This window comes from Thalassococcus sp. BH17M4-6, assembly GCF_049323015.1.
GTDB lineage: Bacteria > Pseudomonadota > Alphaproteobacteria > Rhodobacterales > Rhodobacteraceae > Puniceibacterium.
On record NZ_JBMPGU010000002.1, the window covers coordinates 111,858 to 167,480 of the forward strand.

Consider the following 55,623-nt stretch of genomic DNA (forward strand, 5'->3'; position numbering starts at 1 on the left):
TCGCCGACCTGTCGATCGTCAAGGCATGGAAGGCCGACGACACCGGCAACCTGGTGTTCCGCAAGACCGCCCGCAATTTCAACCCGCCCGCCGCAATGTGCGGCAAGACCTGTGTGGTCGAGGTCGAAGAGATCGTCGAACGCGGCAGCCTTGATCCCGATCACATCCACCTGCCGGGCATCTTCGTGCACCGGATCATCCAGGGCACGCATGAAAAGCGGATCGAAAAAGTCACCACACGCAGCCGGGAGGACGCATAATGCCCTGGGACCGCAACCAGATGGCCGAAAGGGCCGCGCAAGAGCTTGAAGACGGCATGTACGTGAACCTCGGCATCGGGATTCCGACGCTGGTGGCAAACTACGTGGGCGACAAGGACATCACCCTGCAGTCCGAAAACGGCATGCTGGGCATGGGGCCCTTCCCGTTCGAGGGCGAGGAAGACCCCGATCTGATCAACGCGGGCAAGCAGACAATCACCGAACTGGCGCGGACCTCGTATTTCGACAGCGCCATGTCCTTTGGCATGATCCGCGGCGGCAAGATCGCGGCGGCGATCCTGGGCGCGATGGAGGTGGCCGAAAACGGTGATCTCGCGAACTGGATGATCCCGGGCAAGCTGGTGAAGGGCATGGGCGGCGCCATGGACCTCGTGGCCGGCGTCAAGAAGGTCATCGTGGTCATGGATCACACCAACAAGGCTGGTGAATCGAAGCTGCTCAAGGAATGCACGCTGCCGCTGACCGGTACGGGCGTGGTCGACCGGATCATCACCAACCTCGGCGTGCTCGATGTGGTCGAGGGCGGGCTGAAGATCGTCGAATGCGCCGAGGGCGTGACCGAGGACGAGATTCGCGCCGCGACCGAGGCGACGCTTGTCTGAGTTCGACATCGCCCGCGAGGTCGAGGGATCGCGCGGGCGCTACGTGATCCGGCAGGGCGGGCACGAGGCGGAGCTGACCTATTCCATCTCGTCCCCGACCATGGTCATTGCCGATCATACCGGTGTGCCTGACGCTCTGCGCGGCACCGGGGCGGGGCTGGCGCTGGTCGAGCGGCTGGTCGCGGATGCCCGCGCCGAAGGGTTCCGGATCGTGCCGCTTTGTCCCTTCGTAAACGCGCAGCGCCGCCGTCATCCCGACTGGGCCGACGCCTTCAACGTCTGACGCGGGGCGTCAGGCCCCGTCAAAGGTGCAGAGCGCATGCACCTCCATCCCCAGCGCCTCTATCCGCTTGCGACCGCCCAGTTCGGGCAGGTCGACGATGAAGGCGCAGCCGATGATCTCGCCGCCCAACCGCTCGACCAGCTTGATCCCGGCCTCGGCGGTGCCCCCGGTGGCCAGCAGGTCGTCGACCACCAGAATACGTTCGCCCGGCTGGATCGCGTCGTCATGCACCTCGACCACGGCAGAGCCGTATTCCAGTGTGTATTCCTCGGAAATGACCTTGCCGGGCAGCTTGCCCTTCTTGCGGATCGGGACGAAACCGGCCGACAGCTGATGCGCCACCGCGCCGCCCAGGATGAATCCGCGCGCCTCAAGCCCTACGACCTTGTCGAACCGTACACCCGCGTAGGGGTGCAAGAGCTGGTCAATGGCCATGCGAAACCCGCGCGGATCGGCGAAAAGCGTGGTCACATCGCGGAACATGATCCCCTCGTGTGGGAAATCCGGGATGGTGCGGATGTAATCCTGAACGGTCTTCATGCGCTTGCCCCCAGCACCCGGCCCGCCACCGCGTCGAGCTTGGCCATCAGCTCCGGGTCGCGGTTGGGTTCCTGCGTCAGGATGGCGAATTCGAGCGCCCGGTCGCAGCCGTGCGGGCAGGGCGCCCGGTCGGGGCCGAGAAGCGCGGGCAAGCGCGCGACGAGGTCCCGCCCCTTGTCGGCATTGCCCATGAGCGTGGCGATGATTTGCGTCACGTCGACCTCGCCGTGGTCGGGATGCCAGCTGTCATAGTCGGTGATCATCGCGACAGAGGCATAGCAAAGCTCGGCCTCGCGCGCGAGCTTGGCCTCGGGCATGTTGGTCATGCCGATGACATCCGCGCCCCAGCTTTCCCGGTACATCTTCGATTCCGCCAGGGTCGAGAATTGCGGGCCCTCCATGGCCAGATAGGTGCCGCCCTCGTGCACGGTGATGCCAGCGTCGCGCGCGGCCGTCAGGCACGCCGCCCCCAGACGCGGGCAGGTCGGATGCGCCACCGACACATGCGCCACGCAGCCCGTACCGAAAAAGCTCTTTTCCCGCGCAAAGGTCCGGTCGATGAACTGGTCGACGATCACGAAATCTCCTGGCGCCATTTCTTCGCGGAACGACCCGCAAGCGCTGACGCTGATCACATCCGTGACCCCCAGCCGTTTCAGCGCATCGATATTGGCGCGGTAGGGCACGGTGGTCGGGCTGTGCACATGACCGCGCCCGTGTCGCGGCAGAAAGGCCATCCTCACCCCGCCCAGACTGCCGGTCAGGATCTGGTCGGACGGCGCGCCCCAGGGGCCCGTCACGGTCATCCATTCCGCGCCGTCCAGCCCGTCGATGTCATAGATCCCCGACCCGCCGATCACGCCAATCATCGTTTCCGTCATGTCACACCCCTTTGGATTGCAGCGGCAGACTGCACCGGGCGGCGCGCGATGAAAAGTCAAACCGACGCGAAGCTGCACCGGTTGCGCAAAGCCTGAGCATCGGGCGCGCCCGATGGGCCGACCGTTCCGCCGCGCACCCGGGGCCGGGTGGCCATTCGCGTCGTGGTGCAGTAATAGCGCAAACAACACCCCGAGAAGGACGCCCCATGGCCAATAAATCGATTCTGGCGAACTTCGCCGACCGCATCACCTTGCCCGACCTCAGCCTGGCCCCCAACGATGCGCTGACCCCGTCGCGCCTCCGGATCGAACTGCTGTCGGGCCTCACGGTGGCGCTGGCGCTGGTCCCCGAAGCGGTGGCCTTTGCCTTTGTCGCCGGGGTGCACCCGCTGGTCGGGCTTTATGCGGCCTTCATGGTGGGGCTGATCACCGCGCTCATTGGCGGCCGGCCGGGCATGATCTCGGGGGCGACGGGGGCGCTTGCCGTGGTCATGGTGGCGCTGGTGGCACAGCACGGGGTGGAATACCTCTTTGCCACGGTGGTGCTGATGGGCATCTTGCAGATCATCGCGGGGGCGCTGAAATGGGGGCGGTTCATCCGTCTGGTGCCGCATCCGGTGATGCTGGGCTTTGTCAACGGGCTGGCCATCGTGATCTTCCTGGCGCAGCTGTCACAGTTCAAGGTGCCCGGCACGATGGAGGCGACGGGCCACGGCATGGGCGGCGGCGAATGGCTGTCGGGTCTGCCGCTGGCCACGATGCTGGCGCTTGTGGCGCTGACCATGGCCATCATCTGGGCGCTGCCAAAGCTGACACGCGTGATCCCCGCACCGCTGGCGGGCATCGGGATCGTCGCCGCCATCGTCATCGCCTTTGGCATCGACGTGCCGCGGGTGGGTGATCTTGCCTCGATCCAGGGCGGGCTGCCGTCCTTCCATATCCCGATGGTGCCGCTGAACCTGGAAACGCTCGAAATCATTCTGCCCTACGCGGTCATCCTCGCCGCGATCGGGCTTATCGAATCGCTGCTGACGTTGAACCTTGTCGGAGAAATGACCGGCCAGCGCGGCGGCGCGAGCCAGGAGTGCATCGCGCAAGGCATCGCCAACACCGCCACCGGGTTCTTTGGCGGCATGGGCGGCTGCGCGATGATCGGCCAGTCGATGATCAACGTGAAATCCGGCGGGCGCACGCGCATCGCGGGCATCGCGGCGGCAGTCTTTCTGCTGATCTTCATCCTCTTCGCCGCGCCGCTGATCGAGCTTATCCCGCTGGCGGCCCTTGTGGGTGTGATGTTCATGGTGGTGATCGGCACGTTCGCCTGGAACTCGCTCACCATCCTGGCCCGCGTGCCCAAAATCGACGCCTTTGTCATCATCCTCGTCACCATCGTGACCGTCTACGAGGACCTTGCCGTCGCGGTCGTCGTGGGCGTGATCGTGTCGGCGCTGGCCTATGCCTGGAACAACGCCCGCCGCATCCATGCCAAGACCTATGCCACGCCGGAAGGCGCCAAGGTCTATCAGGTGCAGGGGCCGCTTTTCTTCGGTTCGGCCGAGGGCTTTGCCGAGCTGTTCGATCCCGTCGCGGACCCGCAGACGGTGATCGTCGATTTCGCCGACAGCCGGGTGGTTGACCAGTCCGCCCTGCAGGCGATCGAGGCCGTGGCCGGCAAGTACGAGGCGGTGGGCAAGCGGGTGCAGCTGCGCCACCTCAGCCGCGACTGTCACCGCCTGCTCAAGAAAGCGGGCCACCTCATGGTCGACAGCGACGATGACCCCGATTACGCTCTGGCCGTGAACTACGGCGTGCGCACCGGGGTGCTGGGCGGCGGCCACTGAGGGCACACAGGCTTGCCTGTGCGCCCAGCGGGACAGAGCGGAAATTCAACGAATTTCTGCGGAGTCCCGCACGGTTCGGGCGCTGCGAGGAAGTGCCGACCAGCCCCCCCCGGCAGGTAACAGGCAACAGGACGCACGCCCGCGCCACTACGGCGCGAGCCGCGCCAAGGCCGCCACGTCGCCCGCTTGCAGCGCGTCCTGCGCGGCGGCGATCCGGTCGGTGGGCCAGTCCCACCAGGCCAGCGCCAGTAGCTGCGCGATGTCGCGATCCGGGAACCGCATCCGCACCACCTGCGCCGGATTTCCGGTGACAACCGCGTAATCCGGGATGCGGCCACGCACCACCGCGCCCGCGCCGACGATCACGCCGTTGCCGATCACCGTGCCGGGCGTGACCATCGCGCCGTACCCCAGCCAGACGTCATGGCCAATCAAGGTGTCGCGGGTGTCGGGCTGGTAGCCCAGCATCGTATCGGGATCGAAGACCTGGAACGGAAAGGTGCTGATCCCCCGGCTTTCGTGGTTGGCCGAGGATCCGATGAACCGCACGCCGTGCGCGATCTGGCAGAACTTGCCGATCACCAGCTTTTCCTGGGCAAAGTCGAAGAGGTAGGGCGCCAGCCGCGCCGCCCAGCCATCGGGCTCGGGCGGGTCGAAGTCTGAGGCATAGGTGTACTTCCCCACCTCGAATCGCGGATGGTCGATGGCGTGTTTGAGGAAAACCGTGCCCTTGTGCAGGGAACCGTCGGGCAGGGTGATGGGATGGACGCGGGATGCGTCGGGCAGACGTGCAGGCATGACAGCCTCCTTTGACGTGACAATTGGGGTCAGGGGGTCAAAGGGTCTGGTCCATCACACTCTCCATCGGGTTGGTGCGCCCCTATACCACGGGCGGTCGCATTTGTCAGGCGTTAGTCGCCTGGACGTTTGAGCGAGAATTTCTCGCGCACCACGGTGTAGTCGCGGTAACCCATGCGGCTGAGCGGGTTGAAGCGCAGCACATCGAAAATGCCGTCCACCAGGCAATCGTCCTGGATATGCACGCCCACGACCTCTCCGAACACGGCGAAATTGGCCTCACCGGGCAGGTCAACGATTTGCGTCAGCTTGCACTCCAGGTTGGCGGGCGCGGCGGCCACACGCGAACAGGCGATTTGCTTGCACGGCGCCTTTTCCAGCCCTGCCAGTTCGAATTCGTCGGTGCCCTTGTCCCATGGTCCCGAGGTCTTGTTCATCGCGTCGCGCAGCGCGTAGGACACGATGTTGACGCAGAACACCCCGGTGTCGCGGATATTGGCGACGCTGTCCTTGGTGTCGCCCCGGTCGGGCTTTGCGCTGGTCGAGGAAAACATCACCTGCGGCGGCACGTAAGCCACGGCGTTGAAGAAGGAATAGGGGGCGAGGTTTTCCGACCCGTCCGACCCGCGGGTCGAGATCCAGCCGATGGGGCGCGGCGTGACGATGGCGTTGAACGGGTTGTGCGGCAGGTCGTGGCCATCTTCGGGGCGGTAGAACATGCGGGTCTCTCTTGTTTGCCGAAGGATTGGCCCCGTGATAGGCCGGATTTCACCCGAATGCACGAGGCCAGCCCCTTGTTCACGCTGAAAAAGGAAGAGCCCGAAGATTACTGGGCGGTAGAGGCGCTTTATGACCTGTGCTTTGTGCCCGGGCGCACGGCGCTGTCGTCCTACCGGTTGCGCGACGGCGTCGATCCGGTGGTGTCGCTTAGCCGTGTGGCGTTGGACGAAGGCGGTTTCATCGGCGGTGCGATCCGCTACTGGCCGGTGCGCGTGGCGGGGCATCGCACGCTGCTTCTGGGGCCCGTCGCGGTGCACCCCACGGCCCAGGGCGAAGGGCTGGCCGCGGCGATGATTCGCGATTCCCTGGCCGCCGCCGAGGCTGACTGGGAACGGGTCCTGCTGGTGGGCGATCTGCCCTATTACCAGCGCTTCGGCTTTGTCCGTCTGGACGGGGTCGAGATGCCGCCGCCGACCAACCCGGAACGGGTGCTGGGCGTCGCCTTGCGCCCCGGTGCCTGGGACGGGATCGCGGGCGAGGTCACGCCGGACGCTTGAAACCGCGCCCCGCGCTGCCAATCTTACAAGGACAGCGAAGGAGAGCGCGATGACCGGCACCGACCTTGTGGCGATTGATATCGATGGCGAACTGACCGAACTGGCGCGCCGTCACAGGGCGGCGGGCGGGGTCGGCCTGCAGGTGCTGAACTTTGTCGGCGGGCAGGCGGAAAACCTGCTGGAGCGCCTTCCCGACGGCGCCAAGAACCGGCTGGAAGAGGCGACGGAACGCGCGCTTCAGGTGGCGCTGCGCGCCGCCGCGCAGTCGCGCGGGGTGGTGCCCGACCAGAAAAGCTGGCTCAACACCGCGATGACCACGGCCATGGGCGCGGTGGGCGGTGCGGGCGGCCTGCCCACGGCCCTGGCCGAGCTGCCGGTGACCACGACGGTGCTTTTGCGCACGATACAGGGCATCGCGGCGGAACACGGCTACGACCCGTCCGATCCCGAGATCCAGAAGGAATGCCTGCTGGTCTTCGGCTCTGCCGGCCCGCTGGAGGCGGACGACGGGGTCGACATGGCCTTTCTGTCGGCGCGCATCACTCTGACCGGCACCACCGTGCGCGCGATCATGGCGCGCATCGCGCCGCGCCTGGCGACGGTGCTGGGTCAAAAGCTCGCCGCGCAGACGGTGCCGGTGCTGGGCGCGGCTGCAGGCGCGGCGACCAACTATGCCTACACCAGCTATTACCAGGAAATGGCGCGGGTTCATTTTGGCCTGCGCCGATTGTCGGAACGTACCGGCACGCCGCGCGCCGAGCTGGTGAACGACCTGCGGCAGCGCCTGAAAAAGCGGCCCAGCCGACCCGCACGGCGGTGACGGGCCGTTCGCGCGCCTGACGCGCCCTGTTAGATCTTGTCCCGCAGGAAGTTCATGACCGGCCCGCGGACCGATTGGTGGCCCTGATCGCGGGCCTCATCAATCACGGCCCGCACCTCGCCGAGCTTTACCCGCATCAACAGATGCTTGACCGGCCCGATGGACGCGGGACGCATCGACAGGCTGTGCAGGCCGATGGCTGCCAGGCAGATCGCCTCGATCGGGCGGCCCGCGTCTTCGCCGCAGAACGACAGCCGGGTGCCGGTATCGCGGCAGCGGTCGACGATGCCCTCGAGAAAGGTCAGGAAACTGACGTTCAGCGTGTCATAGCGTCGCCGCACCCGTTCGTTTTCGCGGTCCGCGGCAAAGAAGAACTGTTTGAGGTCGTTGCCGCCGATGGACAGAAACTGCACCTCTTCAAAGAATTGCTGCGGCGCGAAGGCCAGGCTGGGGGTTTCCAGCATCGCCCCTACCTCGAGCGTTTCGGGAATGGCGTGGCCCAGAATTTTCTCGCGTTCCAGCGCCTTCTCCATCTCGGCCCGGGCTTTGCGGAACTCCTCGAACTGCGCGACGAACGGGAACATCACCGACAGCGGCCGCCCGTCGGCGGCCCGCAGAAGCGCCTGCAGCTGCATCCGCAGCACGCCGGGCTTGTCCAGCCCGACGCGGATCGCGCGCCACCCCAGCGCGGGGTTCGGCTCGTCATTGGGCTTCATGTAGGGCAGGACCTTGTCCGACCCGATGTCGAGCGTGCGAAAGACCACGCGCCGTCCCAGCGCCGCGTCCAGCACCCGGGCGTAAAGCGCGGCGAGTTCCGTCCGGCGCGGCATCTGGTTGCGCACCAGGAACTGAAGTTCGGTGCGGAAAAGCCCCACCCCTTCGGCGCCAGAGCTGGTGAGGCTGGGCAAATCGGCCATCAGACCTGCGTTCATGTGCAGCTCGACCCGGGTGCCGCAGGCGGCGACGCAAGGCGTGTCGCGGATCGAGGCATAGCGTTCCAGCGCCTTGGCTTGCATCGCGATCTTTTCGCGGAACGCGCTTACCACGGTGTCGTCGGGGCGCAGGTGCACAACGCCCTGATCGCCGTCCACCATGATGTGGTCGCCATTCAGCGCCTCGTTGGTGATGCGGCCCGCGTGGATCACCAGCGGGATCGCCAGCGCCCGCGCGACGATGGCGGCATGCGACCCGACCGACCCTTCCTCGAGCACGATGCCGCGCAGCTTGCGGCCGTAATCCAAAAGTTCGCCCGGCCCGATGTTGCGCGCGATCAGGATCGGATCGTCGGGCATGTCGGCGCCGGTTTCGCGCCCCTGGCCGGTCAGGTTGCGCAGCAGCCGGTTGCTGAGATCATCGAGATCCTGCAGCCTTTCGCGCAGGTAGGCATCGGTTACCTGGTTCATCCGCGCCCGCGCCTGGCTTTGTTCCTTCTCGACCGCCGCCTCGGCCGACAGGCCGCGGCTGATGTCCTCTTCCATGCGGCGCATCCAGCCCTTGGAATTGGCGAACATCCGGTAAGCCTGCAGCACCTGTGCCTGTTCGCTGTCGCCCGAGGCATCGGCCAGCAATTCGTCGACGCTGATCCGCAGCGCCTCGACCGCCTCGGTCAGGCGCTCGCGTTCCCGTTCGGGATCATCCGCGACAAGGTTGGTCACCACGACGCGCGGTTCATGCAGCCACACATGGCCTTCGGCGGTGCCTTCCTGCCCGGTGGTGCCCCGCAAAAGCGCAGGCTGGGTGTGCCGCGCCGTCAGCGCCGCCCCTTCGCCGACGAAAACGCCAAGCTCCGTCATCTCGGCCAGCACCATCGCCACGACCTCGAGCGCATAGATCTCGTCAGGGGTGAATTCGCGCGCCTCCTTCGACTGCACGACCAGCACGCCCAGCTTTTCGCCCAGCCGCTGGATCGGCACGCCGAGGAAGCTGGAATAGATTTCCTCCCCGGTTTCCGGCATGTAGCGGAAGCCCTTGGCCTGGGGTGCGTCGGCGGTATTGACGATCTTGCCGAAGCGCGCGACGCGGCCGACAAGGCCCTCGCCCAGCCGCATCCGGGTCTGGTGCACCGCGTCGGGGTTCAGACCTTCGGTGGCACACAATTCCAGCGTTTCGTCATCGCGGAAAAGGTAGATCGAACACACCTCGGTGCCCATGGAATCGGCGGTCAGATGAGTGATCTTGTCCAGCCGCGCCTGACCCGCGGCCTCTTCGGCCATGGTGTCGCGCAGCCTGCCCAGCAGTTTGCGGCTTTCACTTTCAAATCCGTCGGCCATGGTACATCCGCTTTGATCCCGGAGGTCAGGTATAGGCCGAACCGGCCCGGAAGGGGAGAGGCGTTTTCACAACTTTGGCGTGCATGGCGCAAACGGCAGTCATTTGTGCGCAGCCAGCCGCGCCGCCCCCTGAATGGGCACGGCGCTTTGCCCGTCGGCCCGGATCAGGCGGCTTTCTCAAGCTCGAACGCGTCGTGCAGCGCCTGCACCGCCAATTCCATGTACTTGCGGTCGATCAGGACCGAGATCTTGATTTCGGACGTGGTGATGACCTTGATGTTGATGCCTTCCTGGCTCAGCACCGAAAACATTTTGGCCGCGACGCCGGTGTGGCTGCGCATGCCGATGCCCACCACCGACACCTTGGCGACGCCGGTGTCGGCCACCAGGTCGTGAAAGTTGATCTGGCCCTGCGCCTTGGCGTCGGCCAGCGCCTTGTCGGCGCGTTTGACCTGATCGACGGGGCAGGAAAACGTCATGTCCGTCCGCCCCTCTTCGGAAATGTTCTGCACGATCATGTCGACGTTCACGCCGGCCTCGGACAGCGGCATGAAGATCGCCGCCGCGATGCCCGGACGGTCGGCGACCGACACCAGGGTCATCTTTGCTTCGTCGCGGGAATAGGCCACACCGGCCACAACATTGCTTTCCACGATATCCTCCTCTGCGCAGACCAGCGTGCCCGCGTCGTCCGACTGTTCCTCGAAACTGCTCAGCACGCGCAGCTTCACCTTGTAGCGCATTGCCAGTTCGACCGACCGGGTCTGCAGCACCTTGGCGCCCAGCGATGCCAGTTCCAGCATCTCCTCGAACGCGATGCGGTCCATCTTGCGGGCCTTTTCACAGATCCGCGGGTCGGTGGTATAGACGCCGTCCACATCCGTATAGATGTCGCAGCGCTCGGCATCAAAGGCGGCGGCAAAGGCCACGGCGGTGGTGTCGCTGCCGCCGCGCCCCAGCGTGGTGATCCGCCCCTCGGGGCTGACACCCTGAAAGCCCGCGACCACGGCGACCTGCATGCCTTCGCCGAATTTGCGGGTGATGTTGGCGGGCGGGATGTCCTCGATCCGGGCAGAGCCATGCGCACTGGTGGTCTTGACCGGGACCTGCCAGCCCTGCCAGCTGCGGGCGGGAATGTCCATTTCCTGCAGGGTCAGCGCCATCAGGCCTGCGGTCACGTTCTCGCCGCTCGACACCACGGCGTCGTATTCGCGCGCGTCGTAGAGCGGAGAGGTTTCGCCCACCCAGCCGACAAGTTCGTTGGTCTTGCCCGACATGGCCGACACGATGACGATCACGTCATATCCCTTGGCCACCTCGACGCCCACGCGCTTCGCCGCCCGCCGGATCCGGTCGAGCGTCGCGACAGAGGTGCCGCCGAATTTCATCACGAGAACGGGCATCTGGCTCTCCCGGTGGAACAATTGCGCCCCGTGCTTTACGCGGCGGCCCTTAGCTGCGCAAGAGGCCGTGCAGCTTACCTGCTTCTCTGGTTCTCAAATACCTCGGGGAGCGCGAGGGGCAGCGCCCCTCGCATGTCGCGCGCCTCAGGCGCCGCGGTAATCCGCCGGGCCGAACCGTTCCGCGTTCACATGGGTTTCGGCCCCGGGCACCACGTCGGTGTTCTGCGCCGCCATCGCGATCCAGCCCGGGCCGTCGCGCCGCAGGACGAAGCTCAGAATCGTCTGGCGTGTCCCGGCGGGCGATCCATCGGGGGCTGTCTGCCCGGTCAGGGTGAAGCGGGCCTGCACCAAGGCATGATCCGACCCAAGCGCGCGGTGACGGACCGCGCCGACGCGCAGCGTGGTTTCGGCGAAAAAGCTTTTCAGGGCGTAGTCATGAGCCTTGGCGATGCTGTCGCGGTCATGCCACCACAACCCCACGACATTGACGAATTCCGCATCCTCGGCAAAGAGCGCGCCGATGGCCGCGCCCTCGCGGCTGTGCCAGGCATCAGCAAAGGCCTGCGGAAAGGCGGCTGGGTCGGTCACCGCGCTCAATAGGGATGCGCCCGCCCGTCCCAAGTCTCGAAACAGCCTGTCGTGTCGAGCGACAGCGCGTCGATCCGCGCCACCAATCCCTTTGCCGCATCTTCGACCGCTAGATCGGCAGACTCGCCCCCCATATCGGTGCGCACCCAGCCGGGGTGATAGATTCCCACGGCGATGCCCAGCCCCTTGAGATCCTGCGCCAGGTTGCGCCCCAGGTTCAGCGCCGCCGCCTTGGACGCGCGGTAGATGTAGCTGCCGCCGGGGGCGCGCTCGCTCGACGCCATCTGCGACGAGATGATCGCGATCTTCGGCGCCTCGGCCCGCTGCAATCCCGCCAGCATATATTGCACGGTCAGGAACACGCCGGTCACGTTGACGGCAAAGCTGTCTGCCCACATCTGCGGCGCATAGCCATCGGCGAGCGACTGGCCCTTGTCCAGATAGACCCCGGCATTGCAGATCAGCGTGTCCAACACCTCGCCTTCCAGCTGCCCGGCCAGGGCGCTGTGCGACTGGGGGTCCGTCACGTCGAGCGGCAGGTAGTCCTGCCCGTGACGCGCCGTGGCCAGCACCTCGTCGCCGCGCTTGGCATAGGCGGCGTTCAGTGCGGCGCCAATGCCGCGATTGGCGCCCGTGATCATCACCCGCATGTGCCGTCCCCTAGTTGGTTTTGCGTTTCGGCAGGCCCGGCAGCGGCAGCACCGGCACCCCGTCCTGCAAGAGTTTGCGCGCCTCGTCGGGCCGCGCCTCGCCCCAGATGGGCCGTTCCGGGCTGATGCCGTCATGCATGTCCCGGGCCTGTTTAGCGAAATCCTTGCCAACGTAATCGGCGGTCGATTCGACCTTTTTGCGCAGCTCTGCCACCGCCTGTTCGGCGGGCGACCGCGGGCCGCTCAGCGGGCGTGCCTCGCGCTCCGAGGTGCTGACGCGGGGGGCCATGATCGCCTTTTCCACCTCGGTCGATCCGCAGACCGCGCAGGTGACCATGCCGCTCTTGCGCAGCTTGTCGAAGGCGTCCGCCGACTGAAACCAACTGTCAAAGCGGTGATCGTCGCGGCACCGCAGGCTGTAACTGATCATCGGACTAATCCTGATAACGGTTCTTTTAACGTAGCTTTTTGCGCAACGGCTTCAAGCCGATCTATCGCCGCAGCAGCCGTGGGTCGAACTGGCGCAAAAGCTGCGCCAGCTCCGGTTCGCGGACCGCGGCGGCGGCTTTATTGCGGCTGAACCAGGCGCGCTGGCGCAGGTTGCGTTCGGGGAACTTGTCCGACAGCTTGCGCACCTGCAACGGAAACACCAGCGCCACGCAGGGCAGGCGCTGCGCATCGCCGACCTTGACGTAAGAGAAAAGCCCAATGGCCTGCTGCGCCACGTCGCCTCGCACGCCCGCCTCTTCCCAGGCCTCGCGCGCCGCGCTTTGCGCAGGCGTCAGGCCATGCTCGGGCCAGCCCTTGGGCACGATCCAACGCTTTGCCGACAGGCTGGTGATCAGCAGAATCTGTGGCTTGTCGTTGGTGATCCGGTAGCAAAGCGCCGCGAACTGCGTGCGCACGTCGGTCTTCTGCGCGCGCCGCAGGGACAGGGGCAACTGGCTGAAACCTTCTGGACGCATGCGGCGGCTCTCGGTGCGGGCAGTCTGTCTGACCTCTGCGTACCGTAGCACGAAAGGTCTGGCCAGTCCCTCAATGCCGGGGCAGGTGGTCCAGGACATGCGCGATCAACTCGTCGCTGCCGGTGGCCTGTGCCAGCGCGCGGTGCGCGGCGGCCCCCTGGTTCTCCTGATCCGCCGGGGCCTTCAGCGCGATCAGCGCCTCGGCCAGCGTGGCGGCGTCATCGATGCGGATCGCCGCCCCCGCGGCATGCAGCCGGGTAAAGGCCGCCCGAAAGTTGCGCACATCCGGCCCGTGTATCAGCGCCGCGCCAAAAGCCGCCGGTTCATAGGGCGTGTGCCCGCCGCGATCGGTCAGGGTGCCCGCGATAAAGACCGTGCCGGCCAGCGCGTACCAGCGCGCCATTTCGCCCAGGCTGTCGGCCAGCAGCACCTCGGCCCCCATCTCTCCGGCGGAGCGGCGCGAAGTCGCAAGTCCTGCCTCGGACAGCAGGGCAGCCACCTCATCGCCGCGGCGCGGGTGGCGCGGGGCCAGGATCAGCCGCAGGCCTGGGCGGTGCGCGCGGGCGGCAATGTGCGCGGCGATCACCACCTCGTCCTCGCCTTCGTGGGTCGAGGCCGCCAGCCAGGTGTCTGTGCGCGAATAGGCGGCGCGCAGGGCGGCATCGGGCACCTGGTCTGCGGGAGGCGTGTAGAACGCCTTGAGATCGACCACCGGGCCCGCGGCGCTGTCGGGCAGGCCAAGCGCGCGAAACCGCTCCAGCGATGCGGTGTCCTGCGCCGAAAGATAGGTAATTTCGTTCAGCGTCCGCGCGGCAAGGCCGGGCAGGCGGCCCCAACCGCGCGCGGTGCGTTCGGTCATGCGCGCGCCCAGAACCAGCACCGGGCCGGGGCAAAGCCGCACCCGGTTCGGCCAGATCTCGGTCTCCATCGTGATATGCGCCGCGATGCGCCAGCGGCGCAGCATCCGACGGACCGCCCAGGCCAGATCGAAGGGGGCAAGCTGCGCGGCGTGGCCCCAGCCCCGCGCCAGGTCAACGCCGGAGCGGCTGTTGCAGGTGATGAGCAGCGGCAGATCGGGGCGCGCGTCGCGCAGCGCGTCGATGACCGCCCGGGCCGAACTCAACTCGCCGTTCGAGGCGGCGTGCAGCCAGAGGTGCGGCGCCTCACGGTCGGGGCGCGTGCCGCCCAGCCGCGCCGTCAGCGCTCCGGTGTCGCCCCGCAGGAGTAGGCGCAGGCCCTGCCAGACAGCGAAGACCGAAATCAGCAGGCGATACAGCAACATGGGGCAGGCTCCGGTCGGCGCGATGCGGCCTGCTTAGGGCGCGCAGGGCCCGCTTGGCAAGCGGTCGCTGTGGCGGTGCTGAGGGCGTTGTAACGTGATCAGAGAGGCTGAAGGCGACGAAATGCGCCGCCTTGGTGGATATATCAAAATATCATTTAAATTAAAGTATTTGAATATCGAAGCTGAGTTCCGGTTTGAGGGGCGCAGACAGTGCCAATTCAGCCATTCCAGGCGAAGTTTGATGCATCGAATTTTACCTTTATCTGCTTATAGTTCGGATATTCTCACCAGATTTGGCTATAAATTTCACTTTTCGAACATTCTTGTGACTTCATCGTCTTCTCTGGCGTTTCCAGGGCGGATTGCTGCCCATCAAGCGCACAGATCATGCGACGTCAGACGGCCTGCCTCCGGTTTTCGCTTTTGAGCGAACGACTTGCCGCGCACTGCTCAGATCGTCCGGTTTCAGCGTCCGAGCGTTTCGCGAATCCGCGTTTCCAACCGAGCCAAAAGCACGTCGTTGTCGAACCGCGCCTCTGCGACTGTGCGGGCGCGGGCGGCCATGGCGGGTTTGTCCCCAACGTCCATCGCCTGGCCGATTGCCGCGGTGAAACCGGCGGCATCGTGCTCGTCGACCAGGAACCCGGTCTCGCCCTCGTCGATGGCCTCGGGGATGCCGGCGTGGCGGGTGGAAACGGTGATGCAGCCGCAAGCCATCGCCTCTTGAATGGCGGTGGGCAGGCCTTCGGTATTGCCATCACGCGCGGTGATCGAATGCTGCAGGAAGAACTGCGTCTGCTGCAGCGCCTGACGGACCATGTCATGCGGCTGCGCGCCGTGAAACATGACCTTTCCCGACACGCCGAGCCGCTCCGCCAGCGCCTGCGCAGGCGCAAGCAGAGGGCCGTCACCGACAAAATCGAGCCGCGCGTCGGGGCGGTCCGCCGTCGCCTCGGCAAAGCTTTGCAGGGTCACCAGCGGGGCCTTCTTTTCGACGAAGCGGCCGACGGCAAGACAGCTGAGCGGCTGCTTGTCGCCCGGCGCAAAGCGGCGCACGTCGACGCCCGAGGGGATGACATGCGCATTGTCGTGCCGCACACCGTGCCGCGCGAGGTTGTCGAGCAGGAATTGCGAGACCGAGAACACCCCGGCGAGCCGCGGCATCAGCTTGCGATAGGCGGACTGAATCCGTCGCGATTGCAGCGCCTTGGAGGCATCTGTGCCGCGATAGTACGTGAAGATCGGCAGGCCCAGCTCATTGGCCAGCGGCGCCAGCGCCAGCGCCTGCGTGCCGAATTCCGCCAGGATCACCTCGACCCGCTGATCGCGCAGAAATCGCGCCAGATCGCGTTTGCCCCGACCGAAGGGCAGGCGCGAGGTGCTGTGCCGCGCGCGGTTCCAGAGGGTCCAAAACGGCGCGGTGATCAGATCGCCGCCGGTGAGCTTTTCGCGCCGCACGAAGAGCGGCTTGCCGTAGGGATCGTCGCCGTTGAACCGGCCGCAGATCACCACGGTATCGCCGCCGAACAGCAGGTTGATATGGCGGTTGATGAAGGTTTCCCCGCCGACGTGGTAATCGCTGGTGCCGATGGCTGCGCGCATGTCTGGCCTGTTCCCCCCGGGGTTTCGGCGGATTTAGCAGGCGACACCGGGCCGGGCAAGCTTAGCGGCGAAAGCCGCGCGCGGCACGCGCCAGAAGCGACCTGTCGCGGCGCGCGATGGCCTGCACCCGCTGCCACAGCGCGGCCTTGCGGGCACTGTCCACGGGGCAGATGTCGGCCACGTCGCGCAGCGTCTGAAACCGCTCTTCGGCGGTGGCACGGGGCATCTGCGGCGGGCTGACATCGCCGAACGTCAGGCCGAATTCACCCTCGAGCCAGTCCAGATCGGTCGTGCGCGCCTCGATCACGGCGCGCAGGCTGTCGTGCAGGCGCGGGCGGGTCTTGCCCTCGACCTCGGCATCCGCCTGGGCGACGAGGTTCTTGAACCGCTGCGGGCGGCGCGCGTACCAGGCATAGGGCGCCTGTACCTCGCCGCGGTGAAAATCCTGCAGAAGATCCATCGCCTCGGCGCTCAGCGTCGGGTTGGAATAGCCAGGATCGGCGAGCCGCGCGCGGTCGAGCTCGGGCAGGAAGCGCTGGCAGAAATCCGCGATCACATCGCCCTGGAACAGCGCCTCGCGCCGGTATTCGACCACCTCGACCGGGCCAGGGCCAAGGTCGCGCCAGGGCGCCAGCACCCGGCGGTAGTGATCCGGCGGAATGCGGCTGGGTTCGGGCCGTTTCTTGAGGTCCTGCTGCACCCGGCTGACGAAAAAGCTTGCCGGGCTACGCAGATAGGCGACGACCCTCACCTTGTCCACGACGGCGTTCAGTGTCTGGACAAGACGCTCGAACCCGGCCTTGGGGTAGCTGCGAAACTCTGTCTCGCTCGACAGGATCAGGCGCCGAGGCGGCGCGGCCTGCATCTGCCTGAGCGTGTCGGCCCACATCGCCTGCGCCGTGGCGAAGGCCGCCGCTTCGGACTTGGCGAGCGTCTTCATCTGCACCGGATCCTCGGGCAGGCAGCCGGTCAGATGCGGAAAGATCTGGCGATGGCTGGCATGCCCGCCGGGGTCGGGAAAATACAGCCCCGCATCGCGCAGTGCGGCGGGGGAGCCGTAAAGACTGCGCTGGATTGCGGTCGATCCGGTCTTGTCCTGACCGAGATGCAGCAGAAGGTCGGGCCTGGGTGTCATGACGCCCGTTATAGGCCGCGCGGCGTGGCCGCGAAAGCCGCGATTGCCGGGCGGGTGGGCTTGCGGACCGGCCAAAAGTGGAGGTCCGGCGCGCCCGTTCAAAAAGCTTCTTTTGTTGGGGGAAATGTCCTAATATTCGCGGACCTACTTGTAATAAACATATTTTTCAGCGGCTTGCTTGCTTCTGGATCTTAATTTGGAGCATCGCCATGGCGACCCGGAACGACACGACCAATTTCATCCGTCACATCACGACGATCATTCCCAACCCCTTTTCCACAACCGTCGACGGATCGAGCGGGGCTGACAACCTTGATGGCGGCGCGGGCAACGACACGATCAACGGGCTGGGTGGGAACGACACGCTCGAGGGCGGGACCGGCAATGACAATATCTATGGGGGCTCCGGAAATGATTATATCTTGGGCGAGAGGGATGACGACCGACTGTTCGGCGGATCCGGAAACGACAGTCTTTATGGCGGGGATGACAACGACTCCGTCTATGGCGACACCGGCAACGATTCGGTCGTCGGAAACGCGGGCAACGATTACCTGAGCGGCGGTGACGGTGAGGACTACCTGAGCGGCAACACCGGGAACGATTCGCTTTATGGCGGGACTGGCAACGACAGTCTTTTCGGGCGCGAAGACAGCGACCGGCTTTTTGGCCAGGACGGAAACGACAGCCTGTATGGCGGATCCGGGAACGACGAGGTCCGTGGCGGCAACGGCGCGGATTCGGTCGTGGGCAACGACGGCAACGACAGTCTTTATGGGGAAGGTGATGACGATTACCTGAGCGGCAACGCCGGCAACGACACGCTCTACGGCGGCGATGGCAACGACAGCCTGTGGGGACGCGACGACGACGATCTGCTGTACGGCGAGGCTGGTGCCGACATCCTCGAGGGGGCCGAGGGCAACGACATCATGTATGGCGGGGCAGGGAATGACTCTCTTTATGGCTGGTTGGGTAATGACTACGGTTTTGGCGGCGACGGTGACGATTTCATCAACGGCTATGATGGCGCCGACACGCTGTATGGAAATGGCGGCAATGACCGGATCTACGGCGATGATGCGCGCCTCGACTCGTCAGCGCTTGGCGGAGACGACCTGCTTTTTGGTGAAGCGGGCAGCGACGCCATTTACGGCGAACTGGGCAACGACTACGTCGACGGCGGCGATGGCGACGACACCCTTGGCGGAAACGCGGGCAACGATACACTGCGCCCGGGCGCGGGCGAGGATACCGTGGACGGCGGTGCGGGCACCGACACGCTGCTGGCTGACGAATTCAGCTACAACGTGAATGTCGAGGTCGTGGGCGACGCCATCCACATCATCGTCGGCGATCAGCGCGACGAGGTCGAAGGCGTGGAGTTCTTCGAGTTCGATGACCAGACGCTCACCCTCGCTGAGATGCAAATTTACCGCCCGCCCAGCATCACCTTCAACGGCACCCCGATCGGAGAGGAGATCGACGGCTTCGCGGGCAGAGATGACCTGCGCGGCGCGGGCGGCGACGATACGATCCGCGGGAATGACGGCGACGACCGGCTGGATGGCGGCCCGGGCAACGACACGCTCGAAGGCGGGTTTGGCGACGACGGGCTCAAGGGCGGGGAGGGGGATGACCTTCTCGAGGGCGGGCCGGGCAATGACCGCCTGCCCGGCGCGGGCGGCAACGACACGATCCGCGGCGGCGACGGTGACGACCGCATCGGCGGCGGCGACGGCGACGATGACATGGACGGTGGTGACGGCAACGACCGCGGCGGCGCCGGTCCCGGCGAGGATACGATGCGCGGCGGGGCAGGTGACGACACGATCAACGCCGGTCCGGGCGACGACCGGGTCGAGGCGGGCAACGGCGACGACCGCTCCGGCGGCAGCGACGACAACGACACGGTGCTGGGCCAGGACGGCGACGACACGCTGGGGGGCGGTGCGGGCAACGACGAGGTCTATGGCGGCACGGGCAATGACGCCATCGGCGGCGGCGACGGTGCCGACAGGGTGTATGGCGAAGCTGGAAACGATTTCCTGGGCGGTGGTGCCGGGCCTGACCAGATCTTTGGCGGCGACGGCAACGACACGATCAATTCGGGGTACGGCAGCGATACCGTCGAAGGCGGCGCGGGCGCCGACACCTTCGTGTTCAACGCCCAGTCCGGCGGTGGCCGCACCGTGATCGACGATTTCGAGGACGGCACCGACATTCTGCGCGTCACCGGCCTGCGGTCCGTGGGGGATGAGCTTGGCCGCCTCGACATCACCGATATCACTTACGACGGCCAGGCCTCGGCCCAGTTCACCTACGGTGATCACACGGTGATCGTGGTGGGCGTCAGTTCAGGCGATTTGACCGAGGCGGATTTCCTGTTCTCGTAGACAGCAACGCGCACCGGTCTGCATCGGTGCGCGGGTTCGTTTAAGGGGGGTGGATGGTGCAGTTACAAAGAGATAGTTTGAACTCTCTGTTTGACGTCCTTCTTGAATGGGAAACCCATCTCGCACAGCATGATCTAAGCGATCTGAGGTGCGACGATGAGCACACCAGACAATAGTTTCAATGCGATAGCGGGAAAGCAGGCGAAGAAGAAGCCTGCGCCGTTCTCCTTGCGCCTGACTTTTGAGGAAAGAAGCCGCCTGGAAGAGCTAGCGGGCGATGAGCCGCTCGGCAGCTACATCAAGCGCAAGCTCTTCGATGGGCATGGTGCGTCGCACAAACGCGCCCGCTCGAAGCTGAGACGCCCGATCAAGGATGATGCTAGCCTGGCAAAGCTCCTGGCGCTGCTGGGCAGTTCTCGCATCGCCAACAACCTCAATCAGCTCGCCAAGGCCGTTAATCTGGGATCGCTCCCCGTCGTCGCAGAAACTGAACGCGACATCCGGCAGGCCTGCGCTGACATTGCTGCGATGCGCCAAGACCTGCTGCGCGCTCTCGGGCAGCGGAGCGATGCGGGGTCGCCATGATCCTCAAAGGCTCTCAGCGTGGCGGTGCCAAGCAGCTTGGACTTCATCTCCTAAAGACCGTCGAAAACGAGCATGTCGAAATCCACGATGTCAGAGACTTTATGACCGATGATGTCGTGGGCGCGCTCCGCGAGGCCGAAGCGGTCTCGAAGGGTACGAAGTGCAGGCAGTTCCTGTTTTCGGTCTCGCTCAATCCACCGGAACGCGAATCGGTGCGCATCGAGACGTTCGAAGATGCCATCGCCAAGATAGAAGAAAGGCATGGTCTGACCGACCAACCCCGCGTCATCGTCTTTCATGAAAAGGAAGGGCGGCGGCACTGTCATGCTGTCTGGAGCCGGATCGATGCCGAGACGATGACAGCCAAACCGCTGCCGTTTTTCAAGAACAAGCTGATGGAAGTTTCAAAGCAGCTCTATCTGGAACATGGCTGGCAGATGCCGAAGGGCTTGGCCAACGCGAAGGACCGCGACCCGAAAAACTTCAGCCTGGCGGAGTGGCAACAGGCCAAGCGGATCGGGCGGCACGCGGGAGACTTCAAAGGCGATATTCAAGAGGCCTGGGCGATCTCAGACAGCCGCCAAAGCTTCTCGCACGCGTTGGAAGAGCGCGGGTTGTATCTGGCGCGTGGGGATCGGCGCGGTCATGTTGCCGTGGCGTTTGAAGGCGAAGTGATCTCCATCCCGCGCGCCGTAGGGAAGCCGTCGAAAGATATCACATCCCGTCTGGGAAAACCGCAGGCACTGCGCAGCGTTGAAGAAGCGCGCCAGCGCATTGCCAAAGACATTCTGCCGAAGCTCGCCTCTCATGTGGCAAAAGCTCGGACGGACGCCGACGCGGAGAAATCCGCGCTTGAGGCACGACGTCAGGAAATGCAGACCAAACACCAGGCTGAGCGTGCCAAGCTCGATGCAGGGCAGAAGGCCCGCGCCGACGCTGAAGCGCTGGCACGCTCTGCACGGTTTCGGAAAGGTTTGCGCGGCCTGTTGGACCGAATGACCGGAAGGCGCGCTGCTCTGGACAAACAAAACCAAGTGGAGGCCATCTGGGCGCTCCAACGAGACCGCGAACAACGCCACGGCCTTGTCGAAGAACAGCTCAAGGAACGGCAGATGTTGCAGATGCATATTCGGGCCGCGCGCAGTCGCCATGCCGAAGACTTGCGTGAGTTGCATCACGACCGGACGAATTACCGGATGATGAAGCAAGGGCTGGAGCCGTTAGCGAGGCGCGCTTTCTCCCCTCTGAAACGTGCCATTGATGCCGCCGCGAAGGTTGAGTTGTCCGCGAAGCCCGTGACCGATCTCGGCAGGCAACATATTCGAGCGCTTTCCAAAGCGTTTCAGTCCGGGCAGGCAAAGCGCGAACGCGCAACGCCGACGCCGGTCCATCCCGCACGCAAAACAACGCCAGGCAAGCCCGCTGACAAGGCCGTCCAAGCGACATCGCCGCAGCAATTACCCGAAAGAAATAATCCGAAGAACGAACTATCCCGGCAGATCGAACAAATCGCCGTCCGCAAGCCCTCTCGGTTACAGCCGTCAAGATCGACGGGACGTGAAAGCGAGCCTGCGACGATCAAATCCGCACGGCGGGCCTACAAAGATGCACATGACAAAGTATCGGTTGAACGGGTGAAGACCGCACAAGAACGGCTCGAAAAGCTGCGAAAAGAACAGCAGCAGAAACCATCTTTGCAAGTACGCCGGAGCGGGCGGGACATTGTGTCTCCGCAAGACCGCCTGCAACGATTGCGTGAAGGTCAAACGCGGAAACCGCGCGGACCAGAAATCGACAGATAGGGCAGAAGCTTTCTTCCAAGGATGTGAATTGTGCAGTTCAGCAGAAATTTGCTGCGCTAATCGAGCGGCTTCCTCTCTGTGATTCCTAACTGCCACGACAAGCAGACCAACCAAACCATCAAGGGCCTTGATGGGTGTGTGGGCCGAAAGGCCCTGAGTGGTTTGGGGGCCTCCCTGACGATGGAGGATCACATGAAACTCGTCACTCGATTTGAAGCAGCATCCCGCAGCACCGAACAACTGCAAGGCCTCTACAGAGAAGCTTTCAACGCTTTTTCTGTCGCACCGCGCGGCTCGCAAGAGTACCGCAGCGCCCTGCAGTCGATGCGGATTATAGAAGATGAACTGGCTACGCGCATGCCGGGCTTCTAACTCTGGCGCGGCTGGCCTTTGGGCTGGCCGTGTTCCTTTTGCGACGCGCTCTACGGGACTGCCCTAAGTGTTGATTGCCGCATAAATGGCCACCAACATCGAAATCACGGCAACAAGCAGCGCCAATACCGCAACCAATTCCATCCTCCGCTGCGCGGCAATGCTCTCTTTCGTGCCCATAGCCGAGGATAGCTGGTTAAGGAATTCACGGGTGTCCTGATCTTCTTCCAATAGCTGCCGCGAAAGTCGCCCAAGAAATGATCTCAAACCCTCTTTGATCTCGTAGGTTTTGTCTTCGTCAGGCCGTATCTGCTGCGTGAAGCCAGTCGCGTTCCAACGAAACGACGCATCGTTCTCAGACAGTGCCAATACTTCGCGTGCAATAGACGGGATGCCGACAGAGCGCCGGAAAAACGCGCTTATCTGTTCGACTGTGTTTATGGAACGGCGCGCTTTCGAACGCACCGACAGTGATTGACGGGTCTCTTTTAAGCTTCGCAGCAACTCACGCAGATAGCTTGCAAGCGCGTATCTAGCGATTATACCGTCCAGTCTGTTATTCGCGAAATAGGTTCTGGAACCCAAGGATTCGCCGCCATAGGTCTTCAAATCCTCCTCGCTCAATGTATCCCAGCGAAGCGCTACGGTCATATGATTTGGGGTTTTGTCTCGCCGCCCAGCATCGAATGAAAACTTCAAAGAAGGCACAGATGAACATGTCCAACTACGAAAGTCATGCTCGACATTGACGTAGCGTGACCAATGTTCCCAGCCCCGGTCTCTGGGTGCGTCTTTGTCAAACGGCGTGAAGCCCTCCAATGAAAGAAATTCCGCCGTTGGAAAATGGCTTTTCTCGCAATGCGCGCTGAAGAATCCGGAGAAGTTCTTCGACAACCATTCGATACCGATGTTCCGGTACTTTTGCCTTACGCGCCGGACACGCTCTTCTTTCACGTGCTCTACGCCCATGATCGAATACGCCCTGGAGCGCCGTTTTGGAATACGTGTCGTTTTTGCAGGCTCGTTAATTGCATTTGCATATTCGAGCGCAGCATCGTCAGTCAGAATAAATCCGACGCTCAAGCAGGTCGTTGAAGGTGTAAGCTGCGAGATTGTGACGAGAAGAGAAGAAAACTGCTGCGGAAATTCCGCTGTGTACCGAACGCCGACATATCTCTTGGTGTCTTCTGGCCGATGTATCCAGCCGAGCGGCAAGTGACCTTCGCTGCCGTAGAGGCGCTGCTTTTTCAGCCAGTTGATATTTGAATCATCGCGTACCGGTGTTCTTTCCCTGTCCCAGCCGAACTTCTCAAGGCCGTCATATAAGGTCTCGATCTCGTTCGGGCCGAAAATCTCACTGACCATGATGCAGCCGAGACGGAGCGAAACATCTTCATCAAGCGCTGACTTCGCGTTGGTCTCTGCATCGCGCTCCCTATAGTAGGCTTTGTCTTCGCCATACGGGTTGGGAATGACGTTCGGGTAGCGGGCATGAAGCGGCCAAACCATCTTGCGTGCACGCTGTTTCCACTTCGGAACGGGTGCGTGTTCGGCGTTTGGCGTGACCTCCGTCTCTTCTTCTTCCATATCTTGCGGCTGCGCGTCTTTCATTGGATATATATAGCATTCCGTGAACGTATTTGAATACCATGTCCGCTCAAAGAGCGGACGAAAATTTTTCATTCGTGGAGCCGCCTTACGCGGCGGCTCCTTGTTTCTCCAGTTGCGCCTCAGGCTGCAGGCCATTCAGGAAGTCTGCCGCGCGTTGCGCGTGGGCGGCGGCGCTAAAGATCGCCCGCTTGTCTTCCTTCAAAACCTGCAACCAGCTCTGGATATAGGCGGCATGATCGGTGCCGGGCTCCGGCGTCAGTGCTAGATCAGCGCATAAAAATGCTGCGCCAAGTTCGGCAACCAGTTCCTCTCGGGCATAACCTTCATCGCCCCATTTCTTGCGCCCGAAATCACGATCAAGGCGGCTCTTGTGTTTTGTCCAGTGGGTCAGCTCGTGCGCCAGCGTGGCATAGTAGGCCTCGGGGCTGCGGAAGCTCTCAAAGTGCGGCATCTGCACGTGGTCCGTCCCGCCACTATAGTGGGCAGAATTCCCGCCGTGGCGAATGTCTGCGCCGCTTGCTGCGAAGAATTGGTCCGCATGCTTGATCCGCTGCGCAGGGTCGATGATCGGTTCTGGCTTGACATAGAAATGCTCAGGCAAACCTTCGATCTGCTCGACGTTGAACACGCTGTAGCCTTTCATGAACGGGATTTTACGCTCTTCCTCGCTGCCATCGTCCTGCTCTTCCGTCTTCGTGATGGTGTTCGCATAGACAACAAGATTGCCGCGCTCGCCCTTGCGAACGTGTGCGCCGTATTCCATGGCTTGGCGATAGGTCATCCAGAACGGCGATAGATAGCCACCTTCAATCGCTGCGCCCCACAGCATCAGCACGTTGATTCCGCTGTAGGCCATGCCGTTATGACGCAGCGGCTTGATGATCCGTCCGTCCATGTTTCCGGCGGACCACGGCTTGAGCCAAGTCAGCTCGCCTTGCTCCAGATCGGCAATAATCTTGTCTGTCACTTTCTGATAAATGTCCTGTTTCATTGGCCTTTCTCCTTTCAAAGCCGGTTGCGCATGCAACCGGACTAGGCCCGCGCCAATGAGCGGGGTGAGACCGTCAAGACCGTAGACAGCGGAGGGGGATCACCCGTCCTGCACAAGCAAAGCGCGGAAGGATGGGGAGACCGCTGGCTGCGCCCGAAGCTTTTGCAGAGGGCTTGGTCTTGACGGCGGCGGGGTCGCAGACCTCAAACAGAAGAAAGGAACGTCAGTCCATCAGGGCTGGCCGACGTAGCGCAAGGGATGGAAGCCGCATGGCCGAGACCGCTAAAGGCGGGCTCGGTTCACGACAGCCTGATCTGGTGAAGCTTAGCGAAAGCCGGTGCGCCCAACTACAGATTTAGTAATCTCGTTCCCTCGATGGTCTTACCGGCCAAAGCTTGCGAGGTGGCGGTGGTTCTGAGAAATTAAGCCACACAAATTTATGTTCTAATGATGAAGGCGGGATATCCAACGTTCAATTTCTGAGTAGCCTTCTTGTTCTCCCCACTGCTTTTTAGCAGCCTCCAGCTCAGCTTGCGCACTCGCGATAGAACGCCATGGAACCTCGGTTTCTGGGGGCGTGCGAAAGCGCTCTTGGATGGCGACATCCATCCGGGACTTCTCTTGCTCGGTGAGAAGACTAGGAGCTGACGCATAGACTATCCGGACAGCTAGGCGGCGAAAGCGATTGTCAGAGAATTCATTTGCGATTTCGCTACGCTCCGGCCAATCCGACCGCTGAAATCTGTCCATCAAACAAGCGTCTAACTTATCTGCAAACCCATCATAAATAGTTTCCTCCAACTCCGGCGTTCGCTCTGTCGAGCGAGCTGCACGTTTGTCCACCGCCTCAGAGAGTCCTTCAATCCAATCGGCCTTCTTCCACAATGCCGACTGAAAAATGATCTCCTGTGTTGGGCTCTCTGAAAACAACTCTTCAGCCTCATCTAAAGTGAAGAATACAGGAGACTTATTGAAAGAGACTGTGCGTAGGTGCTGCGAGTAGGTACTCTCCGGCGTAGCATTTTCGTCTTCGTGGTCGGACTCTAAGCGCTTCCAATCAAAAGCTAAGTCTGCAACTATCGCATCCGATGTATTGCTATGCCGATCAACTCGTTGTGCCCAAAGCATTTGGGGAGTGCTCGGGGAATTGCCGAGAATATAGATAAGCTTCTCGGGGGTAAGGACTGACGAAACAGCAGACTTCAATGTTCTTCTAGATAATGTCTTCCAGAAATCCGGCGCTCGTTCAGCAACTCTTCGCGCTAAAAATATCGTAGCCTCAACGTCCCCCAAAGCGTCATGGGCATTATGCGAAACGAAGCCGTTTGCGGGAGCCAATCTGTCAAGCTTAAAGGTCTTGGTTCCTCGATCATTAAGCGGGATATCGAGGGCCTCGGGTCTCAAAACTGACAGCGCACGAATAACAGGGAGTAAATCAAGCCTGGAATTGCCATTTGTAACGGTCACATATGGTGGGTTAAGGGTCTGCCAAAACGCGCGATGTAGCAAAATTTCATCGAATTTCATCGAATTGTAGCCGACAAAAACAGACGGTTGCCACCTGCTCAGCCAGGCTTTAATCTTTGCCATCATTTCAAAATGCGATGGAAGATCAGGATCGGTTAAGTTCCTGGGTGAGGTATTTGTCACTAAAAGCGCAACGGGAGAAGGTACAATCCATGGCAATAGCCTGCATCTGATATTTAGTCGGCCTAGTTCGACAAAATTCTCATCAGTTACAATAGCTGCAAATTGGACTATCTGATCGAACGCAACATTTACGCCAGTTGTCTCGGTGTCATAAAATAAAAAATTCATTATGTCTTCGCTCGTTTTTGGCTACTCAATATGAATATCCGTTTTAGTGTAAATTGCACTCATAACACCTCATCCTTTTCAACTAATTTCCAAAAATCTTTATATCCAGGCGGAAGGTTCTTAAATCTACCACTTTTAGTGCTACCGGATTGTTGAAGTCTAAGGCTTTCAAGCGGCAACTCGACAATCTGAGCATTTGGAAGTTTTAGTCCTGAGTGTCGATAAACCGTACGTTCGTAAGACTCCCTGAAGGGACTCACAGCGAGAGAGTCTCCATAGTATCCGCAATTGCAAACTACTACATTGCAAAATACCGTTCGAGAGATGGATTCAGCCATATGATGGAACGAAGTTGTATCGCGGTTATAGGCAAGAATAAAAAGTGTCTGTATTTTTGTTCGATACATAGATATTCTGTCTAAATCCATAAAATCGTAACACACCGCTACGCCAAAATCTCCAAGTTCACCACTCTTAAAAAGCCAAACAGTCGGATTGGGAACGAACTCTATTGACCCCTTTTCAAGAGCCGCAGCTTCTTGCGGTGCGGCATACGTTTTACCGACCCGCCGTACAGATGTACTCGCGGCAATTCGTTTGCCGTTTATTTTGGAGGGAACTATCACAATCGCTTCATTTGATACCTTGCGAGGGTTGAACGACTCAACTTTGTAGTCCAAACCCGCAATGACAATAGACTCAAGTTTTTCCGCTGCCTTTATAAGTTTGTTTTCATAACCAATAGGCACTGACAATTCGGGTAACATCACAATGTCTGCCGGGTGTTCAAAACCACGCAGAGAGGCAAGATGATGCCGAATTTCTTTCTTGGCTCGAGCCTCTTCTAGAAGCGATATTTGAACCGAGCCGGGCCAAGCAGCCGATTGATCCCAAGCGTTACTATAATCGAGCGATGTCTGAATAATTCCGACTCTGAGAATGTCGTTAGCCATTTTCTTGGTCCTCTTCGTTATTATGCTCAGCGCCCGCGGAAAAATCACTGAGCCTAAACGGAATCAACTGCCGGGGTTGGTTCAAGGAAACAGCAAGTTGATTCTGTTCCAGAACGGATTGCGCTTTCTCTAACGCTCGCAACAAAGGCCCCGGCCCTAGAAGCGGTGGAGGATCGTATTCTGTGTCATTCGTTTCTTCGCCTTCGTCCCAGTTGAATAATGAGGAGTTTGCCACAATCTCTCTGTTCTCCGCACTTCTGCCAGACAAGCATTCGTTCAGAACAAGCAAAGTAGGCGAGGATATTGCGAGCGACTGCAAAAGATTTCTTTTCACAATTGGGTTGACCCTTTCCAACCCTCGTATATTCCAGGTTCTGGGAGATTCGAATTTATGCTGCAATAATCCTAGTAAGAATCTACCGATAGCCGTTAGTCGTCTTCCCCAGATATCCGGTTGTAGTGTGCCACCGTCATAATAATAATACCGATAGTCCACCACCGAGGTTTCCGAATTTCGATACTTGACTGCATGCTCGCCTCTTATTGTATCTCGCCAAGTCTGCCAACCCAAGGTGCCCTGAACCTTTGGCGTTTTGAGGCTGGCGTTGATCAAGACGTTGCATTCATGGATACGATCCAAAGAGGCTGTATCGGTGCCCATTTCTTTCGTTAGTGAAACAAGCTGCTGCGTGATTTCTAACGCAGTCCATTCGCTTACACGAGGATCAAAAGGACTCAAATCTGCAGTGAAACTAGCCCATTCTCCAGCGGTTACCCAGCCATCCTCAGTAGCTTGAAGCGAAGAGGCGGCGCGAGCCATTGCCGCTTTGCCTGAGGATATAGCGGCACTGACGCGTTCGGGTGCGGACTGGAGCATTTCGCGATACCAACCGGAATCTGAAATATCAGGTTCCTCTTGTTTTGCAAGTTCGTGTTGCCATGCCGGGTCGCTATAATGCTCGGGGTAGCGCCGTTGACTCTTTAGGTCGGCAGCAACACCAGGAACGAAAGCATGTGAGAATAGATGTAGCCAGGCTTCCGAAGGAGCCCCGCCGAGGCTCAAGGTATTTTCAACTCTATGCGCCCACACGCCTAACGATGGCGAGAGATTGGCCCAGTCAGTCGAAATAGAATCCATCAGCTTCACAGCCTTTCGTTTAAGCCGTCCGACCAGCCCTTTCTGAGCGTCGTTTACCTCCAGCTCTGTTGCGGCCGCGAGAAGAGAAACAGCCAACTCGCGCTGAGCCGTCTCGTGATACCAAGAGCGACGATTTGGTGGAACGATGTGAGATCGCAGATCAATATTCGAGATATCTGTGAGGTGGTTCAACGCAGCCAGTTTATCAGATCGTAAGCTTGCGGGGCGCGTTAGTGTGCGGGCAGCCTTTAAAGAGGTATTGGACAATATCTGGTGTGATAGGCCCGCGTAGTAATCGGCCCATGTCGGATTACCATTATCTCGAAGCGAGCTTATCCAGTTCCTGATCTCCCCAACACCAGCATATCCTGTAATTTGGCAGTACTGGTGCAGGCGGTAATACAACCTTGCTTTGGTTGGAAACTCTTTAAACGATTGGAGTAGCAAAAGGAAGTATTTTCGCAAGTAAGCTTTTTCAAACTGTCTGTGCTTTTGCATTTTTCGACGAAGTGCTGTTTCCTTCTCCCGAACATCTGCTGCTTCTGTTGCCTTCTGAGACCTCTGCAAGACTGACAGCGCGCGAGCGTCAGCGAGCAACCCGTCGCCTTCTTGGACCAGCGCTGGCACTGTTGCGGCGATTTGGCCAGCCGCAAAGGCAGCTCTGGTATCAGGGCGTATTTCTCTTTCCGGAATATCCGCGAGAAGTAGCCATTCTAATAACTTCAAGCGTTCTTTTAGATCGTCATCATCCATCAAATCGCTATTCGTGTGCGCGATTTCTGATACCTGTGCCAATGTCTTTGTGAGTAGCTTGGTCGGATTTTCACCATCGATTTCGGTATCGGCAATTGCTGCTGCGCGAAGCTTTTGTAGTTCCGTTTTGTCTGTTTCGATTCTTTGACTTTCGAGGATGAATCTAGAGAGGCTTTCAGGGTCATACTTTTCATTGTTTATGACCGCTCCAATGCTTTTCTCAGCTAATATCATTTGGTAGTCTGATATCCACTTGCATAGACCATCAAAGCTATATGCCAGGATCACGTGGTCATCGACAAATCGGAAATGTGCGACGGTTCGGTCGTTTTTCAGCTTCTCCTTGATTTCCAAATCAACGCCAAGCATAGCCGCATTGGCGAGGAAGCCAGATACGAAAAGGCCAGTCGGTATACCTGCGGTATCTTCTGGCGAAAAGCTAGGCTCTACATTATTAAGTAATTGGGTCGGTATCCCTTCAAAATTAACATCAAAATCGAGCAACGATTTTAAGAGGCGTACAAGCCTTTCATCCTTTGCATCTTCGCCTATAGCGGTGAGCAATCCACTTACAACTGCCGACCTCTTTAATCGTGGGTAGAACTTTTCGAGGTCAATTCCGGCATAATAGATCTTCGTGCCTTTGGCGTTTGGAGTTTCAGGCCAATAACCAGACGATAGATACGCTAGTTTTTCAGTTCTGGCTGATGCAAGAGCGTTCTGATCCCCTTCGTCCAAATCTTGGCTCAATGGAGCATTTGATCGGCGAGCCATTGCCCTTGCAGTCAAAGAAACGTGGCGCCTGAATAGTGGCCAACTATGCTGAAATTTTCTGTAGAGATGGCCGCTTTGATGCCTGTATGGTCCGCGCTCCAGTTTAGAGCCCTCATCGGTTTTTTCATACCAAGCAGCCCTGTACATTCGATTTCCATAGCTCCAAGGTGGCATCATCTCGTCAATGATCGGCCCCAAAGCATTCACAACCGCTATCCACGCAACCTGATCCCGAACCGAAACATGAAAGTATTGGCGGCTCAAAGCCTTACTCTCAACAATTTTCTTGGGACGCGGTATCGGACGCAAAGAAGTTAAATCATAATTACCAGAAACGAATGTCTGCTGGATGGACGATAGTTGGTTTTCGAGATCGAGTTCGAACGCCGCTAGCTCTGCTTGATCGACATAACCATCGGCGGTTTGAAACATGCGCCGCGCTTTCTTCCACGCGTAATAGAAGTTTTCCGGCAAAAGTATGTTGTCGTAAATGCTCAAACTAGCCCCCGTTCCGACATCAGAAATTGGTTCATGTCCTTCACTCCCGGACCGGGTTGAGATTTTCGCGTCACCATTACTCCATGCCTACAAAGTTCTGCCTCTAGCGTTTTAGCTCTCATCTCCCCCGGGGTATCCCAATCGAGAAGCAAGATGATATCTCTACCTCTCATTTTTTGAATTTCATTTTTGGAGAATCCGTCTGAAACGCCGAGTATCCCAATTGATGGAAGCCCTAGTTCCTCCGCAGACAATGTATCTGATACACCCTCACAGATAGCCAAAGAAGACCCTTCCTCGTGAAGTCGGTCGGCGTTGAATGTTCTGCGCTTACGTCCAGGTAAGTTAAACCATTTTTGTCCAGATTTAGCGTCGCCGAGCACTCTCCCTTGAAAATAGGTTGTTTTCCCTTGCTCGTTAAAGGGGAAAACTATCGTATGATCAGGCATCGTCAGGCGAATATTGGTCGCTGTCGACCTTTTTGTAATTAGACCCGCATCAATCATGCGCCTGATTCCAAATTTAAGAACAAGTTCTTGTGCAATAAATCTGGCACTTCCTATTTGACCGATACGAAAATTCCTTAGAAGTTCTTTGGAGAATCCGCGTCTGTTGAGATAAGCGCTTCCACTCTCTTGTAAGGGACACATTTCGAGAAACGTTGCGTAAGCATCATAATCAATAAGTTCGGTGACTTGGACTTTCCGTTTTGAAGCAGACGCTTTTTCCAAAACTGATTTCACGGTGGCGTGGTTTGCTTCCAAGCCAACTTTCGACGCGAGCCACTTTTTCGCCGTTATAAAGTTAGTGCCGAGATACACTGAGACAAAGTCAATCGATCCGCCTGAACGATTGCAGCCGTAGCACTGCCATCTAACTCCGCTTTTCTTTATCTCAAAGGATTTGTTTTTTTCTGGATGGTCAGGAAAGGGACATAACGCGGCCCCTCGCTCCGGAAGACTTTGTCCCAAAAATGATGCGATGTCCCGTATCGAAATTAAGTTCAGCGCAGCAGTTTGTTCCTTGTAATCCATCGTTTTAATATATGCGATCATTCTTCATTTGTCAGCACATTCCACCATGATTTTAGCTTACTTTGCGACCTGTTGGCGCAAGAGAGAGAACACTCTTGACGCATTGAGGAGTAAAGGCCTTTCTGCCAACTATCAGGGCGATCTCAAGGGGCGTGATTGCCCTTTGTTCGGGTTCAGCGTCGATAAGCTGGCGCTCATCCAATCCGTGCAGTGTGGTCAGGATTGTACAAGGTTGGGAACGCCCTTCGCTCTCTATGAAGTCGTCTCCATGACATGGCGTCAATAGAGTTGTCAGGGGTCTTGGGGCAGGAATGCCTGCCAAGTCGATGGGGTGCAGGGGAGCGCCGAAGGCTCCCTGACGAGCTGGGTTCAGGGGCGGCGAGAGGCCCCTGGGAGTGTTCCATCTTCGGCAAGATGGCGGCTTCCAAACCGCGCAGGGTTGGTCTCCATGGAATGGCCTCAATGGAATTGTCAGGGGTCTTGGGGGCAGGAACGCCCGCCAAGTCGATGGGTGCAGGGAGAGCGAAGTCTTCCGCGAGTGGGTTTCAAGGGGGCGCGATAGCTCCCTAATCCATGGTTCGGTGCAGGTGGAGAGGGACGTCTCCAAGCTCTGCGAGTGATTGATCGGCGATACGATCTACTGGCTCTGGAGTGGGTTCAATACCCTAGAAGAGCCATTGCCGGAGGGATGCAACGGGAGCGCGCAGCGGGCTCCCTTGCCAAGATGTGGGGTACTACCCCACACATCTTGCGGGTGAGAGATATCGGAAATCGTTGAAAAGTATGCCTGTTCGCGAGCCGTGCCGTCAAAACATCCAAGGCATCATGTTCCCGACGGGTAGCTTGCCATTGAAGTTGACAGAGCGTTCCTGCTTGAAGCCGTCTCGTGAACTCAGCTATTCACTCCAGTCAACAGATCGCATGAGGCTTTCGTCATAGACAATCGTTTCGCGACCGCTAGGCTTGGTTTCGACATCTGCAACGGGTTGTGTTTTGGCCGACAAACAAGTTTTCGCACCAACGGACACGTCAAAGCGGTACGAATATGCGCTAAAGACATTCACGGGCACTGATAGCCCTGCCATGGTCGAGCAGGTCGTCGACTTCTCACTTGCGGCTCTGGAAGACATAAAGGCTCTCGTAGATTACCTTCTTCCCTATTGTTTCTTAGATCACCAGGTACCCTTCAACTACCGAATTACGATTGATCCGTCTGATCTGGGAGTTGATGCGCGTGTTATCAAAGAAGAGGATCAATTCAATATCAACGTGTCGGCGGGCATGGTGTTATCCGTCGACACAGCGAGCTCTTACCTCTGTCGGATGCTCTTTCCAAATGCGGAAACACTTTACGACAATACTGAGCGCTTCCGCACAGTCGAGCCTTTGATGCTCGACTACTCATTCATTTTGAACGATGAACTCACAGACCCACCTCGTCACAATTTGATATACGCCTATCCAGTGACTTTCATGGACAAGTCGTATCGCCGGTTTCAGATGTGTCAGGCCAATTTCGCCTTGGTTTGGATAGTGCTGCACGAGGTCGCGCACATCCAACTTGACCATTTTTCAGAGAAGTGGATCAAAAAGTTAGAACGCATATCCGCTTCAGATGCAGCGTTTAATGATGGCAGCGGTAAATTCAAAGCGATGGAGCTGTGCGCCGACATTTATGCCAACGTAAAGTTCTTCTCTACGTTCTATCGTAAAGACGCACTTGAAATGCTGCCTGACTTGGCCAGAAGCAAACTTGGTTCGTTGCAGTTCTTGATGCTTTCCGGAGTTATACCATGCATGCTTATGCACCGCATGCAGTTGTCATTTGCTGGCAAAGGAACCGCTCACGATGACACTCATCCTGATCCGCGAGTGCGACTATACAATCTCTTAGGATGCGTAACGCCCGCGTTAGATAACAATGTCAAATTCCTGAGGCCTGTTCTGGAACAATTTGGCCAAGAAGACTTTGTGGTCGATGTATCACTTCAAGAACTGACCTTTTTGACTTCTAATGCGACCTTACTAATCGATGATTTTCTAAAGCTTCTACACGCCATACCACTTTGGCCATGGCCTATGGCCCCAAATAGAACACTAACAGAAAGCGGCTCAAAAATGAGGGGTGCGATCTACGGAGAGCTAGAGAAAGGACCTCTCTTAGATGCAAGGTCAGAGATATCGTCTGCTATTGTCACCTATTGTTTGGGAGCGGCCTCATTTTCTGAGACTACGAAATTTGGAGGCACCCATCAGATTTGGAAGTCGACCATAGAACAGGCTCATCGTTTGATTTTTGGAGAGCAGGTTTCAGAAGCTGAGGTCGGTGGACTAATTCGAAATATGGATATGTCGATTTTTCAAACTCATTCCATATTGCACGAGATAGTTTCGTCGCAATCGAATTTCGAATCTAATAAAGAAAATAACATTGCGACTACGCGCATGATAAGGGAATTTATCTTGCGCACCGATTCCGTCTTTGCCGAGCTTCGTGAAGATGGCTAGTCAAAACCTATCGAGGCGACAGGTACGTTCTCCAGTAGATTTGCCAAGCGGTTGCGGGAACAAAAGTGACAGGGTCGGCTATCTTTTGGCATCTCGACAGGTTGGTAGAGAAAGTTGGCGCAATCCTGTCCAAAGAGAACAGCATCCGTTACGACGGGGCATAACGGCGTGGCTCTACAGGCTACATCAGGCTGAATGGACATGGACTTGATATGAGCGCACTAGAAACAGTAATTGACTTCTTCGTCGCAGAGCCGGACGCAAGAGAGCGGTATCTGGATGTTATCATTGATATTTTGAAGTTTTCTGGAAGCCATGGTATAATTAAAACTGGTGCATCTGAACGAGAGCAGCACCGGTTTGCTGGTAGCGAGGCTCAAAGTACTTCGGTATCGGATGACCAGCTTGCCAAGTATTTAGAGGTGCTTTTCCACTCCGGTGTCTTTCGAGAGAAGCCGGAGCCGATGGAGCTTAGCAAAACTGTTGTGGAGCTAACTGGCAAAACGGCACAGTTCGCGGATTGTGCTTTCGCCATCCAGGAATTTTATAGTGATTTGAACGAAGTAGCGCGGCTTACAGCGCCAAACAGAGTGAGTGACAAAGAAAGACAGGCTGACAGACTTACGCCGCTGACTTCCATTTGGGATCGTGCCGATGAGGTAATGCAGGCATCCAAAGGCGGGCGTCCTACTGAAGATCATGTCAAGCGTGTGGAGACCCGCATCCGACTTGAACCCGAGAACGTCGAATGGCTGAAGTCCAAAGGTCCAAACCATCTTTCGAGGATAAATGGCTTGCTTACAGCTCTGCGCGAAGAGGAAGAGCGTCAAGGCAACACACCTTCACCCAAGTAACCTGTGACACAGGTATTGACATAACCTATGACACAGGTTTATGTGACACTGTCAGCTCCGGTTGGCTGGTCGCAAATGTCTATGAAGGATTATCGCCGTGCCAAATCCAAGAATATCCAGTTGGAATGTCTTCTGTGCAAATAGCTACTGCCCGTTGCTGTCAGTCTCTGAGGTCTCTTGTCCCAGAAGGGTTACGGCTCTGAAGCGACGCATCCTAAGTCTGGGCGTCCATCATGGGAGGTTGCTTGATCACATCGTTGATCTGAACCGCGATTATTCAGGACGCTTCTTCGATCCTGAGACAGGATTTTTGGACCCACGAACAGGCAAGTTTCGAGAAGTCTTCGTGAACATAGACCCGTTGGAAGAAGCGCCTGTTGAGTGGTGGCGTGACAATTTCGGTCCTGCCGTCGCTTCAAGTCCCATCATCCGTGTGCGTTGCGAAGCGCAGCCGAGATGGCAAGCTTTGGGGAGCGTCTACTTTGCTTGGCACCCGTGGGAGCGGATGACATGGAGCCTTGAAGCCGCAAACGATAATCGTGCTCCTGTTTCGGTGTAAGTCTTATCCGCCGATAACAGCGCCTCTGGTCATCTAAGTTCTGAAGCACCGCCCGACTCGGAGCGGTGCTTTTCTTTCCTGACATCAAGAGGTGTGACCATGACCGTCGTGTCCTGGCTGAGCTTGCTTGCCTCCAGTGGGGGCTTTGCAGGCGGAAGCTACTTTCTCAAACGATATGCTGACCTCGGGTCGCTCGCTGATTTGGGATGCGCCTTCGCAATCTTCGCGTTAAGCAATCTCATCTACGTAAATGTCCTCGCCAAAGGGCTTGGGCAAGGTGCCGCCATGTCGAGCATGACGCATCTGATACTGATGACCATCATCGGTATCACCGCTTTTGGCGAGCGTCTGAACTATCATCAAGTCGGCGGCCTGATGTTTGCCCTTTGCAGCATCTGGCTGTTTGCCAGCTCTACGCAGTCAGTCACCAGTTAACGGTATCTATTCCCCGAAACGAGCTCGGCGGTTGATGTAGACAGTGAATCGAAACGACACGAACTCGTTTCAGAAATCTTCAAATCTCGGAACAAAGGAACATGAACACGAACCACGCAAAGGCGGGGCAGAATCTCTTTATGTCTTCTGTCACTGGCCTCGCCAATGTGCTGGCTTTCATTGCTGCGTTTCTCGGGGGGCCGACGCTCTACTACGCGACGGCACCCTACGTTTTGGAACTGACCTACCAGACCTATGGCGGTGAGATCATCGGTCTCGCAAAGCTGGTTTGGTACGGCCTGAGCTACTTGCTCATCTTCTTCGTGGCACGCGCAACAATCGGAACGGCACTGATTTTCGGCGGATTGGCAATCGTCACCCGCTTCATGTGAGCACTCAACAAAGGAGGAAGTGCAATGCCCACGTATCGTCACGTCGGCAACGTCTACAAGAAAGAGGAAAGCGTTTGGCCTGCTGTGATCGCGGTGGTGATATTCCTGATCATCATCGGCGCGGCCATCGGCTGAGAAAGGAGGCACGAATGGCGAAATACAGTGAAGTGGGCAAGGTCTACAAAAAGGAGAAAGAACCTTTCTTCTGGACCCGCGTCTGCATCTCACTCTTCTTTTTGTCCTTTGCCGTCGGCTGGGCTCTGAACCACTGACTGTAAGACATCCAAGCAAACCAAGGGTCGCCAATCGGCGGCCCTTTTTCTTTGGGAGAAACAAATGAACTTCGACAATGAATCTAACCGCTTTGGTAGCGCCGTATGGGCAACCGAACGTCAACTATCCCGCGCTGATCTCCTGGGAGGCGCTGGCATGCAGTTCGGATACTTTGGCAACACCCCGATGCGGCTTGAGACGGATGCCCCGAGGCTTAGCGTGGCTGGTGCGGGGGCTGGAAAAATGAGAGATTTGCTTTCCATGGCGGTTGCTCAAGCCGCCGGAGAGCGAAATTTTATCCTTGATCCACGCGCTGAAATTGCCTCGGTCACAATGGTCAATTTCGCAATAGCGGGAGCGCATGCGTATTGCTGGAACCCAACGGGTCTACATGACCTGTCGCAACACGCCATGCAGCCGCTCGACATCCTGAAGCTGGAGAGCCCTTCATTCCATGCGGACTGCAAGTTTATTCTGCAAAGTCTAATTCCAGTCAGTGGCTCTGCGAGCGGGAAATACTTTGAGCTAAGAGCGCAAGAATGGGGGGAGGCCTTCGTCAAAATGCTCGTCGAGCGTGACGGTGAGGTGTCCTTCCCGTCGCTCTATCGTACCTTGAACGCCATTGAATCCAACACTGGTGAATGGCCTGACATTCTTGAATTCATGCTTGGCTCCAGCATGGAAAGCGTGCGTCGTTGTGCTGGCGAGATGCTGGCCAAACAGCAAGACAGCCCCCGCGAGTTCGGAAGTATCGTCGGCGAGCTTTATGCCTATCTAAACTTCCTTGATGATCCGATGCTTCAGCGCGCACTTGAAAACCCGCGCGCATCGTTGTCAGCGACATGTGATCCCGCTCAACCCGCAACCTGGTTCATCAATGTGCCTATCGAATACGTCTCGATCTGGGCTCCCGTGCTGCGGACGATGTTCACGGTGCAGATGCTCTACAAGTCTCGAAATCCATCCTCGCCTCCGGTGAATATGATCATCGATGAGGCGGGACAGCTCGGCAATTTCGATGCGCTCTTGCGGTCCTTCACCTTCGGTCGCGGTGCTGGAGTTCGTGCTTGGGCTTTATTTCAGGATGCAGGTCAAATCACCCGAAACTTCGGCCCGACAGGATTGCAGGGCTTCATGGGGTCAGCGGCCTTGCGGCAGTTCTTTGGCGTGCGCGACTATCAGACGGCCCAATTGGTCTCATCGATGCTCGGACAAGAAACTCTCGAATACGACGATACACTGCGCCAATCTCAGGCGCGTCAGGCTAAACGCCGTGCGGCCATGAGCATACTTGGCGGCAGTGATCCGTTCGCGGCGGCTCAGAACTTCCGTCACCATGCGTTCGAAGAGACGCACCGAACAAAGCAAGCCCGTGCTTTGATGACGCCTGATGAAATCTTGGCGATGCCAGAGGACAGGCAAATTTGCTTTGTCTCAGGCAAGAGCCTGGGGCCGATCCTTGGTCACAAATATCCGTACTACACGCGTCCTGAATTTGCGGGTCATTTCCTGCCCAATCCATTTCACCCGCCGCTTGATCGCGTTTCTATCCCCCGCAGGTGGGGGCGCGGAACGGCTAAGGTGATCACGGAAGCGGTGCCAAACAAGTTTGCGCACTTCCCTCAGTATGACGCTGGCTCTTGGTCTTACGTCCAAGGTTATCGCCCGCGCTAAACCCAATTAGGAGAAATGTATGTCCCAAGAAAGAGAGGAAGACAGGCGTCCCAAAGTGCGTCACCGCGACGGGCTTGTGGAAGTTGCAGTCTGGGAACGCGAGACTGAAAAAGGGCCAGTCTATAACACAGAGAGGACGCGTTTCTATCGCGACGAAGACGGGAATTGGAAAAAGACCCACTCCATTCCTGAACGTGATCTTTTGAAGGCCGCGCGCCTCGACCAGAAGGCTTACGAGAGCATCGCAAGGTTACGGCAACAAGCGCAAGACGGGCCTGAGAAGCGCGAACCGCGCCGCCGTCAACGCGATAACAGGGAGCGGTAAGCCAGTGTCAGTGGGATGTTCGGAGTTGCCTGAGCGTCCCGTCGCTTTGCCGCTGTTTTTGGCAAGGGCCTGCAATCCATGGTATAATTGGAAGTAGGTGCCGGGGCGAGAGCCCCACTCATCAAGCGTTAGACGCTTCATCGCACTAATAGCATCCGGATTTAGTTCCGGTTGCGGAAACTCCTAGACACGCAAGTGCCTGAACGCGCCGTTCTAAGATGGCCGCGAGAGGCGTCTTCGTGCCAGCATGATAAGGATCAATCGTCGTGAATGATGCTGAACCAAAAGACTATCCCGATCTGGCCGAGACCATGAACAAAGTGGCCAGCGCAAACCGCCATAGTCGGCTAGAGATCGATCTCGATCACTACCAAAGCTATCTCGATGATCCGGCTCTAACGCCCGACCAGAAAGAAGAAATCCTTGGCGCGCTTTGGACGATCATCACCTCTTTCGTCGAGCTGGGTTTTGGCGTGCATCCGGTCCAACAAGCCTGTGGAAAACACGAAACGACCCTTGATCTAACCACGAAATCGGAGTCCACTAAACCTAAGCAAAACAAGGAAAACCCAGATACAGACGCGCCCGCCATCTAGCGAGTGGCGCGAGAAAGAGAGGATTCATGGGTGTCCCAAAAATGGAAACAGAACAGGTCAACGCGCTGATTTATTGCCGTGTTTCGACAACCAAGCAAAAGCTGACCGGATCGGGCCTCGATAGCCAGGAACACCGCTGCCGCCAGTACGCGGAAAGCAAAGGCTACAACGTCGAGATGGTCTTTCCTGACGATGCATCCGGCGGGGGCGATTTTCTTAAGCGTCCCGGTATGTGTGGGATGCTGGCTTATCTCGATGCTCAGAAAGGCAAAGATTACATTGTCATCTTCGATGATCTAAAGCGCTTTGCACGCGATGTTGAGTTCCAAATCAAATTGCGCCGCGAGTTCGCCAATCGCGGAGCGAAGATTGAATGCCTAAACTTCTCCTTCGAAGACACGCCCGAAGGCAAATTCATTGAAACAATCATCGCCGCACAAAGCGAGCTTGAGCGCGATCAAAATCGTCGTCAGGTAAAACAGAAAATGACCGCGCGCGTTGAGAAAGGCTATTGGGTTTTTCAGGCGCCAACGGGATATAAATTCACAACGGATCGTATCCATGGAAAGCTGCTCGCGCCGGATGAACCGATTGCGGACTACCTGCGCGAAGCGCTGAACGGATACGCAAACGGGCGTTTTCGGTCTCAGGCTGAGGTTCAGCGCTTCCTTGAGAGCAAGCCCGATTTCCCAAAAGATTTACCGAACGGCAAGATCAGGGCGTGGAAGATCACCAAGATACTCAAGAACCCGATCTATGCAGGGTATGTGCAGGCCAAAAAGTGGGGCGTGTCGTTAAGGCGCGGCCATCATGAGCCGCTGATCAGCTTCGCCACCCACGAGAAAATTCAGAAGAACCTGGAGGAAGGTGCGCGCGGTCCTGCGCGCGCTGACTTCTGCGAAGACTTTCCCTTGCGCGGCTTCGTCACTTGCAGCGAGTGCGGAAACCACATGACCGGCGGTTGGTCGAAAGGCAAATACAAGCACTACGCTTACTACCGCTGCATGACACGTGGCTGCTCTCAAAAGAGTAAGTCGGTTGCACGCGCTAAGCTGGAAGGCGGCTTTGAGGACATCCTCAAGCGCCTTCAGCCGAGCAATCGATTGCTCGATCTGGCTATTGCGATGTTCAAAGATGCCTGGAACAGCCGCTTGGAGTTGGCCAAAGCCGAACGGGACGAGTGGCGGCGTCAGGCCGAAGCTGCTGATAAGAGTTTGTTGGAACTCATCGACCGCATGGTCGAGACCAAGAACGCCACAGTCATCAAGGCCATAGAATCCAAGATCGAGAAGCTCGAACGGGAGAAGATTGCGCTTGTCGAGAAGGCCTCTGAACCGCTGCCAAATGCGGGCAAATTTGAAGATTGTATTGAACTCTCCTTGCGATTCCTCTCAAGGCCTTGGGATATATACAAAAATGGAAGCTACGCGGTTTGCCAAACGGTCCTGAGACTGGCTTTTTCTGAGCCGCTCAAGTTCACGCCAGAAGGTGTGTATGGAACACCAAAAACCACCTTACCCTTCAGGGTGTTAGGAGGTTTTTCCGGAAAAAAGTGCGAGATGGTGCTGTGAGAGAGGATTGAACTCTCGACCTCACCCTTACCAAGGGTGTGCTCTACCACTGAGCTACCACAGCACCGGGCACCTTGTGGTGTGGGCGGCTGATTAGACGCAATTGCCCCACGGTGCAAGCGCAATCTGGACGCTTTTTGACCGCTGGGGTAAGGAGGGGCCATGGAGCAGAAACCGGTCCCCCATAAATCGCCGCAGGACACCCGCGAGGAACGGCTGAAGGCGGCGCTCAAGGCCAATCTGGCGCGGCGCAAGGCGCAGGCGCGGGCCAAATCCAACGGCACGGGGCCGGACCGAACCAAGGGCAGCGCCCAGGACAAAGGATAGACAGGCATGGATTCGATCATCGTCACCGGGAATGGCCCCCTTTCGGGCCAGATTCCCATTGCGGGGGCCAAGAACGCCTGCCTCACGCTCATGCCCGCGACGCTGCTGAGCGAAGAGCCGCTGACCCTGACCAACGCGCCGCGGCTGTCGGACATCCGCACCATGACGACGCTGTTGCAGTCGCTGGGCGCCGAGGTGCAAAGCCTGCAGGACGGGCAGGTGCTGGCGATGTCGAGCCATGACATCAACAACCACACCGCCGATTATGACATCGTGCGCAAGATGCGCGCGTCGATCCTGGTGCTGGGGCCGATGCTGGCGCGCGACGGCCACGCTGTGGTGTCGTTGCCGGGCGGCTGCGCCATCGGCGCGCGGCCCGTGGACCTGCACCTGCGCGCTCTCGAGGCGATGGGGGCCGAGCTTGACCTGCGCGACGGCTACGTGCATGCCAAGGCGCCTTCGGGCGGGCTGCGTGGCGGCACTGTGGATTTCCCGCTGGTGTCGGTCGGGGCCACGGAAAACGCGCTGATGGCCGCGACGCTGGCCAAGGGCACGACGGTGATCAAGAACGCCGCGCGCGAACCCGAAATCGTCGATCTGGCGGATTGCCTGCGCCGCATGGGCGCGCAGATCGAAGGCGACGGCAGCCCGACGATCACCGTGCAAGGCGTCGACCGGCTGGGCGGGGCGACGCACCGGGTGGTGACCGACCGGATCGAACTGGGGACCTACATGCTGGCGCCCGCGATCTGCGGCGGCGAGGTGACGCTGCTGGGCGGACGCATCGACCTGGTGGGGGCGTTCTGCGAAAAGCTCGACGCCGCGGGAATTTCGGTGACCGAAACGCCCGAGGGCCTGACCGTCAGCCGCAAGACGGACCGCACCAAGGCCGTGGATGTCACCACAGAGCCGTTCCCGGGCTTCCCCACCGATCTGCAGGCGCAGATGATGGCGCTTCTGTGCACCGCCGACGGCACCTCGGTGCTGGAAGAGAAGATTTTCGAGAACCGCTTCATGCATGCGCCCGAACTGATGCGCATGGGGGCCAGGATCGACGTGCACGGCGGGCATGCCCGGGTGACAGGTGTCGAAAAGCTGAAGGGTGCGCCGGTGATGGCCACCGATCTGCGCGCCAGCGTGTCGCTGATCCTTGCCGGGCTTGCGGCCGAGGGCGAGACTGTGGTGAACCGGGTCTATCATCTGGACCGCGGCTATGAGCACGTGGTGCGCAAGCTGTCCGGCGTCGGGGCCAAGATCGAGCGGGTCAAGGGGCAATGACCGAAGATGCCCGTTTCGAGGACGCCCGCGACCGTCCGCTGAACATCGGGGCGATGGACCCGGACGACCTGGCGATCCTGTCGGCGCTGGCGCAGGATGCGGTGTTTCCCGCGACCGAGATGACATGGCAGCCGCGCGCACGGCGGTTTGCCATCCTGCTCAACCGCTTGCGCCGCGAAGAGGCGGGCAGCCAGCGCCCGCCCGAGCGGGTGCAATCGGTGTTGGTGGTCGAGCACGCGCAAAGGCTGGCCAGTCAGGGCATCGACCGGTCCGACAAGGACACGATCCTGTCGCTGCTGTCGATTACCTTCGAACCCGGGGAGGACGCCGCGGGCCACGTGATCCTGACGCTCGCCGGTGACGGGGCCATCCGGGCCGAGGTCGAAGCGCTGGAACTGACCCTCAAGGACGTGACGCGCCCTTATCTCGCACCCTCGGGCAAGACGCCGACCCATCCGGACTGAACCGGCGGTTTCGGACTAAAGGTCGATCTCGATCACCCCGCCGGGCTCTGCCGCGCGGCTTTGACAGAGGATGATGCGATCCGTGCGCTGCGCCTTTGACAGCACGAAATCGCGATGTTCGACCGCGCCCGAGACCAGCCCGCACTGGCAGACGCCGCAGATCCCGTCGCTGCATTTGACATCCACGTGCCGCCCGTGGCGGGCCAGTGCATCGGTCGCATTTTCATCTTTTGAAACAGGGATTTCCCGTCCGTCTTTCAATCGAAGCGTGAAGGGATTGTTTGTATATTTCGGCACCTCCGGAACTGAGAAATATTCCAGATGCTGCGCCTCTTCCGGGTAGCCGCCCGCCTGCGCCGCTTCCATCACCGCCGACATGTACCGGTCGGGCCCGCAGGTATAGACATGTGTGCCGGGTGTGTGCCGACCCAGAACCTGCGCCAGGTCGCAGCGCGTGCCGTCGTCCGAAACGTGCAGGTGCACCGAAGATCGCCATGCAACCTCTTCCAGATCCTTTAGAAATCCTGCCGAGCCACGCGATGAAATCGAGTAGTGTAGCGCAAAATCCCGCCCCAGGGCGTGAAGCCGATGCGCCATGGCGATCATCGGCGTCACGCCGATGCCACCGCCCATGAGCAAGCTGAACCGCGCGTCTTCGATCAGCGGGAAGTGGCTGATGGGGCGGGAGACAAAAACCCGGCGCCCGGGCGTGAAGATCCGGTGCAAAAGCTGCGATCCGCCGCGTCCGCCGTCTTCGCGCAACACGGCGATGTCGTAGTGGCTGCGATCTGCCGGATCGCCGCATAAGGAATATTGCCTAAGATACTCCGGTGCCACGACAATATCGATATGCGCACCTGCCTCCCACGGGGGCAGATCCTGGCCTTGCGGAGAGCGCAACCGGTAGCGTGTCAGCCCGGGCGCCATCTCCTCGGCCTCGGCCACCTCGACCCGGATCACCGGGCTGTCGCCGGTCTGGTCGTAGCGGTGCACCGGCGCTTTGCCGCGCGCCGCACGGGCCTGGTATGCCTCGGCCGTGATCATCGCCTGATAGGCCTCGATCCCTGCCTCGCGGTCCATCGGATAGGGGTATGGATAGGGATGCGGGGCCAGGTTCGCAGGATAGACCGCCAGCGTCTGGTCCGCGTAATCCAGCTTCAGATCGCGCTGCAAGCCACGCGCATTCAATGTTTTTTTAGTCTGACGGTAAGCGCCGTCCGGCTGCAATTCCAGATCCCACCACCATTTCTTGACCGGGTTCAGCCCGCCACGCCCCGCCGCATCATCCAGCCGCGCCAGCAAGGGGGCAGCCTGCGGCATGTTCATCGCCGCCCAGCGAAACGGCGCCTCGGCAAAGAGGCCTTCGAGGTTCCACGGACAGGTCTTCATGCACCGCCCGCACATCGCGCCGCCTTCGGTGGTGATCCGGTATGTGGCGCATTTCTGCGAATCGCTTTTCCAGATTTCATAGCCGTTGAACATCAGCTTCGGCCCCGCCGTGATTGCGCCCGAGGGACATTCGCGGGCGCATTTCTGGCAGGACCCGCAAAACGCCTGCAGGCCGAAGTCGATGGGCCGATCATGCGCCAGCGGCAGGTCGGTCGTCACGACGCCGGATTTCAGGCGCGGGCCTAGGAAGGGATTCAGGATCACCTCGCCGATGCGGCTGACCTCGCCCAGCCCCGATAGCAGCAGCAGCGGCGGTTGCAGCACTTCGCCATCCATGACGGTATGCGCCTTGGCGGAGTAGCCCAGGTTCCGGATCTGCTTGGCGATGACGCCGCCCAGAAGCGAAAACCGCAGGTAGGCGCGCATGGATTGCGCCACGCTGATCCAGTCGTCGCCCGAGGCGCCCTCCATCGTTTCATAACCCTGATCGACGATCATGCTGATCGCCTGATCGTGGGGCGGGTCGATCGGATCGCCGGTGGCGTCGTGGCTGTACCAGGTCCACTCCGGGCAGCGGCTGATCCCGACTGCGTCGAGCCCCAGAAAATAGCTCGCCGCCTTGAGCTTTGCGGCGACATCGGCGGGGTCCGTAGAGTGGGTTTCCAACCCGCCATCCCCGTCCTGCAACAGCACGAACGCCCCCAGCGCCCGGCGCTGCGCCATGGACGGCGCCGCCTTGCGGGCGTAATGCCCGCCCTTCGCGCCGTCCTGCAACGGCTTGCCCATGTCGCCGAACTGCGCCCGGGCAAACATGTCGGTGCGTTTCGGCACCCGGGGCACGTTCGGCTCGTCAATATAGGTTGTGGGGCGGTCCACCCGTTTCAGCGTCTCGAAGGCATGCGGGCCATCGGCGTAGCGGCGCTGGGCAAAGGGGTCGCGGGTGCGGGCGGATTTGGCGCTGTGGCGGCCCAGCCACCAGTCCAGCCCCCTCAGGATGCCACGGGGCTGGTCGGAAAGCGGGGCCAATGGCGCGTCGGTCGCCATGTCCATCGTCGTGGACACGGCCGCCAGCCCAAAGCGCGGGCCGAGCCACGGCGCGTGCAGCGCGCCGTCCTGCACGACCGCCAGCCCCGCCGCCACCGCCAGCTGGCCCAGGTCCAGGTCCGAGGAGCTGCCGGTATGGGCCTTGGCGTCCCACCCCAGAAGCCGGATATAATTCGCGATGACCACCGCGGTTTCCGACGCCCGCAGGCAGGCGCGTTCGGCCTGCGCCTCGCGGATCCAGTCGTGTCCCGGCTCTGACGGGTCCGGATCGCGCAGGTATTCGTAAAGAAACACCAGCACATGGTCATGCGCCGCGATGGATGCGGGCGGGGCCTGCATCGATTCGCGCAGATCGGCCATGATCACATCGATGCCGCTGGCCAGGGTCTTGGTCTGGCGGGTCTGCAGATCGGCGCGCAGCCGGTCGATGCCGGGGTTGATCACGGGCTGGGACAGGCGCGCCTGATCGGGCAAGGCGGCAACGCCCACCATCGACGCGTCCGAGAAATAGCCGAACGCCTTGAGGTGATTGGCCCGTTCCTGCCGGTCGTCCGGAATGCCCGAGCGCACCTTGTTCACCAGCCCGTCGCGGATGGCGTCCATCATCGCCTGATGCTCTGCCATGGCGTTCACCAGGCTGAGCGGATGATCGGGCCGGGCAAAGCTGAGCGGCGCGAAGGCAGGCGCGCCGTCCAGCGACAGCGGACCGCGCCGCAGCCGTTCCAGCGGATAAGGGCCAAGATGCACCGGGCGCCCGGCGTCCGAGAATATCCGCAATGCCATGGCCCGTCCTCCCTCATCCGCAGCCTAGCGGAACCCGCGGGCGCGGCAAGCCACCGGCTTGAGGCCCCGCGTAAGCCGCTATAAGGAAAAGGGCCAACGCAAGGGGTCCGTCATGCCGGTCTTTCTCGACACCACTCAGCCCGATTTCGAAACGCGGTTTCAGGCGCTTCTGGCCGCCAAGCGCGAGGACAGCCCGGATGTGGACGACATCGTGGCCGGGATCATCGCCGATGTGCGCGCGCGCGGCGATCAGGCGGTGCTGGACCTCACGCAAAAGTTCGACCGGCTGCGCCTGACAGCGGACAACATGGCGTTTTCGCGCGAAGAGGTCGATGCCCAGATCGCCACCGTGTCGGCCGAGGATCGCACCGCGCTGGAGCTTGCCGCGCAACGGATTCGTGCCTACCACGTGCGCCAGATGCCGGCCGATGCCGAATGGACCGACCCCGAAGGCGCCACGCTGGGCTGGCGCTGGACGCCCGTGGGGGCGGCGGGGCTGTACGTACCGGGAGGGCTGGCCAGCTATCCGTCCTCGGTCCTGATGAACGCGATCCCGGCCAAGGTCGCGGGCGTGCCGCGCCTTTGCATCGCGGTGCCGACGCCCGACGGGGTGGTCAACCCGCTGGTACTGCTGGCGGCGCGGATCGCGGGGGTGGACGAGATTTACCGCATCGGTGGGGCGCAGGCGATTGCGGCGCTGGCCTATGGCACCGAAACGATTCCCGCCGTGGACAAGATCACCGGCCCGGGCAACGCCTTCGTGGCGGCAGCCAAGCGGCGTGTCTTTGGCAAGGTCGGCATCGACATGATCGCCGGGCCATCGGAAATTCTGGTGATCGCCGATGCCGACAACGATCCCGACTGGATCGCGCTCGATCTGCTGAGCCAGGCGGAACACGACGAAAGCGCGCAGTCGATCCTGATCACCGACGATGCCGCCTTTGGCCGCGACGTGGCCAACGCGGTCGAGGCGCGGCTTGAAACCTTGCAGCGCCGCGCCATCGCCGGGGCCAGCTGGCGCGACTTCGGCGCGGTCATCACCGTGCGCGATCTGGCCGAGGCGGCGCAGCTGTCGGACCGGATCGCACCCGAGCACCTGGAGCTTTGCGTCGCCGATCCCGATGCGCTGAGCGCAAGGATCACCCATGCCGGCGCGATCTTTCTGGGCCAGTGGACGCCCGAGGCCATCGGCGACTACGTCGGCGGGCCGAACCACGTGTTGCCGACCGCCCGGTCGGCGCGCTTTTCGTCAGGGCTGTCGGTGCTGGATTTCGTCAAACGCACGACGTTGGCGCGCATGACACCCGAAGCGCTGCGCGCCATCGGCCCCGCCGCCGAACGGCTGGCAAGCTCCGAAAGCCTCGAGGCGCATGGGCTGAGCGTCACCGCGCGGTTGCGCAAGCTGAACGGATAAACCGGCGATACGTCAGCAAAAACTGGCAATGCGCACGCTTTTCGACTAGCAAAATTTGGTCAACAATTTTGTCCGACCAGAAGTTGCATTCGATGACCTCGGCATTGCGCATGAAATCGCGGGCGTTTGCCCGCCCTGACGACCGACTGGCCAGCCTGCATCTGGCGATCTCGCTGGCGATGTGGGTCGGGGCCGTGGCGCTGGGCGCGGCCTATCCGGGCAACCCGGCAGCCATTGCGATGTCTGTCGTGGTATTTGTCGGCGCGTCCATCCGGCTTTTCGCAGTCCAGCACGATTGCGGGCATCTAAGCTATTTCCGCGGCCACCGGGTCAATGTCTGGACCGGGGTGCTGCTTGGCGCCTTTACCGCCAATGCGTTCCACACCATGCGCTATAACCACAACCGCCATCACGCGCATATCGGCAACCTGGACGAAATGGACAGCCACGAGGTGCTGACCTGGACCGTGGCCGACTGGCGCGCCGCGACGCCGCTGCAGCGGCTGGGCTACCGGCTTTACCGGTCGGTCCTGTCGATCTGCCTGCTGGGGCCGCTCTACATCTTTTTCCTACGCTACCGCTTTCCCAAGAACGCCCGCAAGGTCGGGCTTTGGGATTGCGCGTTGCAGAATGCGCTCATGGCGGCGCTTTGGGTCGGGGTCTATCTGCTGGGCGGCGTGGCGGCCTTTCAGGCGCAGCTTCTGGGGTCGGTCGCCACGGCCATCGTCGGCACGATCATGGTCTATTCCGGCCACAACCACGAAGACACCTACTGGAACCGTGCCGACGCGGTGGATTTCGAAGAGGCGTCGCTGCGCGGGGCATCGGTGCTGACGCTGGGGCCGGTCTTCGATTTCATGACCTTCAACTTTGCATATCATGACCTGCACCATCTGAACGCCCGCATTCCCTGCTACCGACTGCGGGCCTGCCATCGCGCGCTGCGCGACGATCTGCATCCCACGCGGCTGGGGCTGTCCGAGGCGCTGGGATCGCTGCGCTGGAAGCTGTGGGACGAAGAGCAAGGCCGCATGGTCCGCTTTGCCGATGTCGCCGCGTCGCCCGATGCGCGGCAGAGAGAGGAGCCGTTGCGCCATGTCTGACACCGCCCGCGATGAAATGGTGCTGTCCTACACCCGGGTGCGCATGGCGCTGGGCATTCTGGGTCTGATGCTGCCGCTGGTGCTGCTGATCGGCGGGCTGCTCGAAGAGCCGGGGATCGAACCCACGATCAGCGATTTCTTTCACACCACCTACCGCGACATCTATGTCGGCACGCTGTGCGCCATCGGGGTGTTCCTGATCTCCTACCGCGGCTACCGGCGGGAACCCGGCGAGATCATCGATGACGACTGGCTGGCCACGGCAGCGGGCATTTCGGCCTTTGGCATGGCGTTTCTGCCCACGGCCAGCCGGACGGGAGAGATCACCACCATGACCCAGCGCTATGTCGGGATGGAGGTGACGCCCGTGGCGCATTACCTTTTTGCGCTGGTGTTCTTTTCGTCGCTGGCGGGCTTCTGCTTTGTGAAATTCGCGCGCACGGCGCGGCTCGGACGGCGGCGCATCTACATCTTCAGCGGCTGGGTGATCCTGCTGTCGCTTCTGGCCACATCTGTCGCGGCGGCCTTCAAGAACTTCATCGGCGGAGAGGGCGCGCGGATCGTGCTCGACTACAAGCTGATCTTCTGGTTCGAGGCGATCGGCGTCTGGGCCTTCGGCCTGTCGTGGCTGACCAAGTCGCGGGCCGATCTGGCGCTGTTGCGGCGCGATGACTCCAACCGGACATGACCGGAATGCCACGCCACGGCCCTAGACAACCGGACGCATTGCCGCCCCGGCGCGAAGGCGCTAGCGTGATCGGCAAGGGGCGGGACGAACCGACGAACCAAGGGGCCAAAGATGAGCCGCATCGCACATATCGAACTGGACGACGCCGGGCTGCCGCCGCCGACGCCCGAGATCGAACAGGAACGCCGGGTGGCGATGTTCGACCTGATGGAGGAAAATTCCTTTGTCCTGCCCGCGCGGGACGACCGCACCGTGCCGCCGGGGCCCTACCGCGTGGGCCTGTCCATCCGGGAAAAGCGTCTGGTCTTTGATGTCGCCACCGAAGACCATGAAAAGGCGGCCGAATTCCATCTGTCTCTGTCGCCCTTCCGGCAGGTGGTGAAGGATTATTTCCAGATCTGCAAAAGCTATTTCGACGCGGTCAAGACCCTGCCGCCCAGCCAGATCGAAACCGTCGACATGGCCCGCCGCGGCATCCACAACGAAGGCGCGCGCATCCTGCAGGAACGGCTCGAGGGCAAGGCCGATATCGACGCCGACACCGCGCGGCGGCTGTTCACCCTGATCTGCGTCCTGCACTTCGGGGGCTGACGGGTGGCGCAACCCCTTCCGCAATCCGTCCTGTTCTGCTGCGATCACAATGCCGTCCGGTCCCCGATGGCCGAGGGGATCATGAAAAAGCTCTACGGCTTCGACACTTACGTGCAATCCGTGGGCGTGCTCAACGATCTGGACATCGACGGCTTTGCCATCGCGGTCTGCAAGGAAATCGGGGTCGAACTGTCACGCCACCGCGCCCGCAATTTCGAGGATCTGGAGCAGTACGGCGAGGCGCTGTCTGGCTTTGACCTTGTCGTGGCGATGTCGCCCGCCTCGCAGAAACAGGCGGTCGAAGCGACGCGGATGTTCCATCTGACGGTCGAATACTGGCCGATCATGGACCCGACCGGCCTGGGCGAAAGCCGCGAGGCGAAGCTGAACGCCTATCGCCAGACGCGCGACCAGATTTACGAGAATCTCAAGGGAAAATGGGGAAACTGATGTCCAAAGAGGTGCTTGCCCGGTATTTCGACGCCTTCAACCGCAAAGATACCGACGGCATGCTGGATTGCCTGGCCGAAGATGTCGCGCATTACGTCAACGAAGGCGCGGTGCGGATGGGCCGCGACACGTTCCGCGATTTCTGCGCCCATATGGACCGCTGTTATGACGAAAAACTGACCGAACTGGTGCTGTTCGAGGCCGAGGAGGGCGCGCGCGGCGCGGCGGAATTCATGGTCAACGGCACCTATCTGGAAACCGATCCCGGCCTGCCCGAGGCGCGCGGTCAGACCTACCGCCTGCCTGCCGGATCGTTCTTTTCGTTCCAGGACGGCAGGATCACCCGGGTCGTGACCTATTACAACCTTGCCGACTGGATCAAACAGGTCTCGTGATGCGGGTCGAGGTTCTGACCGGCGCGGCGCTGGACGCGGCCCTTGACGACGTGGCGCGGCTGCGCATCACGGTCTTTGCCGACTGGCCGTACCTTTATGACGGCGATCTGGACTATGAACGCCGCTATCTGCAGACCTACCGCGACAGCAACGATGCGATCCTCGTGGGCGCTTTTGACGGCGACACTCTGGTCGGTGCTTCGACCGGCGCGCCGCTTGAGGATCACGCCGAAGATTTCGCCGCCGCCTTCGACGGCACCGGCTACGCCTTGGATACGGTGTTCTACTGCGCGGAATCGGTGCTGCTGCCCGCCTATCGCGGGCAGGGCGTGGGCGTCCGGTTCTTTGAAGAGCGGGAAGCGCATGCCCGCCGACTGGGCCGCCGTCACGTGGCCTTCTGCGGCGTGGTACGCCCGGCCGATCACCCGCTCCGGCCCGCGGATTATACACCGCTGGACGGCTTCTGGCGCAACCGTGGCTACGAAAAGCTGGACGGCGCCGTGGCGCATTTCCGCTGGAAGGATCACGACCAGCCAGCAGAGACCGACCACCCTTTGCAATTCTGGATCAAACCGCTTTAGGGTCGCACCAGCCCGCGTCACAGGGATCAGCCGATGAAAATCGCCACCGCCGCCTATCCGATGGACCTGCTGGACAGCTTTGACGCCTATGCGGCGAAGCTCGGCGGCTGGGTGGCCGACGCCGCGTCGCAGGGGGCGGAACTGCTGGTCTTTCCCGAATACGGCGCGATGGAGCTTGCCACGCTCAAGGGCCGGGCCTTGGCGCAGGATCTGGAGGCGTCGCTGCACGCGGTGTCCGAATTTCTGCCGCAGGCCGACGCGCTGCATGCGGATCTTGCCACAAAGCACGGCGTGCATATCCTTGCGGCCTCGGGTCCTGCCTTCGATGCAGACCTGGGTGCGCGTCCGGTCAACCGCGCGCGGCTTTTCACGCCGACCGGCGCCATGGGCGTGCAGGACAAGCAGATCATGACACGGTTCGAGCGTGAGGAATGGCACGTGGCCCCCGGCGGGCCGCTGCGACTGTTCGATACCAGCCTGGGCCGGATCGCGGTGCTGATCTGCTATGACGCCGAGTACCCGCTGCTGGCCCGGGCGGTGAGCGATGCGGACCTGATCCTTGTTCCGTCCTGCACCGAGGCGCTGACCGGCTACAGCCGGGTGCGCATCGGCGCGATGGCCCGCGCGCTGGAACAGCAATGCGTGACAGTCATGGCCTCGACCGTGGGCACCTGCGACTGGTCCTATGCGGTCGACACCAACACCGGCATGGGCGGCATCTTCGGCCCGCCCGACACCGGATTCCCGGCCACGGGCGTCATCGCCGAAGGGGTTCTGAACCAGCCCGGCTGGACCTATGCGACGGTCGATCCCGCCGCAATCGCCCATGTCCGGGCCGATGGCGTGGTGCTCAATCGCCGCCACTGGGACGAACAGACGGGGCGTGACGGGCCTGCCGCGGTGCAGCGCCTGCGCTGAATTCGTCCTTGAAAAACCGCTGAAATGGTCCCATATGCTAGCGCGCTGGCGCAAAATGCGCCGTCCATTACCAAGGAGAGACCATGGCCAAGGAAGATACGCTCGAATTTCCCGGTGTCGTGAAGGAACTCCTGCCCAATGCGACATTCCGGGTCGAGCTTGAAAACGGCCATGAGATCATCGCACATACGGCAGGCAAGATGCGCAAGAACCGCATCCGTGTTCTGGCAGGCGACAAGGTGCAGGTCGAAATGACCCCCTACGATCTGACCAAGGGTCGGATCAACTATCGGTTCAAGTAAGGAGCGCCACTGGCGCGCCTAGCGCGGGTGAACGTGTCGCCAGAGGCGGCATGTGGCCGTCGTCCATTGGCCAATGTGGGTGACAGGATGAAGATGGACACCGAAGGCCCCCGCCTGATCCTCGGCTCCGGCAGCCCGCGCCGCCGCGAACTGCTGGCGCAGCTGGGCATCGTCGCGGATGACATCCGCCCCCCGGACATCGACGAAGACCCCCGCAAGGGCGAACTGCCGCGCCCCTATTGCGTGCGGCTGGCGCGGGAAAAGGCGCAGGCCGTCCAGGCCGACCCCGACGATATCGTGCTGACCGCCGATACCACCGTCGCGCTGGGGCGCCGCATCCTGGGCAAGCCCGAAACGGCGGCCGAGGCGGCAGAATTCCTGACGGCCCTGTCGGGGCGGCGGCACCGGGTCGTGACGGCCGTGGCCGTCCGGCGCGGCGACAGGATCTGGGAACGCGATGTGGTGACGGCGGTGAAGATGAAACAGCTGTCGAACGACGAGCTCAACGGCTATCTCGCGACCGAAGACTGGCTGGGCAAGGCGGGCGGATATGGCATTCAGGGGCCCGCCGGGGCGCTGATCCCGTGGATCAACGGCAGCTTCACTGCCGTGGTGGGCCTGCCGCTTTTGGAAACCGCGCATCTGTTGCAGGCGGCGGGCTATCCGCTTTGGAAGGAACGCACATGAAGGGCCGGACCATCGCACTGGATCATCTGGGGGATGTCGAGGCGGCGGCGCTGATCGTCGACGGGGTGTTGCAGGATCTGCTGATCGACAGCGACCTGCCGCGCCCGGGCACGATCTACCGCGCCATCGCGGAACGCCCGATGAAGGGGCAGGGCGGGGTGTTCCTGCGCTCGCCCGACGGGCCATGCTACCTGCGCCAGATCAAGGGCCTGTCCCCAGGTCAGCCGCTGCTGGTGCAGGTCACGGGCTATGCCGAACCGGGCAAGGCCATCCCGGTGACGCCCAAGGTCCTGTTCAAAAGCCGCTATGCCATCGTTACCCCCGGGGCGCCGGGGCTCAATGTCTCGCGCAGTATTAAGGATGACGACCTGCGCGACACGCTGCTGGAAATCGCGCATGAAGAGATGTCGGGCGAGGCCGGGCTGATCCTGCGGTCGTCCTGCGCGGCGGCGGCACGCGATGATATCGCCGAGGATATCCGCAGCATGGCCGCACTTGCGGCGCAGGTGATGACCGACGCCGAAGGCGATGCCGAAACCCTGGTCGAAGGCGACGGGCCGCATGCGCTGGCCTGGCGCGACTGGACCGACCCAGCCGAGATCGCGACCGAGGCGGGCAGCTTCGAGGTGCACGGTGTGCTGGACGCGCTGGAGGCGTTGCGCAGCGACCGCGTGCCCCTGGGCGGCGGGGCGTCGATGCATGTGGAACCGACCCGGGCGCTGGTGGCCGTCGATGTGAACACCGGCGGCGACACCTCGCCCGCCGCGGGGCTCAAGGCCAACATGGCCGCGATGAAGGACCTGCCGCGGCAGCTGCGGCTGCGGGGCCTGGGCGGGCAGATCACCGTCGATCCGGCGCCCTGTCCGAAAAAGGACCGCCGGCAGGTCGAATCGGCGCTGCGCGCGGCGCTGCGGGCCGACTGGATCGAGACGACGCTGGTGGGCTGGACGCCGATGGGCAACCTGGAACTGCAGCGCAAACGCGACCGCATTGCCCTGTCGGAGGTGCTGGGATGAGCTGTCCGATCTGCGACAAGGACACGCTGCCCGCGTACCGCCCGTTCTGTTCCAAGCGCTGCGCCGACATCGATCTGGCGAAATGGCTGTCGGGGTCGTACGCGATCCCGTCGGAGGATCCCGAGGATCTGGAAGAGGCGATGAACGCCGCCCTCAATGCCGCGGAAACGCCGGACAAGCCGCACTGACATCGCAAGGGAATGCCTGCGGCATGCGAGAGACGCTGTCTCTCGCGCTCTCTGGAGTATTTTGCCAAGAAGAAGGGGCGGGTCAGGGACGGTCGGGGCAGGTCGGATCGAGCGGCGAGCCGTCATAGGCCTTGTCGCCGCAGTCGTTGACCTCGTGCCAGACATAGCCGTGGCCGTCTTCGGTCACCGCCACCACCCGGTCGATCCCGTATTCGAGGTTGCGCTCTCCGAGGAAGGCCCGGGCCTGGCCCGAGCGGAGCAGCGCGCCGATGGCTTCGGCATCGAAGCAGTCGAACCAGCCCGGGGCCACGCGCGGGGCGGCGCCGGGGTAGGGGGCGTAAGTGTCGGCCAGAACCCCGGGGGCCGAGGGGGTGGTGAAGCAGGCGCGGTAGCGGATCGGCGAGCTGTTGGCGTCGATGGCCTGAAAATCCTCGTAGAGGATGGTTTCGGGCCTGTCGCCCTGCAGCGGGGTCAGCTGCACGTCGTCGGTGCCGGTGGCCACAACCGGTTCGTAATAGGCATAGACCTGCAGATAATACATGCCCGCCCCGGCCAGGAGCGCGCTGACGACGATCAGGATCGCCAGGAACCTGCCGGTCATGCGGCGGCTCCGCCCGCTTCGGTCGTCACGAAGGCGTCGGCGCAAAGCTTGGCCAGCGCCCGCACCCGGCCGATATAGGCCTGCCGTTCGGTGACCGAGATCACGCCGCGCGCATCCAGCAGATTGAAAAGATGGCTGGCCTTGATGCACTGGTCATAGGCGGGATGCGCCATGGTGATGGTCTTGCCGGTCTTGGGGTCTGCGCTGTCCTGCGCGAGGATGCGCTGGCATTCGGCCTCGGCATCCTTGAAATGCTGCAACAGCACCTCGGTGT

At 60.5% G+C, this 55,623-nt stretch carries 56 protein-coding genes and 1 tRNA gene (2 of these 57 running past the window's edge); 34 read left to right on the plus strand and 23 right to left on the minus strand.

What is annotated here, in order from left to right; genetic code table 11:
• The 3 genes in view from ACOXXX_RS02960 to ACOXXX_RS02970 are tightly spaced (each overlapping or abutting the next) and all read left to right on the plus strand, a layout consistent with a single transcriptional unit that may run on beyond the window.
• A protein-coding gene (locus ACOXXX_RS02960; protein ID WP_422825057.1) for a CoA transferase subunit A crosses the window boundary here: on the plus strand, positions 1–260 show its final stretch. Its footprint begins 445 nt before the window's first position; only the last 260 of its 705 coding nucleotides appear in the window; the start codon falls outside the window, past its left edge; the stop codon is at positions 258–260.
• Positions 260–883 (plus strand): CoA transferase subunit B, encoded by a 624-nt coding sequence (locus ACOXXX_RS02965; protein ID WP_422825058.1) that lies wholly within the window; start codon positions 260–262, stop codon positions 881–883. The genes ACOXXX_RS02960 and ACOXXX_RS02965 overlap by 1 nt, the downstream gene beginning before the upstream one ends.
• Positions 876–1,166 carry a GNAT family N-acetyltransferase gene (locus tag ACOXXX_RS02970; protein ID WP_422825059.1) on the plus strand — a complete coding sequence of 97 codons (291 nt, stop codon included), beginning with the start codon at positions 876–878 and terminating at the stop codon, positions 1,164–1,166. Before ACOXXX_RS02965 ends, ACOXXX_RS02970 begins: the two co-directional genes overlap by 8 nt.
• Positions 1,167–1,175: 9 nt before the next feature.
• On the opposite strand, the gene ACOXXX_RS02975 is transcribed toward ACOXXX_RS02970, so the two are convergent.
• Together ACOXXX_RS02975 and ACOXXX_RS02980 are read right to left on the minus strand one after the other, a co-directional pair.
• Positions 1,176–1,706 (minus strand): adenine phosphoribosyltransferase, encoded by a 531-nt coding sequence (locus tag ACOXXX_RS02975; RefSeq protein ID WP_422825060.1) that lies wholly within the window; start codon positions 1,704–1,706, stop codon positions 1,176–1,178.
• Positions 1,703–2,587, minus strand: a complete 885-nt coding sequence (locus ACOXXX_RS02980; protein ID WP_422825061.1) for an S-methyl-5'-thioadenosine phosphorylase — start codon at positions 2,585–2,587, stop codon at positions 1,703–1,705. Before ACOXXX_RS02980 ends, ACOXXX_RS02975 begins: the two co-directional genes overlap by 4 nt.
• Before the next feature lie 206 nt (positions 2,588–2,793).
• Here ACOXXX_RS02980 and ACOXXX_RS02985 point away from each other — a divergent pair, with 206 nt between their 5' ends.
• Complete coding sequence (locus ACOXXX_RS02985) at positions 2,794–4,428, plus strand: SulP family inorganic anion transporter (RefSeq protein ID WP_422825062.1); 1,635 nt, start codon at positions 2,794–2,796, stop codon at positions 4,426–4,428.
• A 147-nt stretch (positions 4,429–4,575) separates the two neighbouring features.
• Here the strand turns inward: ACOXXX_RS02985 and ACOXXX_RS02990 are convergent, their stop codons facing one another.
• Both ACOXXX_RS02990 and ACOXXX_RS02995 read right to left on the minus strand, forming a co-directional pair.
• Positions 4,576–5,226 (minus strand): CatB-related O-acetyltransferase, encoded by a 651-nt coding sequence (locus ACOXXX_RS02990; protein WP_422825063.1) that lies wholly within the window; start codon positions 5,224–5,226, stop codon positions 4,576–4,578.
• A gap of 113 nt (positions 5,227–5,339) precedes the next feature.
• On the minus strand, positions 5,340–5,945 hold the full coding sequence (locus ACOXXX_RS02995) for a flavin reductase family protein (protein WP_422825064.1): 606 nt from the start codon (positions 5,943–5,945) through the stop codon (positions 5,340–5,342).
• A gap of 57 nt (positions 5,946–6,002) precedes the next feature.
• Between ACOXXX_RS02995 and ACOXXX_RS03000 the strand changes: the two genes are divergently transcribed.
• Both ACOXXX_RS03000 and ACOXXX_RS03005 read left to right on the plus strand, forming a co-directional pair.
• Positions 6,003–6,503: a GNAT family N-acetyltransferase gene (locus ACOXXX_RS03000; protein WP_422825065.1), complete on the plus strand. Its 501-nt coding sequence runs from the start codon at positions 6,003–6,005 to the stop codon at positions 6,501–6,503.
• A 49-nt stretch (positions 6,504–6,552) separates the two neighbouring features.
• Positions 6,553–7,323, plus strand: coding sequence for an EcsC family protein (locus tag ACOXXX_RS03005; RefSeq protein ID WP_422825066.1), 771 nt, complete (start codon positions 6,553–6,555; stop codon positions 7,321–7,323).
• A gap of 29 nt (positions 7,324–7,352) precedes the next feature.
• Here ACOXXX_RS03005 and ptsP read toward each other — a convergent pair whose 3' ends face one another.
• From ptsP to ACOXXX_RS03050, 9 genes are all read right to left on the minus strand, one after another.
• Positions 7,353–9,593, minus strand: coding sequence for a phosphoenolpyruvate--protein phosphotransferase (gene ptsP, locus ACOXXX_RS03010; protein ID WP_422825067.1), 2,241 nt, complete (start codon positions 9,591–9,593; stop codon positions 7,353–7,355).
• A 164-nt stretch (positions 9,594–9,757) separates the two neighbouring features.
• Positions 9,758–10,996 carry an aspartate kinase gene (locus ACOXXX_RS03015; RefSeq protein WP_422825068.1) on the minus strand — a complete coding sequence of 413 codons (1,239 nt, stop codon included), beginning with the start codon at positions 10,994–10,996 and terminating at the stop codon, positions 9,758–9,760.
• A 144-nt stretch (positions 10,997–11,140) separates the two neighbouring features.
• The gene (locus ACOXXX_RS03020; RefSeq protein WP_422825069.1) at positions 11,141–11,584 is read right to left on the minus strand and encodes an SgcJ/EcaC family oxidoreductase; all 444 of its coding nucleotides are present in this window, start codon (positions 11,582–11,584) and stop codon (positions 11,141–11,143) included.
• Between the two features lie 5 nt (positions 11,585–11,589).
• Positions 11,590–12,234, minus strand: a complete 645-nt coding sequence (locus tag ACOXXX_RS03025) for an SDR family NAD(P)-dependent oxidoreductase (RefSeq protein WP_422825070.1) — start codon at positions 12,232–12,234, stop codon at positions 11,590–11,592.
• Positions 12,235–12,244: 10 nt separating this feature from the next.
• Positions 12,245–12,664, minus strand: coding sequence for a DUF1178 family protein (locus ACOXXX_RS03030; protein WP_422825071.1), 420 nt, complete (start codon positions 12,662–12,664; stop codon positions 12,245–12,247).
• Positions 12,665–12,725: 61 nt separating this feature from the next.
• Complete coding sequence (locus ACOXXX_RS03035; protein ID WP_422825072.1) at positions 12,726–13,175, minus strand: NUDIX hydrolase; 450 nt, start codon at positions 13,173–13,175, stop codon at positions 12,726–12,728.
• A gap of 94 nt (positions 13,176–13,269) precedes the next feature.
• The gene (locus tag ACOXXX_RS03040) at positions 13,270–14,481 is read right to left on the minus strand and encodes a 3-deoxy-D-manno-octulosonic acid transferase (RefSeq protein ID WP_422825073.1); all 1,212 of its coding nucleotides are present in this window, start codon (positions 14,479–14,481) and stop codon (positions 13,270–13,272) included.
• Positions 14,482–14,946: 465 nt separating this feature from the next.
• Positions 14,947–16,083 (minus strand): glycosyltransferase, encoded by a 1,137-nt coding sequence (locus ACOXXX_RS03045; RefSeq protein ID WP_422825074.1) that lies wholly within the window; start codon positions 16,081–16,083, stop codon positions 14,947–14,949.
• Between the two features lie 61 nt (positions 16,084–16,144).
• On the minus strand, positions 16,145–17,218 hold the full coding sequence (locus ACOXXX_RS03050) for a hypothetical protein (RefSeq protein WP_422825075.1): 1,074 nt from the start codon (positions 17,216–17,218) through the stop codon (positions 16,145–16,147).
• Positions 17,219–17,427: 209 nt separating this feature from the next.
• Between ACOXXX_RS03050 and ACOXXX_RS03055 the strand changes: the two genes are divergently transcribed.
• The 4 genes from ACOXXX_RS03055 to ACOXXX_RS03070 all read left to right on the plus strand — a co-directional run bounded on the left by ACOXXX_RS03055 (position 17,428) and on the right by ACOXXX_RS03070 (position 22,373).
• Entirely contained in the window at positions 17,428–19,614 is a 2,187-nt protein-coding gene (locus tag ACOXXX_RS03055; RefSeq protein WP_422825076.1) for a calcium-binding protein, read from the plus strand.
• A gap of 156 nt (positions 19,615–19,770) precedes the next feature.
• Entirely contained in the window at positions 19,771–20,199 is a 429-nt protein-coding gene (gene mobC, locus ACOXXX_RS03060) for a plasmid mobilization relaxosome protein MobC (RefSeq protein ID WP_422825077.1), read from the plus strand.
• A complete protein-coding gene (locus ACOXXX_RS03065; protein WP_422825078.1) occupies positions 20,196–22,001 on the plus strand; it encodes a relaxase/mobilization nuclease domain-containing protein in 1,806 nt (601 codons plus the stop codon). Before mobC ends, ACOXXX_RS03065 begins: the two co-directional genes overlap by 4 nt.
• A gap of 192 nt (positions 22,002–22,193) precedes the next feature.
• Complete coding sequence (locus ACOXXX_RS03070) at positions 22,194–22,373, plus strand: hypothetical protein (RefSeq protein WP_422825079.1); 180 nt, start codon at positions 22,194–22,196, stop codon at positions 22,371–22,373.
• 63 nt (positions 22,374–22,436) lie between these two features.
• Here the strand turns inward: ACOXXX_RS03070 and ACOXXX_RS03075 are convergent, their stop codons facing one another.
• The 6 genes from ACOXXX_RS03075 to ACOXXX_RS03100 form a co-directional block, all read right to left on the minus strand.
• Positions 22,437–23,984: a hypothetical protein gene (locus ACOXXX_RS03075; protein WP_422825080.1), complete on the minus strand. Its 1,548-nt coding sequence runs from the start codon at positions 23,982–23,984 to the stop codon at positions 22,437–22,439.
• Positions 23,985–24,069: 85 nt separating this feature from the next.
• Entirely contained in the window at positions 24,070–24,975 is a 906-nt protein-coding gene (locus ACOXXX_RS03080) for an ArdC family protein (RefSeq protein WP_422825081.1), read from the minus strand.
• Positions 24,976–25,419: 444 nt separating this feature from the next.
• A complete protein-coding gene (locus ACOXXX_RS03085; RefSeq protein ID WP_422825082.1) occupies positions 25,420–26,793 on the minus strand; it encodes an exonuclease domain-containing protein in 1,374 nt (457 codons plus the stop codon).
• Positions 26,794–26,852: 59 nt separating this feature from the next.
• Positions 26,853–27,746, minus strand: coding sequence for a hypothetical protein (locus tag ACOXXX_RS03090; protein WP_422825083.1), 894 nt, complete (start codon positions 27,744–27,746; stop codon positions 26,853–26,855).
• A complete protein-coding gene (locus ACOXXX_RS03095; protein WP_422825084.1) occupies positions 27,739–30,909 on the minus strand; it encodes an RNA-directed DNA polymerase in 3,171 nt (1,056 codons plus the stop codon). The genes ACOXXX_RS03090 and ACOXXX_RS03095 overlap by 8 nt, the downstream gene beginning before the upstream one ends.
• Positions 30,906–31,964 carry a CHC2 zinc finger domain-containing protein gene (locus ACOXXX_RS03100; protein WP_422825085.1) on the minus strand — a complete coding sequence of 353 codons (1,059 nt, stop codon included), beginning with the start codon at positions 31,962–31,964 and terminating at the stop codon, positions 30,906–30,908. Before ACOXXX_RS03100 ends, ACOXXX_RS03095 begins: the two co-directional genes overlap by 4 nt.
• Positions 31,965–33,026: 1,062 nt before the next feature.
• On the opposite strand from ACOXXX_RS03100, the gene ACOXXX_RS03105 reads away from it, so the two are divergent.
• From ACOXXX_RS03105 to ACOXXX_RS03145, 9 genes are all read left to right on the plus strand, one after another.
• Positions 33,027–34,451, plus strand: coding sequence for a hypothetical protein (locus ACOXXX_RS03105; RefSeq protein ID WP_422825086.1), 1,425 nt, complete (start codon positions 33,027–33,029; stop codon positions 34,449–34,451).
• Positions 34,452–34,663: 212 nt separating this feature from the next.
• Positions 34,664–35,305 (plus strand): hypothetical protein, encoded by a 642-nt coding sequence (locus tag ACOXXX_RS03110; protein ID WP_422825087.1) that lies wholly within the window; start codon positions 34,664–34,666, stop codon positions 35,303–35,305.
• A gap of 658 nt (positions 35,306–35,963) precedes the next feature.
• Positions 35,964–36,299 (plus strand): hypothetical protein, encoded by a 336-nt coding sequence (locus ACOXXX_RS03115; protein WP_422825088.1) that lies wholly within the window; start codon positions 35,964–35,966, stop codon positions 36,297–36,299.
• Positions 36,300–36,400: 101 nt separating this feature from the next.
• The gene (locus ACOXXX_RS03120) at positions 36,401–36,691 is read left to right on the plus strand and encodes a hypothetical protein (protein WP_271308719.1); all 291 of its coding nucleotides are present in this window, start codon (positions 36,401–36,403) and stop codon (positions 36,689–36,691) included.
• A gap of 149 nt (positions 36,692–36,840) precedes the next feature.
• Positions 36,841–36,963, plus strand: a complete 123-nt coding sequence (locus ACOXXX_RS03125) for a hypothetical protein (RefSeq protein ID WP_422825089.1) — start codon at positions 36,841–36,843, stop codon at positions 36,961–36,963.
• 64 nt (positions 36,964–37,027) lie between these two features.
• Positions 37,028–38,638, plus strand: a complete 1,611-nt coding sequence (locus tag ACOXXX_RS03130; protein ID WP_422825090.1) for a type IV secretory system conjugative DNA transfer family protein — start codon at positions 37,028–37,030, stop codon at positions 38,636–38,638.
• A gap of 19 nt (positions 38,639–38,657) precedes the next feature.
• Positions 38,658–38,963 (plus strand): hypothetical protein, encoded by a 306-nt coding sequence (locus tag ACOXXX_RS03135; RefSeq protein WP_422825091.1) that lies wholly within the window; start codon positions 38,658–38,660, stop codon positions 38,961–38,963.
• Between the two features lie 266 nt (positions 38,964–39,229).
• Entirely contained in the window at positions 39,230–39,559 is a 330-nt protein-coding gene (locus ACOXXX_RS03140) for a hypothetical protein (RefSeq protein ID WP_422825092.1), read from the plus strand.
• Between the two features lie 26 nt (positions 39,560–39,585).
• The gene (locus ACOXXX_RS03145; protein ID WP_422825093.1) at positions 39,586–41,130 is read left to right on the plus strand and encodes a recombinase family protein; all 1,545 of its coding nucleotides are present in this window, start codon (positions 39,586–39,588) and stop codon (positions 41,128–41,130) included.
• Here ACOXXX_RS03145 and ACOXXX_RS03150 read toward each other — a convergent pair.
• Positions 41,120–41,194: transfer RNA gene (locus ACOXXX_RS03150), tRNA-Thr, on the minus strand. The two genes, ACOXXX_RS03145 and ACOXXX_RS03150, sit on opposite strands and share 11 nt — an antisense overlap.
• 98 nt (positions 41,195–41,292) lie before the next feature.
• On the opposite strand from ACOXXX_RS03150, the gene ACOXXX_RS03155 reads away from it, so the two are divergent.
• The 3 genes from ACOXXX_RS03155 to ACOXXX_RS03165 are packed head-to-tail and all read left to right on the plus strand — an operon-like array spanning position 41,293 to position 43,199.
• Positions 41,293–41,457, plus strand: coding sequence for a hypothetical protein (locus tag ACOXXX_RS03155; RefSeq protein ID WP_422825094.1), 165 nt, complete (start codon positions 41,293–41,295; stop codon positions 41,455–41,457).
• A gap of 6 nt (positions 41,458–41,463) precedes the next feature.
• Complete coding sequence (murA, locus tag ACOXXX_RS03160) at positions 41,464–42,735, plus strand: UDP-N-acetylglucosamine 1-carboxyvinyltransferase (protein WP_422825095.1); 1,272 nt, start codon at positions 41,464–41,466, stop codon at positions 42,733–42,735.
• Complete coding sequence (locus ACOXXX_RS03165; protein WP_422825096.1) at positions 42,732–43,199, plus strand: DUF2948 family protein; 468 nt, start codon at positions 42,732–42,734, stop codon at positions 43,197–43,199. Before murA ends, ACOXXX_RS03165 begins: the two co-directional genes overlap by 4 nt.
• Before the next feature lie 15 nt (positions 43,200–43,214).
• On the opposite strand, the gene ACOXXX_RS03170 is transcribed toward ACOXXX_RS03165, so the two are convergent.
• Positions 43,215–46,415, minus strand: a complete 3,201-nt coding sequence (locus ACOXXX_RS03170; protein ID WP_422825097.1) for a 4Fe-4S double cluster binding domain-containing protein — start codon at positions 46,413–46,415, stop codon at positions 43,215–43,217.
• A gap of 112 nt (positions 46,416–46,527) precedes the next feature.
• Here ACOXXX_RS03170 and hisD point away from each other — a divergent pair, with 112 nt between their 5' ends.
• The 12 genes from hisD to ACOXXX_RS03230 all read left to right on the plus strand — a co-directional run bounded on the left by hisD (position 46,528) and on the right by ACOXXX_RS03230 (position 54,748).
• Positions 46,528–47,829, plus strand: a complete 1,302-nt coding sequence (gene hisD, locus ACOXXX_RS03175) for a histidinol dehydrogenase (RefSeq protein WP_422825098.1) — start codon at positions 46,528–46,530, stop codon at positions 47,827–47,829.
• A 110-nt stretch (positions 47,830–47,939) separates the two neighbouring features.
• Positions 47,940–48,932: a fatty acid desaturase gene (locus ACOXXX_RS03180; protein WP_422825099.1), complete on the plus strand. Its 993-nt coding sequence runs from the start codon at positions 47,940–47,942 to the stop codon at positions 48,930–48,932.
• The gene (locus ACOXXX_RS03185) at positions 48,925–49,620 is read left to right on the plus strand and encodes a hypothetical protein (RefSeq protein ID WP_422825100.1); all 696 of its coding nucleotides are present in this window, start codon (positions 48,925–48,927) and stop codon (positions 49,618–49,620) included. The genes ACOXXX_RS03180 and ACOXXX_RS03185 overlap by 8 nt, the downstream gene beginning before the upstream one ends.
• A gap of 111 nt (positions 49,621–49,731) precedes the next feature.
• On the plus strand, positions 49,732–50,211 hold the full coding sequence (locus ACOXXX_RS03190) for a UPF0262 family protein (RefSeq protein ID WP_422825101.1): 480 nt from the start codon (positions 49,732–49,734) through the stop codon (positions 50,209–50,211).
• A 3-nt stretch (positions 50,212–50,214) separates the two neighbouring features.
• Entirely contained in the window at positions 50,215–50,661 is a 447-nt protein-coding gene (locus ACOXXX_RS03195) for a low molecular weight phosphatase family protein (RefSeq protein ID WP_422825102.1), read from the plus strand.
• A complete protein-coding gene (locus ACOXXX_RS03200) occupies positions 50,661–51,056 on the plus strand; it encodes a ketosteroid isomerase-related protein (RefSeq protein WP_422825103.1) in 396 nt (131 codons plus the stop codon). The genes ACOXXX_RS03195 and ACOXXX_RS03200 overlap by 1 nt, the downstream gene beginning before the upstream one ends.
• Positions 51,056–51,637, plus strand: coding sequence for a GNAT family N-acetyltransferase (locus ACOXXX_RS03205; RefSeq protein WP_422825104.1), 582 nt, complete (start codon positions 51,056–51,058; stop codon positions 51,635–51,637). The genes ACOXXX_RS03200 and ACOXXX_RS03205 overlap by 1 nt, the downstream gene beginning before the upstream one ends.
• A 33-nt stretch (positions 51,638–51,670) precedes the next feature.
• The gene (locus tag ACOXXX_RS03210; protein WP_422825105.1) at positions 51,671–52,555 is read left to right on the plus strand and encodes a carbon-nitrogen hydrolase family protein; all 885 of its coding nucleotides are present in this window, start codon (positions 51,671–51,673) and stop codon (positions 52,553–52,555) included.
• An 83-nt stretch (positions 52,556–52,638) separates the two neighbouring features.
• A complete protein-coding gene (gene infA, locus ACOXXX_RS03215; RefSeq protein WP_005978431.1) occupies positions 52,639–52,857 on the plus strand; it encodes a translation initiation factor IF-1 in 219 nt (72 codons plus the stop codon).
• A gap of 93 nt (positions 52,858–52,950) precedes the next feature.
• Positions 52,951–53,544: a Maf family protein gene (locus ACOXXX_RS03220; RefSeq protein ID WP_422825106.1), complete on the plus strand. Its 594-nt coding sequence runs from the start codon at positions 52,951–52,953 to the stop codon at positions 53,542–53,544.
• Positions 53,541–54,560: a ribonuclease E/G gene (locus tag ACOXXX_RS03225; RefSeq protein ID WP_422825107.1), complete on the plus strand. Its 1,020-nt coding sequence runs from the start codon at positions 53,541–53,543 to the stop codon at positions 54,558–54,560. Before ACOXXX_RS03220 ends, ACOXXX_RS03225 begins: the two co-directional genes overlap by 4 nt.
• Positions 54,557–54,748, plus strand: coding sequence for a DNA gyrase inhibitor YacG (locus ACOXXX_RS03230; RefSeq protein WP_422825108.1), 192 nt, complete (start codon positions 54,557–54,559; stop codon positions 54,746–54,748). The genes ACOXXX_RS03225 and ACOXXX_RS03230 overlap by 4 nt, the downstream gene beginning before the upstream one ends.
• A gap of 82 nt (positions 54,749–54,830) precedes the next feature.
• On the opposite strand, the gene ACOXXX_RS03235 is transcribed toward ACOXXX_RS03230, so the two are convergent.
• Positions 54,831–55,349 (minus strand): DUF6446 family protein, encoded by a 519-nt coding sequence (locus ACOXXX_RS03235; RefSeq protein WP_422825109.1) that lies wholly within the window; start codon positions 55,347–55,349, stop codon positions 54,831–54,833.
• Positions 55,346–55,623: the 3' portion of a glycine--tRNA ligase subunit alpha gene (locus ACOXXX_RS03240; protein WP_422825110.1), read on the minus strand. Its footprint extends 652 nt past the window's final position; only the last 278 of its 930 coding nucleotides appear in the window; the start codon falls outside the window, past its right edge — the gene reads right to left on this strand; its stop codon occupies positions 55,346–55,348. The genes ACOXXX_RS03235 and ACOXXX_RS03240 overlap by 4 nt, the downstream gene beginning before the upstream one ends.

Bases quoted from the DNA above. Each gene is read 5' to 3' on its own strand.
- ACOXXX_RS03115 (WP_422825088.1), top strand. From the start codon at position 35,964: ATGACCGTCGTGTCCTGGCTGAGCTTGCTTGCCTCCAGTGGGGGCTTT.
- ACOXXX_RS03180 (WP_422825099.1), top strand. From the start codon at position 47,940: ATGAAATCGCGGGCGTTTGCCCGCCCTGACGACCGACTGGCCAGCCTG.
- ACOXXX_RS03125 (WP_422825089.1), top strand. From the start codon at position 36,841: ATGGCGAAATACAGTGAAGTGGGCAAGGTCTACAAAAAGGAGAAAGAA.
- ACOXXX_RS03090 (WP_422825083.1), bottom strand. From the start codon at position 27,746: ATGGCTAACGACATTCTCAGAGTCGGAATTATTCAGACATCGCTCGAT.
- ACOXXX_RS03045 (WP_422825074.1), bottom strand. From the start codon at position 16,083: ATGCGCGCAGCCATCGGCACCAGCGATTACCACGTCGGCGGGGAAACC.
- ACOXXX_RS03235 (WP_422825109.1), bottom strand. From the start codon at position 55,349: ATGACCGGCAGGTTCCTGGCGATCCTGATCGTCGTCAGCGCGCTCCTG.
- ACOXXX_RS03145 (WP_422825093.1), top strand. From the start codon at position 39,586: ATGGGTGTCCCAAAAATGGAAACAGAACAGGTCAACGCGCTGATTTAT.
- ptsP (WP_422825067.1), bottom strand. From the start codon at position 9,593: ATGGCCGACGGATTTGAAAGTGAAAGCCGCAAACTGCTGGGCAGGCTG.
- ACOXXX_RS03055 (WP_422825076.1), top strand. From the start codon at position 17,428: ATGGCGACCCGGAACGACACGACCAATTTCATCCGTCACATCACGACG.
- ACOXXX_RS03170 (WP_422825097.1), bottom strand. From the start codon at position 46,415: ATGGCATTGCGGATATTCTCGGACGCCGGGCGCCCGGTGCATCTTGGC.
- ACOXXX_RS03070 (WP_422825079.1), top strand. From the start codon at position 22,194: ATGAAACTCGTCACTCGATTTGAAGCAGCATCCCGCAGCACCGAACAA.
- ACOXXX_RS02995 (WP_422825064.1), bottom strand. From the start codon at position 5,945: ATGTTCTACCGCCCCGAAGATGGCCACGACCTGCCGCACAACCCGTTC.
- ACOXXX_RS03225 (WP_422825107.1), top strand. From the start codon at position 53,541: ATGAAGGGCCGGACCATCGCACTGGATCATCTGGGGGATGTCGAGGCG.
- ACOXXX_RS02975 (WP_422825060.1), bottom strand. From the start codon at position 1,706: ATGAAGACCGTTCAGGATTACATCCGCACCATCCCGGATTTCCCACAC.
- ACOXXX_RS03015 (WP_422825068.1), bottom strand. From the start codon at position 10,996: ATGCCCGTTCTCGTGATGAAATTCGGCGGCACCTCTGTCGCGACGCTC.
- ACOXXX_RS03165 (WP_422825096.1), top strand. From the start codon at position 42,732: ATGACCGAAGATGCCCGTTTCGAGGACGCCCGCGACCGTCCGCTGAAC.
- ACOXXX_RS03110 (WP_422825087.1), top strand. From the start codon at position 34,664: ATGAGCGCACTAGAAACAGTAATTGACTTCTTCGTCGCAGAGCCGGAC.
- ACOXXX_RS03105 (WP_422825086.1), top strand. From the start codon at position 33,027: ATGGTCGAGCAGGTCGTCGACTTCTCACTTGCGGCTCTGGAAGACATA.
- hisD (WP_422825098.1), top strand. From the start codon at position 46,528: ATGCCGGTCTTTCTCGACACCACTCAGCCCGATTTCGAAACGCGGTTT.
- ACOXXX_RS03130 (WP_422825090.1), top strand. From the start codon at position 37,028: ATGAACTTCGACAATGAATCTAACCGCTTTGGTAGCGCCGTATGGGCA.
- ACOXXX_RS03230 (WP_422825108.1), top strand. From the start codon at position 54,557: ATGAGCTGTCCGATCTGCGACAAGGACACGCTGCCCGCGTACCGCCCG.
- ACOXXX_RS03050 (WP_422825075.1), bottom strand. From the start codon at position 17,218: ATGACACCCAGGCCCGACCTTCTGCTGCATCTCGGTCAGGACAAGACC.
- ACOXXX_RS03210 (WP_422825105.1), top strand. From the start codon at position 51,671: ATGAAAATCGCCACCGCCGCCTATCCGATGGACCTGCTGGACAGCTTT.
- ACOXXX_RS02990 (WP_422825063.1), bottom strand. From the start codon at position 5,226: ATGCCTGCACGTCTGCCCGACGCATCCCGCGTCCATCCCATCACCCTG.
- ACOXXX_RS03005 (WP_422825066.1), top strand. From the start codon at position 6,553: ATGACCGGCACCGACCTTGTGGCGATTGATATCGATGGCGAACTGACC.
- ACOXXX_RS03025 (WP_422825070.1), bottom strand. From the start codon at position 12,234: ATGCGGGTGATGATCACGGGCGCCAATCGCGGCATTGGCGCCGCACTG.
- ACOXXX_RS02980 (WP_422825061.1), bottom strand. From the start codon at position 2,587: ATGACGGAAACGATGATTGGCGTGATCGGCGGGTCGGGGATCTATGAC.
- murA (WP_422825095.1), top strand. From the start codon at position 41,464: ATGGATTCGATCATCGTCACCGGGAATGGCCCCCTTTCGGGCCAGATT.
- ACOXXX_RS03135 (WP_422825091.1), top strand. From the start codon at position 38,658: ATGTCCCAAGAAAGAGAGGAAGACAGGCGTCCCAAAGTGCGTCACCGC.
- ACOXXX_RS03030 (WP_422825071.1), bottom strand. From the start codon at position 12,664: ATGATCAGTTACAGCCTGCGGTGCCGCGACGATCACCGCTTTGACAGT.
- ACOXXX_RS03205 (WP_422825104.1), top strand. From the start codon at position 51,056: ATGCGGGTCGAGGTTCTGACCGGCGCGGCGCTGGACGCGGCCCTTGAC.
- ACOXXX_RS02965 (WP_422825058.1), top strand. From the start codon at position 260: ATGCCCTGGGACCGCAACCAGATGGCCGAAAGGGCCGCGCAAGAGCTT.
- ACOXXX_RS02985 (WP_422825062.1), top strand. From the start codon at position 2,794: ATGGCCAATAAATCGATTCTGGCGAACTTCGCCGACCGCATCACCTTG.
- ACOXXX_RS03075 (WP_422825080.1), bottom strand. From the start codon at position 23,984: ATGAAAGACGCGCAGCCGCAAGATATGGAAGAAGAAGAGACGGAGGTC.
- ACOXXX_RS03200 (WP_422825103.1), top strand. From the start codon at position 50,661: ATGTCCAAAGAGGTGCTTGCCCGGTATTTCGACGCCTTCAACCGCAAA.
- ACOXXX_RS03080 (WP_422825081.1), bottom strand. From the start codon at position 24,975: ATGAAACAGGACATTTATCAGAAAGTGACAGACAAGATTATTGCCGAT.
- ACOXXX_RS03040 (WP_422825073.1), bottom strand. From the start codon at position 14,481: ATGTTGCTGTATCGCCTGCTGATTTCGGTCTTCGCTGTCTGGCAGGGC.
- ACOXXX_RS03185 (WP_422825100.1), top strand. From the start codon at position 48,925: ATGTCTGACACCGCCCGCGATGAAATGGTGCTGTCCTACACCCGGGTG.
- ACOXXX_RS03000 (WP_422825065.1), top strand. From the start codon at position 6,003: ATGCACGAGGCCAGCCCCTTGTTCACGCTGAAAAAGGAAGAGCCCGAA.
- ACOXXX_RS03120 (WP_271308719.1), top strand. From the start codon at position 36,401: ATGAACACGAACCACGCAAAGGCGGGGCAGAATCTCTTTATGTCTTCT.
- ACOXXX_RS03100 (WP_422825085.1), bottom strand. From the start codon at position 31,964: ATGATCGCATATATTAAAACGATGGATTACAAGGAACAAACTGCTGCG.
- ACOXXX_RS03085 (WP_422825082.1), bottom strand. From the start codon at position 26,793: ATGAATTTTTTATTTTATGACACCGAGACAACTGGCGTAAATGTTGCG.
- ACOXXX_RS03220 (WP_422825106.1), top strand. From the start codon at position 52,951: ATGGACACCGAAGGCCCCCGCCTGATCCTCGGCTCCGGCAGCCCGCGC.
- ACOXXX_RS03190 (WP_422825101.1), top strand. From the start codon at position 49,732: ATGAGCCGCATCGCACATATCGAACTGGACGACGCCGGGCTGCCGCCG.
- ACOXXX_RS03065 (WP_422825078.1), top strand. From the start codon at position 20,196: ATGATCCTCAAAGGCTCTCAGCGTGGCGGTGCCAAGCAGCTTGGACTT.
- mobC (WP_422825077.1), top strand. From the start codon at position 19,771: ATGAGCACACCAGACAATAGTTTCAATGCGATAGCGGGAAAGCAGGCG.
- ACOXXX_RS03155 (WP_422825094.1), top strand. From the start codon at position 41,293: ATGGAGCAGAAACCGGTCCCCCATAAATCGCCGCAGGACACCCGCGAG.
- infA (WP_005978431.1), top strand. From the start codon at position 52,639: ATGGCCAAGGAAGATACGCTCGAATTTCCCGGTGTCGTGAAGGAACTC.